This window comes from Pseudomonas sp. GCEP-101 (assembly GCF_025133575.1).
GTDB lineage: Bacteria > Pseudomonadota > Gammaproteobacteria > Pseudomonadales > Pseudomonadaceae > Pseudomonas > Pseudomonas nitroreducens_B.
This window is the reverse complement of record NZ_CP104011.1, coordinates 5661913-5718475: the sequence shown is the minus strand read 5'-3', so window position 1 is coordinate 5718475 and position 56563 is coordinate 5661913. Positions and strand designations below refer to the sequence as shown.

Genomic DNA, 56563 nt, shown 5'->3' with positions numbered 1-56563 from the left:
AGACCCACTGCACGTGCGCCCAGTAGTGCGGCACCGGGAAGTTGCCTTCCTTCTCCAGGCGGCGCTTCTGCACGTCGCGCCAGTCGTGGTTGGCGCCCCATACCACACCGCAGGCGAAGCGTGGCTCGAAGGCCACCGCGCGCGGGCAGTAGTAGCCGCCGAGGGACACGCCTTCCAGGCCGATGCGCTTGGGGTCGACGTCCACGCGGGTCTCCAGCCAGTCCACCACGCGGCTGGCCCAGTGCTCGCTGTCGTAGCGCGCGGTCAGGCCGTGCAGGCGCAGCGCCTCGCCGGTGCCGGGCTGGTCGATGATCAGCGAGGACACGCCGCGCCTGGCCAGCCAGGCCGGCAGGCCGACGCGGTATTTCATCTCCTTGGTCGAGTCCAGGCCGTTGACCTGCACCAGCAGCGGCGCCGGGCCGTCGACGCACTCGGCGCGCACCAGCAGGCCGGAGAGGTGCTTGCCCTCGTAGGGGATTTCCACCCGCTCGCAGTTTTCCTTCGCCAGGTCGATGCCACGGGCGAAGGTCTCGAGGAAGCGCCGGTACAGCGCCTCGCGGCCCGGCGCGCCGTGGGCCTGCAGGCGTTCGCAGGTGAGGTAGTAGGTGGCGGCGCGGTTGTACTTCTCGCCAGCGGAAAGGCGGCGGCCGGCGGCTTCGTCTTCCTCGGCGAGGCCGCAGAGCTTGTCGGCCATTGTCGCCCAGGTCTCGCGGAAGGCCCGGGTGCCGGCGGCATCGGGCTGCTGGGCGGCCTCCTGCAGCGGGGCGCACATTTCCTCGATCTCGCCCAGGCGGGCGCCCATCTCGATGGCTAGGTCCACCGAGAGATTCCAGACGTAATTGGTGGGGAAGTAACGGAACATTCTTCTTGTCCTTCTGCGGTCGTTGAGGCCGGCGCCCGGAAACAGCGGCAGGCACGCAGGGCGCGGTTCGCAGGGAAGGTACGCAGGCCGGGCGGGGCGCGGCCAATCGCGAGTGGGGATGCGAGGTATCGTGAAACGCGATGCCCCGGCGCCGTTGCGGCGGCCGGGGCGATGGCCGGCTCAGGCGGAGGCGCGCAGGGTGTCCGGCTGCTGGTCGACGCTCTGGATGAAGGCGCGGATGCGCTCGCGCAGCCAGCGGTGCATCGGGTCGCCCTCCATGCTGCGGTGCCAGAGCATGAACTCGCGCATCACCGGGATCTTCACCGGCGGCGGCAGGATGCGCAGCGGCAGGTAGTGGGCGTACAGCTCGGCGAGGCGGCGGTGCATGGTGGCCACGCGCTGGGTGCCCACCAGCAGTTGCGGCAGGGTGTTGAAGTCGTTGGTGATCACTTCCAGGCGGCGGTTGAAGCCGTACTGGCTCATGAACCAGTCCTCGATGCTCAGGTGCCGGTTGCGCCCGAAGCCCACCGAGATGTGGCCCATCTGCATGTACTGCTCCAGGGTCAGGGCGTCGCCCACCGCCGGGTTGTCGCGCCAGACCACGCAGACGTGGTCCTCCTCGAACAGCAGCTGCGCCGGATGGCCGTCGATGATGTAGCGCTCGGGCACGATCATCATGTCCACCTCGCCGCGCATCAGCAGCTCGGCGCTGTTGTCGCCGGGGCTGACCATCTCGAAGGTGATGTGGGGCGCCTCCTGGTGGATCTTCTGGATGACCTGGGCGAACAGCACGCTGATCAGGTAGTCCGAGGTCACCAGGCGGAAGTGGCGCTTGCTGGTGGATGGGTCGAACACCGGCTTGGCGGTGATCGAGGAGCGGATCGTCAGCAGCACTTCGCGCACCGGGGTGGCCAGTTCCAGGGCGTAGGGCGTGGGCTGCATCTTGCGCCCGACCTGCACCAGCAGTTCGTCCTCGAAGAAGGTGCGCAGGCGCCCCAGCACGCCGCTGGTGGCCGACTGGGTCATGTGCAGGCGTTCGGCGGCACGGGTGATGTTCTGCTCTTCGAGCAGCACATCCAGCGCCACCAGCAGGTTCAGGTCCAGGTGGTGAAAACGCATGGCGATGGCTCACGGTTCTTGTAGTTATTTTCGCGATACCTTCCCGCTGCATTCCCGCTACGTCAATACCACTTCGCCGCCGCTGTGCGGCTAACGCCCCGCGTCATGGGCCGCCGGGCAGGTATCGCGATTGCCGATGCCTCGCATCCCCACATGCGATTGGTCAGCGCGCCGGGCGTGCCCTCAACCTGCGCTCCAGTCGAGCGGCCGACGAGCCGCGGCGACCCACCACCGGCGACCCCCTGCCTGGCGCCGAATCATAATTTCAATGGAGTGGTAGCCATGAACATTCTTGGACTCGACGCGCTGGTGTTCGGCGTCGACGATATCCAGGCCTGTGCCGATTGCCTGCGTGACTACGGCCTCACGGCCGCCCAACTGGACGCCGACGGCGGCCGCTTCGAGGCCCTGGACGGCACCGCCATCGTCATCCGCCGTGGCGACGACCCGAGCCTGCCGCCGCCGCTCGGGCCGACCCCGTCGCTGCGCGAGACCGTCTACGGCGTGGCCTCGACCGCGGACCTGGAAGCCATCGCCGACGAACTGGGACGCGACCGCGCGGTGCATCGCGACGACAACGGCACGCTGCACACTGTCGATGACCTGGGCTTCGCCATTGCCTTCCAGGTCTCCTGGCGCCGCGCCTTCGAGGCCCCGGCCGACCTCACCAACGCCCCCGGCAGCGCGCCGCAGCGCCCGCTCAACCAGCTGGGCATCACACCGGACATGCCGGCGCTGCCGCGCACCCTGTCCCACGTCGTGTACTTCGTGCCCGACGCCGCCAAGGGCGAGGCCTTCTACCGCGACCGCCTGGGCTTCGTCACCACCGACCGCTTCGTCGGCGTCGGGCCCTTCATGCGCAGCGCCGGCATGGACGACCACCACTGCCTGTTCATGATCCAGACCCCGCCGCACATGCAGGGCTGCGAGCACTTCACCTTCCACCTGGGCAGCGGCACCGAGGTACTGCTGGCCGGCACGCGCTTCCAGCACAAGGGCTGGACCAGCTTCTGGGGCCCCGGCCGCCACCTGCTGGGTTCCAACTGGTTCTGGTACTTCAACAGCCCGCTGGGCTGCCACATCGAGTACGACGCCGACATGGACAAGCACGACGACGCCTGGGCCGAGCGCCAGGCGCCGATGTCGGCGGACAACTCGCAGCTGTTCCTCTTCACCTCGCGGGAGAAGTGGGCGCCGAGCGGCCCGCCGCCCAAGCAGGGCTGAGCCGTGGAGTGCGTGGCGCTGTGCCGGCTCGACGAGCTGGGCGAGGGGCAGTCGCGCGGCTTCGACCCGCAGGGCAGGGGCGCGGACAGCCTGTTCGCCCTCCGCCACCAGGGGCGGGTGCGCGTGTACCGCAACCGCTGCCCGCACCTGTCGGTGCCGCTGGAGTACCGCAAGGACCGCTTCCTCAGCGCCGACGGCCAGTGGGTCATCTGCTACGCCCACGGCGCGCGCTTCCGGCCGGAGGACGGCGCCTGCGTGCACGGCCCCTGCCGCGGCGAGGTGCTGCCGGCGCTGCAACACCGCGAAGCGGACGGCTGGCTGCTATTGCCGCTGGCGCAACTGCACGCCTGAGGTATCGCGCCGCGCGATAGGTCGCATCCGCGGACTCGATTAGTCAAAGCCCGGCACCGCCGGGAAGCTGTGCCACGGGCACACACAACGGCCGCCGCGCAGCGCGGGGCGGACAACAAGAACAAGACGTGAGAGATGCCATGAATACTGTGAGCAACGTGCTGATCGTCGGCGGCGGGATTGGTGGGCTGTGCGCCGCCATCGCCCTGCGCCGCAAGGGAATCGCGGTCGACCTGGTCGAGCTGAAGACGCAGTGGACGGTCTACGGCGTCGGCATCATCCAGCAGAGCAACGTGGTGCGCGAGATGCACCGCCTCGGCCTGCTCGACGCCTACCTGGACGCCGCCTACGCCTTCGAGGACGTCGCCATCTACACCACCCACGGTGAACAGCTGGCGCGCATTCCCGGCCAGCGCCTGGCCGGCCCGCAGTATCCGGCCAACGTCGGCATCTCCCGCCGCGCCCTGCACAAGGTGCTGAGCGAAACCGCCATCGAGCTGGGCACCCAGGTACGCCTGGGCACCTCGGTGGAAAGCCTGGAGCAGGACGCCAGCGGCGTCGACGTGCTCTTCAGCGATGGCAGCCAGGGCCGCTACGCGCTGGTGGCCGGCGCCGACGGCCTGTTCTCGCGGGTCCGTGGCCTGCTCTTCGGCGATAAATACCAGCCGCGTTTCACCGGCCAGTCGGTGTGGCGCCACAACTTCCCGCGCGCCGCCGGCATCGACCACCTGGCCAACTACCAGGGGCCGGCCGGCAACGCCGGGCTGGTGCCGCTGGCCGATGACCTGATGTACCTCTTCACCACCTCCCACGAACCGGGCAACCCCTGGATGGACCCGGCCAGCCTGGCTGACGGCCTGCGCGAGCGCCTGGCCGGTTTCGGCGGGCTGATCGGCGAGCTGCGCGGGCAGATCGGCGACAGCGCCGAGGTCGTCTACAAGCCGCTGGAAGCCGTGTTCGTCGATGAACCCTGGTACCGCGGCCGCGTGCTGCTGATCGGCGATGCCGCCCACGCCACCACGCCGCACCTGGGGCAGGGCGCCGGCATGGCCATCGAGGATGCCGTGGTGCTGGCCGAGGAACTGACCGCCGGCGGCGATCTCGACGACCAGCTGCGGCGCTTCATGGGCCGCCGCTTCGAACGCTGCAGATACATCAGCGAGATGTCCCTGCTGGCCGGCGAGAAGGAGATCCAGCGCGACCCGACCTTCGACCGCATCGGCCTGGTCAAGCAGATGCTGGAGGTCACCGCGCGCCCCATCTGATCCCGTGCCCGGCGCGCCCTGCCTTGACGGCGCGCCACGGCTCACCACCGCCAACACCGACGCACAAGAACAAGAAAGAGGAAACCCCGATGTTGACTCGCACGCGTGCAACCGCGCGGCCGCTGCCGCCGCTCAAGCCCCTCACCCTGGCGCTGTTCGCCCTGGCCGCCAGCCACGCCCAGGCCTTCGAATTCGACACCGGCAACCCCGACCTGCGGGCGCGCTGGGACAACACCCTGAAGTACAGCGCCGCCTGGCGCACCCAGGACCCCAGCAGCAAGCTCACCGAAGGCTCGACCGCGCTGAACCTGGACGATGGCGACCGCAACTTCGACAAGGGCCTGATCTCCAACCGCCTGGACCTGCTCTCCGAGCTGGACATCACCTACGGCAACGTCGGTGCGCGGGTCAGCGGCGCGGCCTGGTACGACGACGTCTACAACCGTGGCACCGACAACAACGACCCCAGCCGCGCCAACAGCTACTCGGTGGACTACGACGAGTTCACCGACGACACCCGCACCCTGCACGGGCGCAAGGGCGAGTTGCTGGATGCCTTCGTCTTCGGCAAGACCGAGATCGGCGAGATGCCGGTGTCCGGGCGCCTGGGCCGCTACGCCATGCAGTGGGGCGAGAGCCTGTTCTACGGCATGAACGGCATCGCCGGCGGCATGGCGCCGGTCGACGTGGTCAAGGGCCTGTCGGTGCCCAACACCCAGTTCAAGGAACTGATCCGCCCGGTGCAGCAGGTCTCCAGCCAGCTGCAGCTGACCCCGGACGTCTCCCTGGGCGCCTACTACCAGTTCGAGTGGGAAGCCAACCGCCTGCCGGCTGCCGGCAGCTACTTCTCCAATGACGACTTCTTCGGCGACGGCGGCGAGCGCATGTTCGTCGGCGCGCCGGTGATGCCTGGTGGCCAGCCGCTGGCCTTCTACCGCGGCAACGACAAGGAGGCCAAGGACTCGGGGCAGGGCGGCGTGCAACTGCGCTGGCGCACCGAGACGGTGGACTGGGGCGTCTACGCCATCCGCTTCCACGACAAGAGCCCGCAACTCAACGTGCGCCCGGACTTCGCCAACCTCAACCCGGTCACCGGCAAGGCCGGCGAGTACTACTGGGTCTATCCCGAGGGCATCGAGGCGCTGGGGGCGAGCTTCTCCACCACGCTGGGCAACTTCAACGTGGCGGGCGAGCTGTCCACCCGCTGGAACCAGCCGCTGGCCTCCACCAGCCAGCACGCGCTGGCGCCGGGCGAGGCGATCGACAACGACGATGACCCGGTCTACGCCACCGGCCGCACGCTGCACGCCAACTTCTCCTGGCTGGCGAGCCTGGAGCCGAACCTCGTCGCCGCCGAATCCAGCTTCCTCGGCGAGATCGCCTGGAACCGCGTGATGAGCGTGAGCCAGAACGCCGATGCCGTGGACCCCAACGCCGACCGCGACGCCACCAGCCTGCGCCTGGTGTTCGAACCGATGTACCGGCAGATCTACCCCGGCCTCGACCTCTCGGTGCCCATCGGCGCGAGCTACACCAACGGCGCGTCGGAAGCGCTGGGCACCGGCTTTGGCACCGACCACGGCGGCGACCTGAACATCGGCCTGAAGGGCAACTACCTCAACACCTGGAACCTGGGCCTGACCTACACGCATTACTACGGCCCGGAGAACACCTTCCTCGACGCCGACAACCACTACACCTACGAACAGTCGCTGAAAGACCGCGACTTCATCGCCTTCACCGTCAGCCGCACCTTCTGACCGAGGACTGCCCGATGAAACACAACAAGAAAGTCGTTTCCCTGCTCACCGCCCTGAGTGCCTCCCTGCTGTTTGCCCATGGCGCCTTCGGCGCGGTGTCCGCGGAGGAGGCGGGCAAGCTCAAGACCACGCTGACCCCGCTGGGCGGCGAGCGCGCCGGCAACGCCGACGGCAGCATCCCGGCCTGGACCGGCGGCTACACCCAGGTCGACCCGGCCTACCAGGACGGCGGCAAGCGCGGCGACCCCTTCGCCAGCGAGAAGCCGCAGTTGACCATCACCGCGCAGAACATGGCGCAGTACGCCGACAAGCTGGCACCCGGCATCCAGGCGATGCTGAAGAAGTACCCCGACAGCTACCGCCTGCAGGTCTACCCGACCCACCGCAGCGCCGCCGCGCCGCAGTCGGTGTACGACGCCACCTTCGCCAACGCCACCAGCGGCAAGCTGGTGGACGGCCCCGCCGGGCCGATGCCCGAGGGCGCCGCCGGGGGCATTCCGTTCCCGATTCCGGCCAATGGCGTGGAAGCCATGTGGAACCACCTGCTGCGCTGGCGCGGCGCTTCCTGGCACGCCAGCTTCAACCAGTACCTGACCACCGCGGACGGCAAGCACGTGCTGACCAACGACTCCCGCGCCGACCTGCAGATGCCCTGGTACCTGCCGGGCGGCACCGGCGACAAGGGCGTGTTCTGGTCGATCCGCATGACCAACGACGGCCCGCCGCTGCGCGCCGGCGAAGCCATCACCGGCCTGGAAAACCTCAACGCCGAGAAGGCCGCGGTGTGGACCTACCTGCCCGGTCAGCGCCGCGTGCGTCGCCTGCCCAATGCCTGCTGCGACACCCCGACGCCGGCCACCGCCGGAGTCATGAGCTTCGACGAGCTGTACGTGTTCAACGGCCGCGTCGACCGCTTCGACTGGAAGCTGGTGGGCAAGAAGGAGATGTACATCCCCTACAACGTCAACAAGGTCTTCACCGCCGAAAACGGCGAGGCGCTGCTCGATGCGCACCACCTGAAGTCCGACGCCATCCGCTGGGAGCTGCACCGCGTCTGGGTGGTGGAAGCGACCCTGAAGAACGGCCAGCGCCATGTCATGCCCAGGAGCACCTACTACCTCGACGAGGACACCTGGGCCGCCGTGCTCGGCGAGCGCTACGACGCCCGCAACCAGCTGGCCAAGGTGGTCTGGACGTCGCCGGTGGTACTGCCCGACCTGCCCGGCGTGGTGACCCTCACCAACGGCTTCTACGACCTGCTCTCCGGGGCCTGGTTCGCCGGCGACCTGTTCGCCGGCAAGAGCGAGCAGTACCGCATCGTGCCGCCCTACAAGGACTCGGTGTTCACCGCCGACGCCATGGCGGGCGAGGGCGTGCGCTGAGGGGCACCTGTAGGAGCGAGCCATGCTCGCGAACCCGCCGCGGCGCCACGGTCCCCGGCCCGCTCCGGCGCATGGCTGTTGTAGGAGCGAGCCATGCTCGCGATTCGCGGGCGTGGCCCGCTCCTACAGGACGAAACGCAGGCTGTAGGAGCGAGCTTGCTCGCGAACCCGCCGCGGCGCCATGGCCCCCCGGCCCGGCTCAGGCGCATGGCTGTTGTAGGAGCGAGCCATGCTCGCGATTCGCGGGCACGGCCCGCTCCTACAGGGAAGCTCCGTAGCGAAACCGTTGTAGCGATGACAAGAAAAAGAAGGTTGCGTGCGATGAAGAAGACTCTCTCCGCCTGCCTGTTGGCAGCCTGCTGCGCCGTGCCGGCGGCCCTTGCCGGTAACGGCCCGGATACCCTGGCGCAGCCCGCCGTGCACGGCCCGCAGGCCCTGCGCGCGGTGTTGCAGGATGTGGCCCGCGCCGGCGAGCGCCTGGTGGCGGTGGGCGAGCGTGGCGTGGTGCTGCTCTCCGACGACAACGGCGCCACCTGGCGACAGGCCACGGCGGTGCCGGTGAGTGTCGGCCTGACCGCCGTGCAGTTCATCGATGCGCAACAGGGCTGGGCCATCGGCCACGCCGGCGTGGTGCTGCACAGCGAGGACGGCGGCGAGCATTGGGCCTTGCAACTCGACGGCCGGCGCGCCGCGGACCTGGAACAGCAGGCCGCCGGGGCCTCCGGCGACACCGCGCGTATCGCCGCTGCACAGCGCCTGGTCGCTGATGGCGCCGACAAGCCGCTGCTGGCCCTGAGCTTCGCCGATGCTCGCCACGGCCTGGTGGTCGGCGCCTACGGCCTGGCGCTGAGCACGGCAGACGGCGGGCGCAGCTGGCAATCCGCGATGGAGCGCCTGCCGAATCGGCGCGGCCTGCACCTGTATGCCCTGGCCCGTCACGGCAGCGACCTGTATGTCGCCGGCGAGCAGGGCCTGCTGCTGCGCTCCCGCGATGACGGCGCCCACTTCGATGCCCTGCAGAGTCCCTACGACGGCAGCTACTTCGCCGCCGCCGTGCTGCCCGGCGGGCGCCTGCTGCTGGGCGGCCTGCGCGGCACCCTGTACGCCTCCGACGATGCCGGCGAAAGCTTCCAGCCGCTGGTCAACCCGATTCCCGCTTCGGTCAACGGCATCCGCGTGGCCGGCGACCACCTGCTGCTCGCCAACCAGGCCGGGATGCTGCTGCGCAGCGACCTGTCGCACTTCGCCGCGCAGCCGCTGCCGGTCTCCGACGGCCTGCCGCTGACCGCCGCCACCGTTACCGCCGATGGCGCCCTGGTCGCCGTCGGCATGGCCGGTGCGCGCCGCCTGGCGCCTTCCTCCCAACCTTCTCGCGCGGACTGAGCCATGCACGCCACCACTTCCCCTGCGCCGTCCAGCGGCCGCCTCGACGACTTCGACAGCACCTCCGGCTCGCTGCTGGAACGCGCGCTGTTCAACCACCGTGCGCTGGTCCTGCTGCTGTGCCTGGCGGCGACCTTGCTGCTGGGCTGGCAGGCCACCCGCCTGACGCTCAACGCCAGCTTCGAGAAGACGATCCCGCGCGAGCACCCCTTCATCCACCATTATCTGGAGCACCGCCAGGAGCTGGCCGGGCTGGGCAACGCCGTGCGCATCGCGGTGGCCAACCCGCGCGGCAGCCTTTACGACAAGGACTACCTGCACAGCCTGCAGCAGCTCAACGACGCGGTGTACCTGCTGCCCGGCGTCGACCGTGCGGCGATGAAGTCGCTGTGGACGCCCTCGACCCGCTGGACCGGCGTGACCGAGGACGGCCTGGAAGGCGGCCCGGTGATCCCCGACGGCTACGATGGCAGCGCCGCGAAACTTGAAGAACTCAAGCGCAACGTCGAGCGCTCCAACGAGATTGGCCAGTTGGTGGCTTTCGACCAGCGCTCGAGCATCGTCTACGTGCCGCTGCTGGAGAAGACCCCGGATGGCCAGGCGCTGGACTACAGCGCCTTCGCCCGGGAGCTGGAAAACCTGCGCGCGCGCTTCCAGGGGCAGGGCGTGGAGATCCACATCACCGGCTTCGCCAAGGTGGTGGGCGACCTGATCGACGGGCTGAAGCAGATCCTGCTGTTCTTCGCCGCCGCCATCGCCATCACAGCCGTGGTGCTCTACTGGTACACCCGCTGCGTGCGCAGCACCGCGCTGGTGGTGATCTGCTCGCTGGTGGCGGTGATCTGGCAGCTCGGCCTGCTGCCGCTGCTGGGCTACGAGCTGGACCCGTACTCGGTGCTGGTGCCGTTCCTGGTGTTCGCCATCGGCATGAGCCACGGCGCGCAGAAGATGAACGGTATCATGCAGGACATCGGCCGCGGCATGCATCGCCTGGTGGCGGCGCGCTTCACCTTCCGCCGGCTGTTCCTCGCCGGGCTCACCGCGCTGCTGTGCGACGCCGTGGGTTTCGCCGTGCTGATGATCATCCGTATCCAGGTGATCCAGGACCTGGCGGTGATTGCCAGCCTGGGCGTCGCGGTACTGATTTTCACCAACCTGATCCTGCTGCCGGTGCTGCTCTCCTACCTGGGCGTCAGCGCCCGCGCGGCGCGCCGCAGCCTGCGCGCCGAAGAGGCCGAGGCGAGCGGGGCGGACAAGCATGCGCTGTGGCGCTTCCTCGACCTGTTCACCCGGCGCCGCTGGGCCGCCGCCTGCATTGCCGTGGCCGCGCTGATGGCCGCTGGCGGCTACGCGGTGAGCCTGCACCTGAAGGTCGGCGACCTCGATGCCGGCGCTCCCGAGCTGCGCTCGGATTCGCGCTACAACCGCGACAACGCCTTCGTCACCGCCCACTACGGCGCCAGCAGCGACGTCTTCGCGGTGATGGTGCAGACCCCGCCCGGCGCCTGCTCGGCCTACGACACCCTCAAGCGCGTGGATGACCTGGACTGGCAACTGCGCGGCCTGCCGGGCGTGGACTCGACTAACTCGCTGGCGCTGCTCAACCGCCGCGTGCTGGTGGGCCTCTCCGAAGGCGGCCCGAAGTGGTACGAGCTGGTGAACAACCAGGCGACCCTGAACATGGTCACCGCCAACGCGCCCCGTGGCCTGTACAACGACGATTGCAGCCTGCTGACGCTCTACGCCTATCTCACCGACCACAAGGCCGACACCCTCGCGCAGGTCGTGGACAGCGTGCAGGCCTTCGCCCGCGACAACGACAGCGAACAGGCGACCTTCCTCCTCGCCGCCGGCAGCGCGGGCATCGAGGCGGCCACCAACCAGGTGGTCAAGCAGGCCAACCGCGACATGCTCTGGTGGGTCTACGGCGCGGTGATCCTGCTCTGCCTGGTGACCTTCCGCTCCTGGCGCGCGGTGCTCTGCGCGGTGCTGCCGCTGGTGCTGACCTCGATCCTCTGCGAGGCGCTGATGGTGGCGCTGGGCATCGGCGTGAAGGTCGCGACCCTGCCGGTGATCGCCCTGGGCGTGGGCATCGGCGTGGACTACGCGCTGTACGTCATGAGCATCGTGCTGGCGCAGCTGCGCCAGGGCGCCAGCCTGTCCGACGCGTATTACCGCGCGCTGCTGTTCACCGGCAAGGTGGTGATGCTTACCGGCGTGACCCTCGCCATCGGCGTCGGCACCTGGATCTTCTCGCCCATCAAGTTCCAGGCCGACATGGGCGTGCTGCTGGCCTTCATGTTCGTCTGGAACATGGTCGGCGCGCTGATCCTGCTGCCGGCTCTGGCGTATTTCCTATTGCCACAGCGCCAGGCCCGCGTGGAGGCGCAACCGACGGTGGCGGCGCACCACCTGCAGGAAGTCCACCACGACCGCGACTGCTGCCAGCAGCACGCCGCCACGCCCCTGGCCTGCGGCCAGGCTCGCTGAGTCCGCACAACGACAACAAGAGGACGACTCCATGCCCTGCCTGAAGACCCTGTGGCGCGAACTGCGCGCCGGCCTGATCCAGTACGGCGCCACCCATTGCCTGCTGGTGGAGGTGCGCAATGACCACTGAACGCCAAGCCTCCAGCGCACAAGCCCTGTTGCTGCTGTTCGGCAGCTGCCTGCCGGTGCTCGGCGCGGTGCTCATCGCGCCGGTGTTGCCGCGCATGCAGGCACATTTTGCCGACACCCCCGGCGCCGCCGTGCTGGTGCCGGTGGCGCTGACCCTGCCGGCGCTGGTGATCGCCTTCCTCGCGCCGCTGGCCGGCGTGCTGGCGGACCGAGTCGGCCGGCGCTCCCTGCTGCTGGCCAGCATGCTGCTCTACAGCCTGTGCGGGGTGCTGCCGCTGTGGCTGGACTCCCTCGGGCTGATCGTCGCCAGCCGCGCCGGCATCGGGCTGGCCGAGGCGGGGATCATGACCTGCTGCACCACGCTGATGGGCGACTACTTCGACGGCCAGCGCCGCGAGCGCCTGTTCGCCCTGCAGATGGTCGCCACCTCCTTGTCCGCGGCCTTGTTCATGGGAGTGGGCGGCGCGCTGGGGGAGAGCGGCTGGCGCACGCCGTTCACGCTCTACGCCGTGGGCGTGCTGTGCCTGCCGCTGATGGCTGCGCTGCTGTGGGAGCCGCAGGTGCGCCGCGTCGAGCAGGCGGCGCCGGGCGCTGGGGCATTCCCGTGGGCCGCGCTGGCGCCGTTGTACCTGCTCACCGTGCTGGCCGGCGTCAGCCTGTTCATCGTGCCGGTGCAGGCGGGCTACCTGCTGCAATTGCTGCACGTCGATGGCCCGCAGCAGATCGGCCTGACCATGGGCGCCAACCAGTTGGGCGTGCTCGCCGGCGCGCTGACCTTCCGCCTGCTCGCCAGCCTGCCGGCGCGCCGCCTGCTGGCGCTGGGCTTTGCCACGGCGGGGCTGGGCGGCGCGCTGATGGCGCTCTCACTCAGCCATGCGCCGGTGGTCCTCGCCGTGCTGCTGAACGGGGTCGGCGTCGGCCTGCTGTTGCCGACGCTGATCACCCAGGTGATGCAGCAGGTCGGTTTCGAGCAGCGTGGGCGCGCCACCGGCGGCTTCACCGCGGTGATCTTCGCCGGCGAGTTCGTCAGCCCGTTGCTGGTGCTGGCGCTCACCGGCGGGGTCGCCGAGCAACTGCCCCATGCCCTGTTGCGGGTGGCGGTGGTCCAGCTGGTGCTGGCGCCGCTGTGCCTGGTGCTGCTGCGCGGTCGCCGCGCGGCATCGGTGGCGGGGGCGCTATGAACGAACTGTTTTCCCTGGCCGGCAAGACCGCGCTGATCACCGGCGCCACCCGCGGCATCGGCCTGGCCATCGCCCGCGCATACGGCCGCGCCGGCGCGCGCCTGGCGATCAGCAGCGAGAGCGCCGAGGACTGTGCGCGAACCGTGCAGGCGCTGGCGCAGGAGGGTATCGATGCCGTCGCCGTGCCTGCGGACCTGCGTGATGGCCAGGCGGTGCAGGCCATGGCTCGGCAAGCCCTGGCGCATCTGGGCCGCGTCGATGCGCTGGTCTGCAACGCCGGGGTGGCGCCGCACATGGGGCCCCTGGGCACGGCCAGCGAGGCCGACTGGGAGCTGACCTTCACCGTCAACCTGCGCAGTGCGCTGTGGCTGACCACGGCGCTGCTGCCGTCCATGGCCGAACACGGCGGCGGCAGCGTCGTGCTGATGGCCAGCATCGCCGGGGTGCGCGGCAACAAGGGCCTGGGCCTGTACGGGCTGTCCAAGGCGGGCCTGGCGCAACTGGCGCGCAACCTGGCGGTGGAGTGGGGGCCGGCGAACATCCGCGTCAACGCCATCAGCCCCGGCGTGATCCACACCGACTTCGCCCGCCCGCTGACCGACAACCCCGAGGTGATGCAGCGCCGCCTCGCCCTCACGCCGCTGCGCCGGGTCGGCCGACCCGAGGAAGTGGCAGCCCTGGCCCTGCTGCTGGCAGCCCCCGGCGGCGCGTTCATCAGCGGACAGAACCTCATCGTCGACGGTGGCACGACCATCGGCGACGGCAATTGAAAGGAGACACCATGCAACAGCTTCCCCCCTTCAAACGTGTGGTCACCGGCCACGATGCCCAGGGCCACGCGGTGGTCGCCAGCTGCGGCCCGACGCCGAACAACTTCCCGCTCAAGGCTGTGCCCGGCACGCTGTTCTACGAGGTCTGGAACAGCCTCGGCAGCCCGGCGCCGCTGGACAACGGCGCCGACCCCACCGCGCAGCCGCTGCAGCTCAGCCCCGGCCCCCTGGGCAGCGTCATCCGCGTGGTGGACATCCCGCCGGACAGCGTGCAGAACCAGGTCAGCGATGAAGACGCCGCGGCGGTCTTCGCCGAAATCGGCCAATCCCATGCCGGCACCGGCAAGGCCGATTCGAAGCACAAGCTGATGCACCGCACCCAGACCCTGGACTACGGCATCGTCACCGAAGGCGAGGTCTGGCTGGTGCTGGACGACGGCGAGGTGCACTTGAAGCGCGGCGACATCGTGGTCCAGCGCGGCACCAACCACGCCTGGAGCAACCGCACCGAGCAGATGGCGCGGATGGTCTTCATCCTCCTCGACGGCCGTTACGCCGATGCGCTGAAGGAGCTGCTGCCATGAAGCTCGCCACCCTCGACGACGGCAGCCGCGACGGCCGCCTGCTGGTGGTGTCCCGCGATCTTTCCCGGGCGGTGGATGCCAGCGGTATCGCCGCCACCCTGCAGGCCGCGCTGGACAACTGGCCGCTGCTGGTGGATGACCTGCAGCGCCTGTACCAGCGGCTCAACGACCGCGCCGTGGCCGGTGCCTTCGAACTGGACCTGGCGCAGCTCGCAGCGCCCCTGCCGCGCGCCTGGCAATGGCTGGACGGCTCGTGCTTCCTCAGCCACGGCGAGCTGATGCAGAAGGCCTTCCAGCTGGAACCCATCGAAGGCGTCGAGCGCATCCCGCTGATCTACCAGGGCGCCGGCGACGACTTCCTCGGCCCGCGCGCGGACATCCCGTTGCCCAGCGAGGCCCACGGCATCGACTTCGAAGGCGAGTTCGCCGTGCTGCTCGACGAGGTGCCCATGGGCTGCCCGGCCGAGCGCGCGCTGGAGCACGTGCGCCTGGTGCTGCAGCTCAACGATGTGAGCCTGCGCGCACTGGCGCCACGGGAGATGAAGACCGGCTTCGGTTTCCTCCAGGCCAAGCCCGCCAGCAGCTTCGCCCCGGTGGCGGTGACCCCGGACGAGCTGGGCGACGCCTGGCGTGACGGCCGCGTGCACCTGCCGCTGACGGTGGAGTGGAATGGCGAATGGTTCGGTCACCCCCACGGTGGCGCCATGCACTTCGGCTTCCACGAGCTGATCGCCCACGCTGCCCTGACGCGCCGGCTCAGTGCCGGCACGCTGATCGGCTCGGGCACCGTGTCCAACGCCGATCGCTCTGTCGGCTCGGCCTGCATCGCCGAGCGCCGCGCCATCGAGACCATCGCCCACGGCGCGCCGCGCACCGGCTTCATGCGCTTCGGCGACCGCGTGCGCATGGAGGCGCGCGGCGAGCGGGGCGAGGTGCTCTTCGGCGCCATCGACCAGCGCGTGGTGCAAGGGGGCTGGCCATGCGCGTGATGGTCAGCGGGGCCAATGGCTTCGTCGGCCGCCTGCTGGTGCGCCGCCTGCTGGAGGCGGGCGAGCTGCGCGGGCGGCGCATCGAGGCGTTGCTGCTGCTGGACCAGTCCCTCGATGGCCTGCCGGACGATGCGCGCCTGCGCCGGCACTACGGCAGCGTCACCGACCCGGCCTTGCTGCGGCGGGTGCTGGCCGATGGCGTGGACGTGGTGTTCCACCTGGTGAGCGTGCCCGGTGGCGCCGCCGAGGCGCAGTACGAGCTGGGCTACCAGGTCAACCTGCAGGCCAGCCTGGAACTGCTGCACCAGCTGCGCCATACCGCTCGCCCGCCGGTGCTGGTGTACGCCAGCAGCGTGGCGGTGTACGGCGGCGGGCTGCCGGCGCGGATGGACGAGCAGCAGGCGGCGGCGCCGCAGCTGTCCTATGCGGCGCACAAGCGCATGGTGGAAATCGCCCTGCAGGACCTGGCCCGCCGTGGCGAAGTGGACGGCCGCGCCCTGCGCCTGCCCGGTATCGTCGCCCGCCCGTGCGAGCCCAACGGCCTGCGCTCGGCGTTCATGAGCGACCTGCTGCACGCCTGTGCGGCGGGGGAGAGCTACACCTGCCCGGTATCGCCGGCGGCCAGCGCCTGGTGGATGTCGGCGCGCTGCTGCGTGGACAACCTGGTGCATGCCGCCGAATTGAAGGACCCCGGCAGCCAGCGTGTCTGGCAGCTGCCGGTGCTGCAGCTGACCATCGCCCAGGTGCTCGACGGGCTGGCCGCCTGCTTCGGCGAGGCCAACCGCGCGCGCATCGCCTTCGACCCCGATCCGCAGCTGGAAGCGCTGTTCGGCGCCTATCCGCCCCTGCGCACGCCGCTCGCCCGCGAGCTGGGCTTCTGCCACGACGGTTCGGTGGCCGGCCTGCTGCGCAACGCCCTCGACCTGCCGCCGCGTCGCAATCGCGCGGCCGCCCGCAAAGGAATCTCCGCATGAGCCTCAACCAGCGCCGCCTGCTCGACCTCTCCGTGACCCTGGACAACAACCCCTACACCGACCCGCCGCCGCTGCTGCCCAGGATCGACTACATGGACCACCAGCAGGGCTGGCCGGAGATGGCCGCGATGTTCCCCGGCCTGCGCAAGCAGGACCTGCCCGGTGACGAATCCTGGGCCGCCGAGCGCCTGCAGATCACCACTCACAGCGGCACCCACATGGATGCGCCGTGGCATTACGCGTCCACCACCGATGGCGGCAAGCCGGCGTTCGGCATCGACGAACTGCCGCTGGAATGGTGCCTGCAACCGGGCGTCAGGCTGGACTTCCGCCACCTGCCGGACGGCCACGTGGTCACCGCCGCCGAGGTCGACGCGGAGCTGGCGCGCATCGGCCACGCCCTGCAGCCGCTGGACATCGTGCTGGTGAATACCCGTGCCGGCAGCCTGTTCGGCCAGCCGGGCTACCTGGAGGCGGGCATCGGCATGGGCCGCGAGGCCACGCTCTACCTGCTGGAGCGCGGCGTGCGGGTGGTGGGCACCGATGCCTGGAGCTGGGACGCGCCGTTCAAATACACTCGCGAGCGCTTCGCCGCCTCCGGCGATGCGTCGATCATCTGGGAAGGCCACAAGGCCGGGCGCGACATCGGCTACGGGCAGATGGAGAAGCTCGCTAACCTGGAGCAACTGCCCGACCACGGCTTCCTCGTCAGCTGCTTCCCCTACAAGATCCGCCACGCCTCCGCCGGTTTCGTGCGCGCCGTGGCGATCCTCGACCCGCTGCCGGCGACGGGCTGAAACGACCCTTTGTCGCCTCGCTTCTAATCGCCCGATCCAGCGTCTTTACTGGCACAGAGAGGCAGTCGCACAGCGAGGCGCGCGTGATGAACAGCCAAGAGGTGGCACCCGAAACCCGGGGTGTGACGGTGGAGCTGCTGTCCTCGGTCGACCTCGGTCCGGAGATCGATGGCATGGCCGGCCGACAGTTGCGCATGCGCCGGGTGACCATCGAGCCCGGCGGCGTGTTCGGGCCGGTGCATGACCACGTGGACCGGCCCGGCACGGTGTTCATCCTGCAGGGCACCATCACCGACCATCGCAACGGCATCGCCACCGACTACGGACCGGGGGTGGGCTGGCCGGAGGACCACGCCACCGTGCACTGGCTGGAGAACCGCGGCACGCTGACTGCCGTGGAGATTTCGGTGGATATCGTCCGCCTGGGATGACCGGCGATTCGACCTGACCCGTGCGCAAAGCCGCCTGGAGGCAAGCGATGGAGAACGTGGAGAAGGGCACCTGGCAGCGGGTGCTGGAACCGGTGGACCGCATTACCGAAGTGATCTTCGGGCTGCTGATGGCCATGACCTTCATCGGTTCGCTGAGCGTGGCGACCTCGGGCCGGGAAGAGGCGCGCACCATGCTGATCGCCGCGCTGGGCTGCAACCTGGCCTGGGGCCTGGCCGACGCGGTGATCTTCCTGATGCGCACCTGGACCGAGCGCACCCGCAGCCGCACGCTTCTGCAGCGACTGCAGGGCGGCGCCGACCCGCGCAACGGGCACTACCTCATCGCCGCCGCGCTGCCGCCGCGCATCGCCACGGCGGCCGGCGCGGAGGGGCTGGAAATGCTCCGCGTGCGCCTGCTGGGCACCGTGGGAACGCCGGTGCAGGCGCGGATCGGCTGGGCGGACCTGAAGGGCGCGCTGGCGACCTTCCTGCTGGTGGTGCTGGCGACCTTTCCGCTGGTGATTCCCTTCCTGCTGATCCCGCAGACCGGGCCGGCGATCCGCGCCTCGAACGCGGTGGCGCTGGTGATGCTGTTCCTCTCCGGCTGGATGCTCGCGCGCTACTCCGGCGGCTCCCCGTGGGCCGGCGGCCTGGCCCTGGCGGTGGTGGGCACGGCGCTGCTGTTCGCGATCATCGCGCTGGGTGGCTGAGCCAGCGCGACCCTGGCCGATGGGCGCGTTCACTCGGCCCGTTCGGCGTACCCGATGGCCATCGCCATGATCGCGATGCCGCCCAGCTGCAGCGGGCCGAGGTGCTGGCCGTAGACCAGCCAGTCGATGACGATGGCCACCGCCGGGTAGATGAACTGGTAGACGGCGATCCGGTCGGTGTTCAGCCGCGCCATGCCGGCGTAGAGCAGGGCGTAGGCCAGCCCCGTGTGCAGCAGCCCCAGCCCGGCCAGCCAGCCCCAGGCCGCGCCGAGCGGCGGCCAGCCGTGCAGGATGGGCCAGGCGAGCAGCACCAGCGTCCCCACCGCGCATTGCCACCAGGCCAGTATGCCCGCGGGCACCTGCTGCAGCGTGCGCGCCACCAGCGTCACGCACGCCGTGCACAAGGCGCCGACGAGACAGAAGCCCACGCCCCACCAGTAGCTCGCCGGGTAGGCCTGCTGCGCGCCGAACAGCGACAGGTGCTCGAGGATGCCGGTCGCCAGTACCAGGCCGAGCATGGCGATGGCCACGCAGACCATGCGCCGCCGGGCGATGGGCTCCTTCAGGCAGAGGCCGCCGAGCAACAGCACCCACAGGGGCTGGACGTGGAACAGCACCGTCGCCACGCCGGCCGAGGTGCGTTCGATGGCGGCGAAGAACAGACCCCAGGCCAACACCATCAGCGCGCCTGCGACCAGCACGGCGAGCAGCGTCTTGCGGGCAGGGAACAGGCTGCCCAGCTGGCGGCGGCAGATCGCCCAGAGGCTCAGGCCCAGCAGGCCGAAGGCGCAGCGGAACCAGGTGGCGGTCAGCGGATCGGCGCCGGACTGGTGCAGGAAGATGCCAATCGTGCCCAGCACCACGCTGCCCAGGACGAAGGGCAGCGTTCCGCCGGCGCGGGCGCTGGGCGTGGTGGTGCGGGGCAGGCTGGCGGCGGTTGCCGTCGATTCATGTGTGCTCATGGCGCCAGTGTGGGGCTGGCGGTTGAACACGAGAAGCGCATAATACTGGCAGGTAGTATTCGATAATCGAAAGTGGAAGAGGGCCGGCGTGACTCCCCATGACCTGCAACTGGACTGGTTGAAATGCTTCGTCAGCGTGGTCGATGCCGGCTCGCTGTCCAGCGCCGCCGGCGAGATTCATCGCTCGCAATCGGCGGTCAGCATGCAGTTGAAGAAGCTGGAAGGCGCCTTGGGTCGCCAACTGCTGGTGCGCGGCCCGCGCAGCCTGGAACTGACCGCCGATGGCCAGACCCTGCTGGGTTACGCGCGGCGCATGCTCGACCTGCAGGCGCAGGCCCAGGCCGCGTTCCATGGCGAAGCCCTCACCGGCAGGGTGCGCCTGGGGGTTCCCGATGACTATGCCGCGAAGTACCTCACGCCGGTGCTCAAGCGCTTCGCCCAGCGCTACGCCGGAGTGGAGGTCGAGCTGAACTGCGAGCAGTCCACCTCGCTGATCCCGCGGGTGGCCAGCGGCGATCTGGACCTGGCGCTGGTCTCCCGCGATCACGGGCGACGCGGCACGCTGTTGTTCCATGAACCCATGGTCTGGGTGGGCTCCCCGCATTTCGAACTGTGGCGCCGCGAACCGCTGCCCATCGCGGTCTACGAAGACACCAGCCTGGCGCGGCGCAGTGCGATCAACTGCCTGGCCCTGCAGGGGCGGGACTACAAGGTGGTGTACAACAGTTCCAGCCTGGCGGGACAGATCGCCGCCGTGGAAAGCGGCCTGGCGGTGGCGGTGCTGACCCAGTGCAGCGTGCCGGAACACTTCCAGGTGCTGGGCGCGGAGCACGGGCTAGGGCCGCTGGAGCCGATGCAGGTGGCCGTCTACCGCAGCCGTGCGTCGCAGGGCTCGCGGGCGGTCGACAGCTTGCGCAGCCTGCTGCTGCAGACCTTGCGGCAGGTGCCGGGCGAGTAGCGGCGCCGGCGGCCGATCAGCCCTGGCGCAATTGCCGTGGGCTGGCGTTGAGCAGGCGGCGCATCAGGCGGCGCAGGGCCGTGGCGTCCTGGTAGCCCACCTGCGCCGCGACGGCTTCCACCGAGCAGCCGCCGGCTTCGAGCAGCGCCCGCGCCTTGTTCACCTGCACCCGCTGGATCAGGTGCCGGGTGGAGTGCCCGGTGGCCTTGTGCACGTGGCGCGACAGGGTCCGCTCGGACATGCCGACGCTGGCCGCCAGCGCCCTCACGCCGGGCAGCGCCGGCAGCGCCGCTTCGATCAGTGCGGTCAGGCGCGAGACCAGGGCATTGTCCTGCACCAGCATGGCCGGGATGACGAAGGGCGATTGCAATCGGCGGCGGTCGAGCAGCAGGGCCTTGCCCACCGCGTCGGCGAGGTCCGGTGACAGGCGCCGGCGCAGCAGGTGCAGCATGAGATCGGTCTGCGCGAAGGCCGCGCCGGCGGTGGTCAGCGGGGGATCGGCCAGCACCATGAAATCCGGGTCTACCCGGCAGTGCGGCGCCATGGCCTGCAGGTGCGGCGCCAGCCACCAGGAGGTCGTCACCCGCCGCCCGTCCAGCAGCCCGGCTGCCTGCAGGAGGAACACCGCGGAACAGGACGCGGCGATTTCCCGGCCGCTGGCCAGGTGCGTGCGCAACGCCGCGAACAGGGGCGCCGCCCACGGCTCCCCGAGGCGCTGCGGGAGCAGGGCGGCGTCGCTCACGCCGATCCCGGGGATGACCCAGCAGGAATGGTCACCGGCGCTGTGCTCCAGCGCCTCGACGTGCAGCTGCAGTCCATGCCCCAGCGGCACGGCGCCGGGCTGTGGGCCGCAGACGCGCCAGCGTGGCGCAGCCAGGCCGCGGCGTTGCGCGACGGTGGCGGCGGTGGCGAGGATGTCCAGGGTGGCGGTCACGCTGGAGGCGAAGGCCCCCGGAACGACCAACAGGGTGAAATCATGCATTGTCCGATTATGCGCGAAAGAAGACGGATCGGTCACTGTCGCGCCCATGGCGGGAGCTGGCCCAATAGCGCCTCCTTTCATCGCCGAGTGATCCAACATGCCCAACATCCTGATCAAGGTCCCCACCGGAGCGTTCCCCGAGCCGCAGCGCGAGCGCCTGCTGGCGGCGGTCAGCGAGGCTGCCATCGCCTGCGAGCGGATCGGCCCCGACCCGCGCCAGCGCAGCCTGTGCTGGGTGCTCGTGGAGGAGGTGCGCGCAGCCGACTGGCTTTGCGGCGGCGGGAACCTGCATGCCCAGGCCATCCCCTGCATCGTCACGGTCAAGGTGCCGGCCGGCGTGCTCGACGAGCCGTTGCGCAGGGACTATGTGCAGTGCCTGCACCAGGCCATCGCGCAATGCGTGGAGCCTCAGGACGGGCGTCTGCTGATGACCTCGATACAGCTGGAGGAAGTCGCCGACGGGACCTGGGGCGCGAACGGCAGCCTCTGGCACCTGGCCGATTTCACCCGCGCGGCGGGGTATGGGCATCTGCTGGCGCGCGGCTGAAGCGGCGCGTCGAGTGGCCGGCCCTGAACGGCTGGCCGGTTCCCCGGCACTTCATGAACTGAAGTAGCGCCCGATCAGGGCCACGCCGCTGGCCAGCACCAACCACGTCACCAGCCGGATGAAGGCATCGCGGGACAGGCGCTGCGTCAGGCGGCGGCCCACCCACAAGCCCGCCGCCATCACCGGCAGCAGCACCAGCGCGAGCAGCAGCAACGCGCGGTCGGCATACACGCCCGCCAGCAGGAACAGCCCCAGGCGCACCACCGTGCTGCAACTGATCAACGCGCTCTGGGTGGCGCGGGCCTGCTCGGTGGAGGCCAGCCGGGCATTCAGGTACAGCGCGTAGAGAAACCCGCCGCTGCCGAACAGGGCGCCGAACAGCCCGCCCACCGTGCCCGCCGGCAGCGCCCATGCGGCGCCCAGGCGATCGGGCCGTACCTTCACGGCCAGGCTGTAGAGCGCATAGCTGGTGACGAACAGCCCCATCAGCAACAGCAGGACGTCGGATTTGAGCTGCAACAGGAACACCGCGCCCAGGGTGCAGCCCACGGCCATGCACGGCAGCAGCCGCAGCAGCTCATTGCGCGCCACCGCCTTGCGCGCCGGCAGCCAGTTGCCGAAGGCGGCGACGAAATCCAGCAGGACCAGCAGCGGGATGATCCGCGACAACGGCATGAAGTGGATCAGCACCGGCCCGGCGACCAGCGCCGTGCCGAAACCGGCGATGCCGAACACCACGTAGGCCGCCGCGATACCGGCCAGCACCAGCAACCAGTCGAGGGCGGAAAAGGGTAATAGCGCGACGGCGGAATCCAGCATGGCGAACCCGGAACGAAGGACGTGGGCAGAGGTTAGCCAAGACCCAGCCATGCTGACTAATATGGAAAATCGCCTTGACCCATCTCGAAACGAGATCGCACGCATGACCTCCGTTCGCCAGTTGCGTTACTTCGTCGACATTGCCGACTGCGGGAGCTTCACCGCCGCCGCCGATAACCTGTTCATCGCGCAGTCGGCCCTGAGCCGGCAGATCAAGGAGCTGGAGCAGCACCTGGGCACGCCGCTGTTCGAGCGCACCGCGCGCCAGCCCCGGCTGACCGCCGCCGGCCAGGCCTTCTACCAGCGCGCGCGCAAACTGCTGGCCGACCTCGACAAAGCCGAGCGCCTGGCCCAGGACATCGGCCGCGGCCAGCGCGGCAGTGTGCGTCTGAACCATTCCAGCACCGTGCCCCTGGCCGGCCTGCTGCTGGAGCGCATCGGCGCCTACCTGCGCGACAACGCCGACGTTTCGCTGGAGATCGCCCTGCAATCGTCCGAAGCCCAGCTGCAGGACATCGCCGAAGGCAATCTGGATGTGGGCCTGCTGCGGTTACCGGTGCTGCGCCAGCACGACGAGGTGGACGTTCACCCGCTGTTCGACGAGCCGCTGTACCTCGCCGTGGCAGCGCAACACCCGCGTGCGCAGGCGGCCAGCGTGCACCTGGCCGAGCTTCGCGACGAGCGCTTCATTTCCATTCCCCACGGCCAGCGCGGCGGCCTGAGTTACCAGTCCGCTGCCCTGTGCATGCAGGCCGGCTTCTTCCCCCGCGCCGCCCAGGTGGTGTCACGCAAGACCACGCAGCTGCAACTGATCCAGGCTGGCTTCGGCGTGGCGTTGTTGCCGGAAAGCATGCGGGCCCTGGCCCCGGGGGCGGTGGTCTTCGTGCCGCTGGCCGATGAGGGCTGCAGCACAACGGTGGCGCTGGCCTGCGGGCGCGGGCAGGGGGAAATGCTGCAGCGCTTCGTGGCGGCAGTGCGGGGGAGTGCGGGCGGCTGCGGCTCATCTGATCAGGAGCAGCCGGCAGGTTAGCGCACCGCTGCCGGGGGGGCAGGCCGCGTGTGCAGAAGCGGCAGAAGCAACGGTCTTCTTCTGTAAGTCCGTGCCTGTATTCCCCTCTCCCGTAAGGGAGAGGGGGGCCTGGATCCGGCTGAAGCCGTGCAGGACTATCCAGGAAGAAGCGCGTGGGCCCGGGCAGTGCAGGCGCGGGCCGGCCGCTCACGCAGAGGGGCGCGGCAGCGGCTCAGTCCTCGGCCGGCTGCACCGTCGCATCGGCAGCGGGGGTTGCCGCCTCAGCCTGCGCTTTCGACTTGGCTCGCAGGCGTCGCTCCTGGCTGCGCTGGCGCGCCGCCTGTTGCTTGGCGTGCAGTGCCTGGGCGGCGGTCACGGTGCCGGCGACCTGGCCGTTCAAGTCCAGGCGTGGCGCATTCTCCACCATGCAGCCCCAGTAACGCGCACCCTTGCACCAGGTGCCGATGCCCAGCTTGAGCTGTTCGCTGGTGAGGCCAAGCTGCTCCAGGTGCTGCTCGGCATCCTTGAGAATGCCTTCCTTGAGCGGAACCTTGGGCGCCGGATTGACCGGGAAGGCCAGGGGGAAGTGCTTCTGCAGTTTCCAGATCGCTTCCACCGCAGGGTCCTGGTCGCGAGGCTTTGCCTTTGGCGTGGACTTGCGTTGAGGGCGCTTTGCGTTGTCAGCCTTTGCCTGCTCTTTTTCAGCCCGGAGGCGGTCACGGAGCACCGCTAGTTGTTCAAAACCCATCGTTCAATTCACAGCTTCTTGGTTGATTGCCTGGCCCAAGGGTATTCGAAGTCGCCTTCTGGAGCACCTGAATCCGTGCAAATCCCTGCGGATTCTCTCGCTTCTCGATGGCCGGTTCGGCCGGCGACAGGCGCTGGCACGGGGCGGCATGCCGAAGAATCCGGCCACCGCGGCTTTCCTCATGGCGCATCGGTGAGGCCGGCGTGGCTCGTCAGCACCTGGCGCGCATCCCGGCGTACCGCCTGTGGCGGCACGCCGAAGCCGCGCAGGAAGGCTTCGCGCAGGTGGCGGCGGTCGCGGAAGCCCGTCTCCCGTGCCACCACGTCGAGGGAGTGGCGGCTCTGTTCGATCATCAGGCGGGCGGCCTCCAGCCGCAGCCCCTCGATGGCCTTGGCCGGCGACTGCCCGGTTTCGGCGGTGAACACGCGGGTGAACTGGCGCGGACTGAGGTGCGCCACCGCGGCCAGGTCTTCCACGCCCAGCGGCTGCTTGAGGTGCTGCCGGGCGTAGTTCAGGGAGCTCTGGATGCGGTCGGACTTGGGAGCGAGGTCGAGCATTTCGGAGTGCTGCGATTGGCCGCCGGATCGATGCTGGTGCATGACCAGCTTGTGCGCCACCGAGCGCGCGACGTCTGCGCCCAGGTCCTTCTCCACCATGCCGACGGCGAGGTCGAGGCCGGCGGTCATTCCGGCCGATGTCCAGAAGGGGCCATCGACGATGTAGATGCGATCCGCCTCCACCGTGACCTCCGGGTGACGGTTCTGCAGCGCCTGGGCGTAGGCCCAGTGCGTCGTGGCGCGGCGCCCGGCGAGCAATCCGGCCTCGGCAAGGACGAAACCGCCGGTGCAGATGCCGACGGTGCGGCGCGCCTGGTGGCCAGCCTTGCGGACGAAATCGAGCACGGCGGGGGCGGTTTCGCTCGCCACCGGATCGTTCACGCCCACCACTATCCAGGTGTCGGCCAGTCCCGGCGCCTGCAGCGCATGGGTGTCCATGGCAAGCCCGAGCGAGGAGCGCACGAGCCCGCCGGACGGCGAGTAGTAGCCGATGCTGTAGACGGGTTCGCCGGTGACCAGGTTGGCGAACTCGAAGACCGTCTGGGTGGCCAGGGAGAGCACTTGGAATCCGTCCGTGACCACATAACCGATGCGATGCATGAGGGCGTCTCGTATGTCCTGAATCACTACCTTATACGTCATTTGAGATACAGCCAAGCGGCGGCATGCTGATCTCCAGTTCCTCACCAACCCCTGGAGCATCGACATGACTCAATCCCGTCTCGGTACCGCACTGATCACTGGCGCTTCTTCCGGCATCGGCGCCATCTACGCGGAACGTCTGGCCCGTCGCGGCCACGACCTGATCCTGGTGGCCCGCAATCGCAGTCGCCTGGATGCCCTGGCCAAGCGCCTGAGCGACGAAACCGGGCGCTCCGTGGAAGTGCTCGTCGCCGACCTGGCCGACAGGGCGGACCTGGCGAAGGTCGAGGACGTCCTGCGATCCGACGCGAGTATTTCCCTGCTGGTGAACAACGCCGGCGTCGGTGCGACGCGACCGTTGCTCGAATCGAACGTCGATGCGCTGGAAGATCTGCTAACGCTCAACGTGAATGTGCTGACGCGCCTCACTTATGCCGCCGTGCCGGGCTTCGTGGCGCGGGGCGGCGGCACCCTGATCAACATTGCCTCCATCGTTGCCATCGCCCCGGAGGTGCTGAACGGTGTCTACGGCGGCTCCAAGGCATTCGTGCTCGCCTTCAGCCAATCGCTGCGCCATGAGCTTGCGGAGAAAAACGTCACGGTCCAGGTAGTGCTGCCGGGGGCGACCGCCACCGACTTCTGGGGCATCGCCGGCACGCCGCTGGAACACCTGCCGGGCGCCATCGTGATGTCGGCGGAGGACATGGTGGACGCCGCCCTGGCCGGCCTCGACCAGGGCGAGTTCGTCACCATTCCGGCGCTGCCGGAGATCGCCGATTTCAACCAGTACGAAGCCGCGCGCCAGCGCCTGCTCCCCAACCTGTCGCGCAGTGAACCAGCCGCGCGTTACCAGGGGTGAGGCGCCTGTAGGCGTGGTTGTCACCCGGCGAGGGGGCGAGGTGATCGTCGCTCCCTCGCCGCGCACCGTAACCCCCGAGTGGCCACTGCCGCCTGGCGGGGTGGTCGCCGGTGGGCAAGAAATCAACGTCGAACACGCGCTGCAGAGATTCACTGAATTGCCGCGGTTAAGCACACGGATATGTAAGTTAAGCTTACAAAGCCATTTAGGAGATATCGATATTTAAAGGATGATAATCGAGATAGTGTAAGTTTTTTATTGATTATCGGGCGGGTCAGCAGGGTCGATGCCGTCTTTCTATCCTTCCGGCAAAGACTCCTCTTTGATTCCATGTACACACTTCACTTCGCGCCCACGGCCAACGGATTCAAGATATTGATCATGCTTGAGGCCCTCGGTGTGCCTTTTCAGATTCAACGCGTGAATCTCTCTCTTGGTGAACAGCACCGACCGGAATTCGCGAGGCTGACTCCTTTTCAGAAGATTCCGGTGCTGGTGGATCATCGGCAGTCGGTAGCACTTCCAGAGTCAGGCGCGATCCTTCAGTACCTGGCCGAAACCCACGGCAGATTTTTGCCGCCGCCGGGTCCCGAGCGCTACGAAGTGCTGCAGTGGCTGGCGTGGCAGATCAGCAGTCTTGGCCCGATGGCGGGGCAGTGGCATCACTTCATGCATCGTGAAAACACGTCGGATGACTACGCGAAAGAGCGCTACCGAACAGAAACGTCCCGATTGTTCCACATCGTGGAGCAGGCGTTGGCGGGGCGGGACTTCATCTGCTCGGCGTATTCAATCGCCGACATGGCGATTTATCCCTGGCTAAGAATCCATGAACTGCTGGACATCGACCTTCAAGCGCTTCCCAGAGTACGGCGTTATCTGAAGCGGATTGGAGCACGAGAGGAGGTGGTCACCGCCTACTGGAGGGGCGCTGGACAGGGGAGCGCCGCGATGAGCGCTAGTAAATAACCATTGGGTGACTCATCGAGCTGCGAGAGGCTGCTACCGACCCATTGCAGACGTTCGCTGATGGAGAGGTCGTAGGTAGCCAAAGTTGGTGTGCTCTACCCGTTACACTGCACTTCATCCGTGAGCAACATTCGATGCTCCAACAGAACACAGGGTCTTATGCGCGGTGCAGGCCCCGGGCGTCACGCCAAAACAAGGTGTTCTCATACTGGAAGGACAGGATGAAGAACGATGAGCAAACGTCTGCAATAGACTCAGCTATTTTCTCCAACTCGCTCATCGATGACTCACCTTCTGGCTCTGGGCCTTTTATTCTGATGTAGCACCGCATGCTGACTTTAAAATCCAGCCCCCTTTTATCTTCGGCATACAGGGTGAAATCCGTATCTTCAGCGTCCGCGCTCAACCGCATCCCAGAAGCGAAGTGAGACTCTACCGTATCTCTTACACAATCGATTTCAATTGCGCCGCTCCTTTCCAATGCGGTGCATAGGGCCACAGTTGTCAACTGGTCATCGGCTTCTATGTGGAGATCGAGACCCATTCAATACCTCGCCTACGCTGCTAATCACGCTATAGTCTCAAGCATATCAGGGAGCCAGATCCGACCGGCAGCTTTGGATCTGTAGTGGCCTCTCTCCTGTGGCAGCAAGCGACCCAGAGTGGACATCAGAGTATTCAGAATCTTGAGTAGACTTGGTTCCTCCCTCATCCATTTCGAATGCAAATGAACAGCGAGTCTTCCCGAAGCAAGGCATACGTCCGTGCTCAGGCACACGGTGCCGGGCCACTGTCTGTTGAGGGCTATCAGCAGACTGTGGAGGTTTGCGGCCGTCTCCCCAGCGGCTGGCTGTTCCGCTACCGGATCGTTTGTAGCTTGGACATCCCTGCACATGAGCAGGAGTTGTTTGCCGGCGCTGCAGGTTGCCTAGTCGCTGATGATGGGCAGGTACATGATTTGTCGTACCCGATGTTCATGGACATGCTTCGCTCGCTGGAATAGCTCACGCGTCTGCTTCCGCGCTAGTGCAAGATGCTGCGTTGACTCATGCCATTCTGAATGCAGGGCAGCAATAGGCACTGGCCGTTATCGGCGCTCGGTACCTCGCGATCAATTGTTTTGAATCGCTCCACCGCGCGTTATGAGATTTCCAAATGAGTGAACAGATATCCAAACGCTGGGTTGAGGCAGGAATAGCCCTGGCAGGCGACTCAAAAACAGAAGTCAAATGTCCGGTGTGTGTAGCAGGAACGCTGATAGTGGCGGATATCCAAAGGGATGACGACTCCACCGAGTTTGAGCGCCTGATGACGTGCCCAGCCTGCGGGGTGAGAAACGCACTTAGATGCGCAGAGATAGTGATTGGAAGTAATCCGGCTCCTGTACTGCGGCTCTAAACGCGAGCGGACGAGATTCAGCTGAGGAGGAGCCCATGTATACGGTGATGGTTGTTACAGATCGTCCAGACTTCAGGTGTTTTCTGGATCTGCTGTATGGTCCTGGGCGAAATGTGGATACAGAGGGTGATTCGTACCCTGTGAACAGTCGCACTTGGACGTACCTGTATATGAAAGACAGAGAGAGCGATGCTCCTCCCATAGAGATTCAAGCCAGTGAGATAGATGAATCGCAGTTCTTCGTGCAATCCGAGTCGTCGAGACTCGAGGAGTTGGCTGCGTTGTACCTGTATCTGACTTGTGGAGAGACAATCTCTAGTTCGGCTCAGGCGCTTGATAAAGCCGTCATCGAGTCGCTGTGTGATAGATATGACGTCGAGCTTGGCCGAGCTCGTGATTCTATTTGGCACCTGTCGACAGATGACTTGCCCTATCCACATACGTGAACGAGAGGTTGTTGCAGCGCGGCGAGCGTCCGCTTCGGGCCCTAACCCGACTCTTCCGGGAACTGCACTAGCCCGTCGCCAGCGCATTACCTGTCGGTGCGAACCGTTCCGTCGTGTCCATCCGGACGTTGCGAAGCGCCGTGGTGGCCAGGTGTGTCGCATGGAGCTGCTCCGAGCGATAGCTGATCAGCATGGAGCGTCGTCGGGCACCGCTGGCGTTCAAGCTGCCTCCATGCACGAGGTCGACGTCGAACACCAGTATGTCTCCGGCGCGACCTTGCAGGTGCACGGCTCGGGACTCGTCGTTGAAGTCTTCAGGTGGCGCGTCCGGCTGGGGGCGATGGCTGCCGGGGATGATCCGTGTGGCGCCGTTGTGCGCGGCGAAATCGTCGAGAAAGACCAGGGCGTTCACCATGTCCCCCGGGCGCCGGGCGGAGAGATCGCGGTGCAGTTGCTGGTGCCCACCGCCCGGCAGGGGTTCCCGGCCTTCGGCCTGGGCGATGAAGAAGCGTTCGCCGATCAGTTCACCGACGACCGCCAGTAACGCAGGCAGGCGGCATGTCGCCTGTACCACAGGCGCCAGGTCGAGCTGCGCATGGCGCCAATCCTGCCCACGGGGAACGGGCCATTGGTCGGAAGGCAGGACGTTGGCATCGAAGATGGCGCGCAGCGCTTCCACCGTATCGGGCCCGATCGCGCTGCGCAGCATCGCGTAGCCGTTTGCATGGAGTTCGCGGCGGTCAGGCATGGTGTCCTTCTTGTCCTTGGTTGGCAGTCACCGGGTGGCGTCGGTCGCCGGCTCCGGTGGCGAATGCTTGCCCGCGAGCCGAGATGGTCGAGTGAATGAAGGAAATCTTAGGTAGCCAATTTCCGACAACGATCGACTCCCGTAGACTTTGACGATCTGCCAGGAGAAGAACAATGCATAAAGGGATTTGGCTGGGGTTGGGCGTGTTGCTGTGCATGGCAGGAGCGGTGCAGGCCGCCGAGCCCGCCCAGGACGACCCATTGCTGTCTAACCCGTCTTCTTCCAACGGGCATGCCGGGGATGTTCGCGGCATCCTGCGGGCGCGGGACCAGGCAATGCTGTCCAGCGAACTGGCCGGGCGCATCCTGGAGATGCCGTTCGCGGACGGGCAGTCCTTCCGCAAGGGCGATGTGCTGGTGCGTTTCGATTGCTCGGCCTACCAGGCCCAGCTCAACGCGGCCCAGGCCGGCGCCCGCGCGGCCAGCGAGCAACTGGGGCACAACCGTCAGTTGGCAGCGCTCAACTCGGTGGGGCGCTTCGAGGTCGCACTGGCCGAGGCCAAGCTTTCCGAAGCCCAGGCCCAGGTGCAGGTCTACAAGGTTCAGGTCGGCCGCTGCGTGGTCGCCGCACCCTTCGATGGCCAGGTGGTGCAGCGCAAGGCGCAACCCTTCGAAAGTGTGTCCGGTGGCGCGCCGCTGCTGGAGATCGTCGACAACCGCAGCCTGGAAATCCGCCTGCTGGTGCCGTCGCGCTGGGTGTCCCGACTGAAGGTGGGGCAGTCTTTCAGCTTCGTTCCCGATGAGACCGGCCAGCCGTTGACGGTGGAGATCAAGCGCCTGGGCGCGCGCATCGACGAGGGCAGCCAGATGCTGCCGTTGATTGCCTCGCTGCCGGCTGACACCAAGGGCCTTCTGGCGGGCATGAGCGGATCGGCCCGCTTTACGGAGATGCCATGAACGCACCGCAGGCCGGGCTGGCCGAGCGGGTCTTCGCGCAGTTTCTAGGGCTGGAACGCCAGGCCCGCGCGGCGCGGACGGTGGAGCAACTGGCCTATCACATCGTCAATGACGGCCAGACGCTGTTCGGCTATCGACACGCAGCGTTGCTGATCGCGGGCAAGGTCCGGGCACTCACCGGCATCAGCGTGGTGGAGCCCAATGCTCCCTTCGTGGCTTTCGTCGAACAGGCGTGCGCCCAATTGAGTGGGCTCGGCGCCCTCGACAAGCCGCAGCGCGTCGATTTCCAGAGCCTGGGCGCGCAGCAGCAGGCCGATTGGCAGGCGCTTTCCGCAGGCGACGTTTTCTGGCTGCCGCTGGCGGACCAGCAGGGAGCCCCCTTTGGCGGCCTCTGGCTCGCCCGCGAGCAGCCCTGGAGCGAAGCGGAACAGGCGTTGCTGGTGCAACTGGGGGATGCCTACGCGCATGCCTGGAAAGCCCTTCAGCCGCGCAAACCCTGGCGCGCGCGCTGGCCGCGGAAGAAGGTGGCGCTGATCGCCGCCGGGCTGTGCCTGCTGCTGCTCGTGCCCGTGCGTCAATCGGTGCTGGCACCGGCAGAAGTCGTCCCGCTGGATGGTCAGGTCATCGCCGCGCCGCTGGATGGCGTGATCCAGCAGGTGCTGGTCAAGCCTAACCAGGGTGTCAAGGCCGGTGACCTGCTGGTGCGTTTCGACGCCACCACGCTGCAGGCGCAGGCTGATGTGGCTGAGCGCTCCCTGGGCGTGGCCGAGGCCGAGCTCAAGGCCAATTCCCAACGCGCTTTCTCCGACGCCGAATCCGGTGCCCGGGTCGATCTGCTGGCGGCGCGCGTCGAGCAGAAGCGCGCCGAGCGTGACTATGCCCGCGACCTGTTGGCACGCGCCGAGGTCCGGGCGCCCCGTGACGGTATTGCGGTATTCGCCGATGCCGAGCGTTGGACCGGCAAGCCGGTGCAGACCGGCGAGCGCCTGATGGAACTGGCCGATCCCCGACAGGCCGAGCTGCGGATCGATCTGGCGGTGGCCAATGCCATCCGCCTGGCGCCGCAGGCGGAGGTGCAGCTGTTTCTGGACAGTGATCCGCTGAATCGCTATTCCGCGCGCCTGGCACGCAGCGCCTACGAGGCTCAGCCGGTCGCGGGCGGCCAACTGGCGTACCGCCTGGACGCACGTTTCGACGCGGCGCCGCCGCGGATCGGTTTGCGCGGCACCGCCAAGCTGTATGGCGAGCGAGCGCCGATCCTGCTCTACGTGCTGCGCCGGCCCCTGGCCGCGCTGCGCCAGACGGTGGGGTTCTAGATGCGTCTGCCGGCGCTGCGCGCCGACCTGCAATTATCGCCGGGCGCCGCCGCTCTGGATGGTTCTCCGCAATGGACGCTGGCCGATCCACTGCGCGGGCGCTACTTCAAACTGGGGGTGGCGGCAATGCGCCTGCTGCGCCATTGGACCCTGGGTGATCCGCAGCGGGTGCTGCAAGCGGCCAACGCCGAAGGCGGTGCGCACCTGGCCGAAGAGGATTTGCAGCAGTTGCTGACATTCCTCCGCCAGCAGGACCTGATCAGTCCCGCGGACGGTGAGCAGCGCGGCAGCTACGGGCAGAAGGCCGCGTTGCAACGCCACGGCTTGTGGAAGTCGCTGCTGCATCAGTATCTGTTCTTCCGTATCCCCTTGTGGCGGCCGGATGCCTTCCTCAATCGCGCCTGGCCCTGGTTGGCCCGCCACGGGCGGCTGCTGTTGCGGGTCGGCCTGCCGCTGACCCTCGGTCTCGGTCTGTTGCTGGTGGCGCGGGACTGGGATCGCTTCCTGTCGACCTTTCCGCACCTGTTCAGCGTTGGCGGCGCCCTGGCTTTCGGCGTCGCGCTGCTGTTCGCCAAGCTGTGCCACGAGTTCGGTCATGCGTTCATGGCCAAGCGCGCCGGATGCCGGGTACAGAGCATGGGCGTGGCCTTCATGGTGATGTTGCCGTTGTTCTACACCGACGTCAGCGATGCCTGGCGAGTGACCGACCGCCGCTCGCGCCTGCTGATCGGTGCCGGTGGCGTGCTGGCCGAGCTGACGCTGGCGTGCGTTGCGCTGCTGGCCTGGTCGTTGTTGCCGGACGGCCCGCTGCGCACCTCGGCCTTCCTGCTCGCCAGTGCGACCTGGGTCACCACGGTGCTGGTGAACCTCAATCCGTTCATGCGCTTCGACGGCTACTTCCTCCTCAGCGATCTGTGGGGCGTCGAGAATCTGCAGGGGCGCGCCTTCGCCCTGTGCCGCTGGCGCCTGCGCGAGGCATTGTTCGGTTATGCCGATCCGATGCCCGAGCCCTGGCCGGACGACTTGCGCCGGCGCCTGCTGCTGTGGGGGTACGGCTCCTGGCTGTGGCGCGCGGCGCTGTTCCTGGGCATTGCGCTGACGGTCTATCACCTGTTCTTCAAGGTGCTGGGCATCTTCCTGATGCTGGTGGAGCTGGTCTGGTTCATCGGCCTGCCGATCTGGCGCGAATGGCGTGAGTGGTGGCAGCGCCGCGATCAGGCGCAGCCTGCCCGGCTCTTGCTGGGGGGCGCCGGCCTGTCGGCCTTGCTGCTGGTGCTGCTGGTGCCCTGGCGCGGCAGCGTGGAAATCCCCGCGGTGCTGGAAGCCACCCGTGCGTCTGCACTTCATGCGCCCGTGGCGGCCCGGCTCAAACGGGTCATGGTGAGCGACGGGCAACCTGTGGTCGCGGGCGAGCTGCTGCTCGAACTGGAGTCTCCAGACCTTGACGCTCGGCAGAGCATTACCCGTCGCGACATCGACATCACCCAACTGCAGCTGCGCCGCCAGGCGGGCCGAAGCGAGACGGCCGCCGATGTCGGCGTGCTGGAACAGCGACTGGCCGAAGCCGTGGCCGAGTACCGCGGGTTGGCCGCGCAACGCGAGCGCCTGCAGATCCGCGCCCCTCACGCCGGGGTCGTGCGGGACCTGCCGGCGGAACTCGCTTCCGGCCTGTGGCTGTCACCGCGTCAGGTGCTGGCTCGGGTCGTGGAGCCGGGGGTTCGCCTGCGCGGATACGTCGCCGAGCAGGCGGTGTGGCGAGTCGAGCCCGGGGCCGTTGGCCGCTTCATCGCCGACGACCCGGCGCGCCCGGCGCTCGCGGTACGCCTGGAATCGGTGGATGCCACCGGGACGTCGCACCTTGACCTGGAGGCCTTGGCGTCCGACCGCCAGGGCCCGATCGCCGTGCAGCGTGACGACCAGGGGCGCGCCCAGCCCGTGCAGGGGCAATACGCGGTGCGGCTGAGTGCGGACCTGAAGTGGGAACTGCCGCAGCCGGTGCGCGGAGAGGTGTTGCTGGCGGCACGCGGTGAGTCGCCGCTGAGCGCCATCTGGCGGCGGCTGGCAGCCTTGGGCGTACGTGAAAGTGGCTTCTGAATTCCGCTTCCCGCCTTGCGCCCGGCTGCCGTTGCGTTTTCCGACGCAGGACCTGCAGGCCGCTGTGGCGGCGCTGCCGGCCAGCGCCTGGGTCACTCATTTCAATACGGCCTACCATAACGGAGGCTGGAGCGGTGTCAGCCTGCTGGCGCCGCAGGCGTCGAACCACGCGCTGTCCGCGGGGCAGGGGAACGACACGCGGCTGCCCTCTGCGACGCGCTGGTACGGCCCGTTCTGGCAGGCGCTGTTGCAGCGCCTCGAGATGCCTGTCGGTTGCGCCCGCCTGCTGCGCCTGGACGCGGGCAGCAGCATCCGCGAGCACTGCGACCCGGACCTGGGCGACCCCGACGGAGAGGTGCGTCTGCACATTCCCATTCTCACCGGGCCGGGCGTCGAGTTCCTGCTCGAGGGCCAGGTCGTGCCGATGGCGCCGGGGGAGTGCTGGTTCCTCGACCTGGCGCGGCCGCATCGGGTGGACAACGTCAGCGAGCAGGCGCGGGTGCATCTGGTGATCGATGCCCGGCGCAACGACTGGCTGCGTCGGCAGATCGCTGCGGGCCTGACGGACAGCCCGGCCTGCCAGCCGGCGCGTTCGACCCTCGCCTTTGCCGAGTTTCGTCGCCAGGTGGAGCGTCGCCCCGACCTCGTCGCAGCGCTGTGTGACCTCCAGGACCCCCGTGAATTCTGCGCTCGCGCGGTCGCCCTGGGCGACGGGATGGGGCTGCGTTTCCAGGACGACGACGTGCGGGCGGCGATGCGTCAGGGGCGTCGGGCATGGCTGGACCAGGGGAGTTACTGATGGCTGTCAGGCAAAGCCAAGGCGATTGGCGCGGCTGGCTGCCGATCCGGGTGTTCGTGGCCGGCGATCAGTGGCGCGTCGACTGGTGCTGGTTCGGCGATACGCCGTTGCGCGAACCCTTTTTCAGCGACAGCGTGCGTCGCGCGCTGCGCCTGCCGTTCAACCAGGCGATGCGCCGGGAAAGCTCTCTGGACGCCTTGGACCAATGGCGCGTGGCGAGCCCCGGCGTGGCGCCGAGCCTGTTCATTCACCATGCCTCGCGCTGTGGCTCGACGCTGCTGGCGCAACTGCTTGCCAGCGACGAAAAGAACATCGTGGTGTCCGAGGCGCCGGCACTGGACACGCTGCTGCGCGCCGGCCTGCAGGCTCCGGAGCTGGCCCTCGAAGTCGACGAAGGTCTGCGCGGATTGCTCAGCGCCTATGGTCAACGGCGCCTGGGCAGCGAGCAGGCGCTGGTGGTGAAGCTCGATGCCTGGAATGTTTTCCAGGCATCGATCCTGCGTCGGCTGTACCCGGCGACGCCGAGCCTGTTTGTCTATCGCGATCCACTGGAAATCGTCGTTTCGCACCTTCGCCAGCCTGGCATGCACATGGTGCCGGGGCTGCTCGGAGAAACCTCGCTGGAGGCGACCGGCGCGCCCGGTGGGGTCGACAGGGTGGCGCGGCACATCGGGCAGATTCTGCAGGGTGGGCTGCAGTTGTGCCGGGAGTACGGGGCGGTGCCGGTGAACTACAGCGAGTTGCCGGGCGCGGCCTGGCAGCGGCTGGCGAGCCTGTTGCGCGTGGAGGCGGTGGACCGCGGGCGCCTGCAGGAGGTGGCGTGTTCGGATGCCAAGCAGCCCGGCATGGCCTTCAGCCCGGATGGCGAGCGCAAGCGCGCCGCTGCGGACGATGCGGTGCGAATGGCGGTGAAGCGCTGGGCGGGGGCGCCCTATGAGGACCTGGAGGCTCTGCGCCTGGACATGGCATGAGGGCGGGGGCGGGCTGGCCCAATCAGATTCAGACCATCGGATGAGAAAAGACCGACCATCGGCCTTCGATCCGGTGGCAACTTGCCTTCACCATCAGGTAGGCTTGTGGCAAATTGCTTGCGTGATTTAATAACAAAAGGTGTAGGCAACTTCTTAGGTTGCCGTAGAAGGGATTCAGAGCACCATGACTTCACTCGCGTTGAGGTTTCGCCCCGCCGTGGACGCCGATCTGGCGTTCCTGCGTCGCCTCTATGCGAGCACACGCTCCGCCGAGCTGGCCCAGGTTGCCTGGGAACCGGCCGCCATCGACGCCTTTCTCGCCCAGCAATTCGACGCTCAGCACCAGTACTACCAGGCGCAGTTTCCCGACGCCGAGTTCCTGGTGATCGAGGCGGACGCCCAGTCCGTCGGTCGCGTCTATCTCCACTGGGGTAGCGCCCACCTGCAGATCATCGACCTCGCCCTGTTGCCCAGCCATTGCGGCCTGGGGATCGGCGGCCGCGTGCTCGGCCAGTTGCTCGAGCGCGCCGACGCCCAGGGCCTGAGCGTCGGCCTGCACGTGGAGCACTACAACCCGGCCCAGCGTCTCTATGCCCGCCACGGCTTCGCGGTGGTCGGCGAGAACGGCGTCTATCTCAAGCTGCGTCGACTGCCCGGTGCCCCGTCGCGGGCCAACGCGCCTGCCGCAGTCCTGTCGTGAGGAAAGGTCCCATGTATTCGATGCCCACCCAGCAAGACCTGCAGCAGGCGCAGGGAACCCTCTTCCAGTTGTGGGTCGCGCCGGACCAGGCGCTGGACGTCGAATTGATCGAGGTGCTCGTGGGGAATCCGATGAGCGCCGAGTACGAGAGCTTCAGTGCGGCGTTCGCCTTGCCCGCGCAATGGGACCTGCCCCAGGCGGTGTACCGCCTGTCCCCGCCCGGCGAAGAGGGTTGGCTCCTGCTGCTCACCCCTGTGCAGCCCACTGCCGACCGCCGCGCGGTCCTCCAGGCGGTCTTCCATACCCGCAAGGCGGCGTAGAAACCGATTCCGGCGGCCATGTCCTGGCCGTCATTTCCAGCGATTGGCATCAAGGAGAGGCAATACGTGGAACCATTTATCGGTGAGATCAAGATGTTCGGCGGCAACTTCGCGCCGCGCGGCTACGCATTCTGCCAGGGACAGATCCTGTCGATCGCACAGAACTCGGCGTTGTTCTCTCTGTTGGGCACGGTATACGGCGGCGATGGTCAGACCACCTTCCGTCTGCCCGACCTGAGAGGCCGTGTGCCTGTCGGCCAAGGCTCGGGAGGCGGCCTGTCGCCTGTCGTTCTGGGCGAAGTGGGGGGCGGCGAAAACGTCACCCTCACCCTCAACCAGATGCCGACTCACAACCATACGGTGACCTTCGCCGGGCAGGTGACGGCCACCGGCCAGGCGGCGATTCCTGCCACCGCCAGCGCAACCGCCACCACACAGGCCGCACCGGGCACAGGTACCGTGCTCGGCCCGATCGCCGCCGGTGGTCGTCCCGGTTCCCTGTACGCCACCAGTGCCGCGGAAACCACCCTCGCACCGTTCAACATCAGCTGCAGTGGCAACGTGCCGGCCGCGACTGTCGGCCTCAGTGGCGGCAGCCAGCCGGTCCCGGTCCGCAACCCGTACCTGGGCATCAACTTCATCATTGCGCTGGAGGGGGTCTTCCCGTCGCGCAACTGATCCGCCGGGCTGGCGGAGCAGGAAACACAGCGTGGAGCGGGCAACCCCGCTCCCGACCGGAAACCGTGGGGGTGGATCATGTGGTGGAGCAAGGCGAAGCGTGCAGTTGCAGCCAAGGTAGCGGTCAAGCCGGCCCTGGCGATGGCACTGGAACCGCGCATGCTGTTCGACGGCGCCGTAGCCGCCACCGTGGCCGAGGCGGCTGACGCCAAGCCCGCCGCCGACACCGCCGCGAAGGACGCCCAGGCGCACCCGGCGCAGGACAACAGCGCTCACCAGGGCAGCCAGGACGCACTTTCCGCCGTGCCCGCCGGCACCTCGGACCACCGCCAGGAAATCGTGTTCGTCGACGCCAGCGTGAAGGGTTACCAGCAACTGGTGGCAGGCCTCAAGCCGGGCACTGAAGTGGTGGTGCTCGATGGCGGCAAGGACGGTCTCCAGCAGATCGCCGATTACCTCAAGGATCGTTCCGGCGTCGATTCGATCCATATTCTCAGCCACGGCGACGTGGGCAAGGTCCAGCTGGGCAATACCTGGCTGGATGGCTCGGGCATCGCCCTGCGCAGCGACCTGCTCACCCGCATCGGCCAGGCACTGGACAAGAACGGCGACATCCTCCTGTACGGATGCCTGGTGGGCGCCGACGGCGCGGGTCGCTCCTTCGTCGACCAACTGGCCGATGCCACCGGCGCCGACGTTGCCGCCTCCAACGACATGACCGGCGCCACAGCGCTGGGCGGCAACTGGGTGCTGGAGGTCAGCCACGGTGCTGTCGAGACGGCGGCGCTCGATGTGGGCGATTTCCGCGGCCTGCTGGCTAGCTTCAATGACGACTTCAGCACCAATTCCGGACAAACCACCACGTTCACCCGGATGCTGGGCGGCGTCAGCTACACCTATACCTTCACCGCGGCCGGGGACGGTGGCGACACGGCGTGGGAAGGCGCCAATGGCGAGGCCGGCAGCGCATCGATCAACCTGCTGTCCACCGCGCTCAACACGTCCAACACCGAGGTGTTCACCATCGCCCGCAGCGATGGTGCCGATTTCACGTTCACCAGCATCTACCTGAACAATACCGACGGCGACACCATCACCGTCGCGGGATACCTCGATGGTGTACTTGTCGGAACCGCTCAGACCGTCCTCACGGGGGCTCAGAGGACGCTCAGCTTCGGTGGTATCCGCGTCGACCAGGTGCGTATCAGCAGCGCTGATTTCTACAACACCAACATCGACAGTTTCGCCGGCGACTCCGTCCCGCCGAGCCACGCACCGATGGTGACCGCCACCGCCGGCAACCCCAGCTTCACCGAGAACGGCACGGCCGTGGACCTGTTCAGCGGCGTTGTGGCCGCGAGCAACGATGCTGGCGAGACCTTCACCGGCATGACGCTGCGGGTGACCAACGTGAGCAACGGTGCCAGCGAAATCCTGAACATCGGCGGCGTCGACGTCGCGCTGAACAATGGCAACAGTGGTTCCATCGCCGGCATCGGCAACTACAGCGTGACGCTCTCCGGTGGTACCGCGCAGGTGGTTCTCAGCGGACTGTCGCGGGACAATACGCAGATGGCGCAACTGATCGACGCCATCACCTACCGCAACAGCAGCGATAACCCGGGTAACGCCACCCGCGCCGTGACCCTCCTGACGGTGACGGACAGCGGGCCGAACAACAACAGCGCGTCGCCGAGCATCACGTCGAACGTCGCCGTTCTCGCGGTGAATGATGCGCCGACGCTGAGCCCTGGCAACAGCACCGTCAGTTACACCGAGGGCGGCTCCGCGGTGCTGATGAGCACGCTGGTGGTGGCCGACGTCGACAGCCCGGCCCTGCAGGAGGCCACGGTCAGCATCAGCGATTTCCGCCCTGGCGATATCCTGTCGGTGGTCACATCTGCTGGCTTCTCCGCCAGCTACAACAGCGGCACCGGCGTGATGGTGGTCAGCGGCAGCGGCACGCCGGCCGAGCTGCAGGCCGTCTTGCGCTCGGTGAGCTATTCGTCTTCTTCGGACGATCCCACCTTCGGCGGTTCCGACCAGACGCGGCAGATCAACTTCAGCGTCAAGGACAGCGGCGGCCTGGCTTCCAACGTAGCCACCGCGCAGGTATCGCTGACCGCGGTGAACGACGCCCCGACTCTGTCCGGCGGCCCCTATACCTGGGCGGCTACCGACGAAGACACCAGCTCCCAGGCGGTCACGGTCAGCAGCCTGCTGGCTGGCGTCAGCTACGGCGACGGCGACGGCCCCAGCGCCGGTATCGCCCTGACGGCCAGCAGCGGCAACGGCGCCTGGCAATACTCCACCGACGGCGTGACCTGGACCGATGTCGGCGCGCTGTCCAGTTCCAGCGCGCTGCTGCTGGCGGGCGGTACGCAGCTTCGTTATGTACCCGATGGCGCCAACGGCGGGGCGGCCGCACTGACCTTCCGCGCCTGGGACCAGAGCGCTGGGACCGCCTCCATCAACGGCATTCGCTCCACCGCGGATACCAGCAGCAATGGCGGCAGCACGGCGTTCTCGACGGGGGTTGCGCAGGCAACGATCAGCGTCAGCAGCGTCAACGATGCGCCCCTGTTGACCCCTTCCAACCCGGCGCTCAACAGCATTCCCGACAGCGTTGTGAACCATGTCGGGCAGGCGGTTACCAGTCTCATCAACGGCCACGTCAGCGACGTGGACGCGGGCGCGGTGCAGGGCATTGCCATCACCGGGGTGGACCCGGGCGTTGCCGGCACCTGGCAGTACAGTCTGAACGCTGGTGCGAGCTGGCAGGACGTCGGTGCGGTTTCCACTGCCTCGGCGTTGCTACTGCGCAGCAACGACCGCGTGCGCTTCGTGCCCGATGGCGTCCACGGCACCTATGCCACCTTCACCTTCAAGGCCTGGGACCAGAGTGGCAGCACGGCCGGCCAGCAGGGCAGCAGGGTCGATGTTTCCAGCAGCGGCGGCAGCACGCCGTTCTCCGCGGCCATCGACACCGCCAGCATTACGGTCGTCGCGGTCAACGATCCTCCGCTGGTCACCAGCAGCGGGGGGAGTGCGGCTTTCGTCGAAGGGGAGAACGTGGCTTCCACCCCGGTGGTGGTCGATAGCGGTCTGACCGTGTCGGACAGCGATTCGCCACTGCTCTCCAGTGCTGCGGTGCGTATCTCCGGCAACTTCATCAGCGCCGAGGATGTGCTGGGTTTCCTCAATAATCCGGCCACCATGGGCGATATCAGTGGCAGCTACAACACCGCAACCGGCGTGCTGACGCTTTCCTCCGCCAGCGGCGCCAGCCTCGCACAATGGCAGGCCGCGCTGCGTTCGGTGACCTACAGCAACGGCTCGGAGACCCCGAACACTGCCACCCGCACCATCAGCTTCAGCGTGAACGACGGCGAGCTAGACAGCACGGCGGCCACGCGCACGGTGACGGTGACCGCCGTCAACGATGCTCCGCAACTCAGCCTGCCCGCTGTGATCAGCCTCGACGAGGACGTTTCCGGCGCCATTACCGGCATCAGCGTCTCCGACGTCGATGCGGGTGCCAGCAACGTGGAGGTCACCTTCACGCTTCCGGCGGGCAACGGCACCCTTTCAGCGGCGAGCAGCGGCGGCGTCGTCGCCACCGCGGCGGCGAACATCGTGATCCTCACCGGCCGAGTCGCCGACATCAACGCCTACCTCGCCGGGCAGAACCTGACCTACTCGCCGGCGGCGAACTTCAACGGCAACCTCACCTTGAGTGTCACCATCAGTGACCTGGGCAACAGCGGTGGGCCGGCGAGGACTGACAGCGGCACCCTGACATTGCAGGTCAATGCGGTGAACGATGCACCGAACGCCCCCGTGGTGCCGTTGTTCCCGGTGTTCGCCAGCGAGGATGTGCCGCTGGTGCTGAGTGGCATCAGCTTCAGCGATATCGATGCCGGGTCGGGCGTGGTCCAGGCGACCTTCGGCGTACCCGTCGGCAACGGAACCTTCAGCGCGTTTGCAGGCGCCGGCGTGACGCTGACGGGCTCGGGCACCAGCCAACTGGTGCTCAGCGGCACCCTGAGCGATATCAACGCCTTCGTCGCCAGCGGCGCGGTGAGCTACCTTTCCGCCGCCAATGCCTCGGGCACCGTCACCGTGACGGTGAGCCTCGATGACAACGGCAATACCGGTACTGGCGGCGCCAAGAATTCGTCGGCCACCTTCAACCTGGCCATCAGCGCGGTGAACGACGCCCCGGTGAACAGCATTCCCGCGACCCAGACCGTGCTGCGCGACGGCACCCTGGTCTTCAGCGCAGGGCAGGGCAATGCGATCTCCATCAGCGACGTGGATGCCGGTGGCGGCGTGATGCAGGTGACCCTCACCGCCCAGAACGGACTGATCTCGCTGGGCGGCATCAGCGGCCTGGTGTTTGTGGTGGGCTCCGGCACCGGCGACGCCACCATGACCTTCAGCGGCACCCTGGCCGATATCAACGCGGCCCTCAACGGCCTGACGTACCAGCCAACGGCGGGCTATTTCGGTACTGCGTCGCTGCAGATCGTCAGCAACGACCTGGGCCTGTCCGGGGCCGGCGGCGCCAAGAGCGACACCGACACCGTCCAGATTTCGGTCGAGCAGCCCAATCCCCGGGTTCTCGGCGTCGCCACCAGCTCGCCCGACGGCAGCTACAGGGTCGGCGATCAGATCCAGATCCAGGTCCAGTTCGACCAGAGCGTCTTCGTCGACACCAGCGGCGGTATACCGACTCTGCTGCTGGAGACCGGCGCTATCGATCGCAGCGCCATCTACGCCAGTGGCAGCGGCAGCAACACCCTCACGTTCCTCTATGTCGTGCAGGCCGGTGATCTGAGCGCCGACCTCAACTACGCGAGCACCAGCGCGCTGTCGCTCAATGGTTCGCAGATCCGCAACGGCACGAGCGACATGGCGTTTCTCACGCTGCCCGGCCTGGCCGACAGCGACAGCCTGGCGAGCCGTGCCGCCCTGGTCGTCGACGGCGTGGCGCCCACGGTCACCAGCGTCAGCGTGCCGGCCAATGGCACCTACGTGGCGGGGCAGAACCTCGACTTCGTCGTCAACTTCAGCGAGAACGTCACGGTGGACACCAGCGGCGGCATACCGCACCTCACCGTGACGCTGGACAACGGCGGCACTGCGCTCGCGCAGTACCTGAGCGGCAGCGGCACCAGCGCCCTGACGTTCCGCCTGGTGGTCGCCAACGGTCATCGCGATGGCGACGGCATCAGCCTCGGCTCGTCCATCCAGGCCAGCGGGGGCACCCTGCGCGATGCCGCCGGCAACGATCTCGTTCCCGTTCTGAACAGTGTGGGCAACACCAGCGGCGTGCTGGTCGATGCCGTGGCGCCCACGGTCAGCAGCGTCAGTGTGCCGGTGGGCGTTCCCTACAACGCCGGCGATACCCTGACCTTCGTGGTCAACACCAGCGAAGCCGTGCTGGTCAACGGTGCCCCGCGGTTGTCCCTGGATATCGGCGGCCACACGGTATTCGCCGACTTCGTCGCCGGTTCCGGCACGTCGACGCTCGTCTTCCAGTACACCGTCCAGGCTGGCGACAACGACGCCGACGGCATCAGCGTAAGCGGATTGTCGGCCAACGGCGCCACGCTGCGCGATGCCGTCGGCAACAGCATGGACCTGACGCTGAACAATGTCGGCTCGACCAGTGGTGTCATCGTCGACACCGTGGCGCCGATGCCCAGCGCCATCGTCACCCTGGATCCGACGCCGACCAATGCCGGCAGCGTGCGCTACACCGTGACCTTCAGCGAAGGCGTCAGTGGCGTCGACCTGAGCGACTTCACCCTGGTCGGCACCGGTACCGCTGCGGGTAGCCTGAGCGGCCTGCAGCAGATCGACGCGCGCACCTACCAGATCGCTGTCAGCGGCGTCTCGGGGACCGGCACCCTGGGGTTAAGCCTCAACGGCAGCGCCACCGGCATTGTCGACAGGGCGGGCAATGCCCTCAGCGGAGGACTGGCAGGCCCCGTGTACAGCGTCGACCGCGATGCACCCACCGTTACCGCGGTCAGCGTGCCTGCGGGCAGCCTCAACAACGCGGGCGATACCCTCGACTTCGTGGTGCAAACCAGCGAAGCCGTGGTGGTCGATGGCTCGCCGACGCTGGCCATCGACATGGGCGGACGCACTGTCTACGCCGACTACGTCAGCGGCTCGGGCAGCAACAGCCTGGTGTTCCGCTACACCGTCCAGGCCGGCGACAACGACGCCGACGGCATCCAGGTCAGCGGGCTTTCCGCCAACGGTGGTTCCCTGCGCGACGCCACCGGCAACGCGCTCGATACGTCCCTGAACGGCATCGGCGACAGCCATGGCGTCCTGGTGGATACCCGCGCGCCCACCGCCACCGGCGTCGTGCGGCTGGACCCGACGCCCACCGGCGCGAGCACGGTGAACTTCCGGGTGACCTTCGACGAGGACGTCAGCGGCGTCGATGCCGGCGACTTCTCCCTGCTCACCAGCAATTCCGCCAAGGGCAGCATTGTTTCCGTCGTGCAGCTGGACGCACGTACCTACCAAGTGACCGTTGGCAGCGTGAGCGGGCAGGGCAGCCTGGGCCTGGCGGTCAACGCCGGCGGAATCAGTGACGCGGCGGGCAATGCGTTGGCCAACGCCTTGCGCGGCGACAGCTATGTGATCGGCTCGCTGTCCGATGGCGATCCGCAGTTCCGCGTGGAGGCTCCGGTCGTGCCCGAGCCGCCGCGCGCGCCGCTGCAGCCGGCGGTACCGGTGGTGGGACAGCCGCTGACCAGCTCGCCGGTGATCCCGCCGTCGCTGTTCCAGCCTGAAGGCGTAGGCGGCCTGCCGCCGCTGGGGCAAATCTTCATCCAGAACGGCGCACCGTCGCAGAGCTTCATCGCCCAGGTATTTGGCGATTCCAGCGTTGGCGATGGCAGCGGCAAGGGCTTCCTCGGCTTCGGCGGCGGCGATGGCGGCGTCTTCGGCAGCAGTACGCTGGCGAGCATGTTCAGCCGCGACGGCTTCGACCAGAGCCAGCCGCTGAAAGCCTTCGAGCGCCGCGGCGCAGACATCGACCAGGGTATCCGCGGCATCTTCGGCGCGCCGAGCCTGGCGCAGCAACTGCAGCAGATCCACGAATCCGAACAACAACCCGTGCGCGAGCTGGCCTGGGCGCTGGGGCAAGTCGCCCATGGCCGCGACGCATCCTGATCACCACATCGCTCAGTAGAAGAAGCACAAGAACGAAGCCGTAACGAGGGGGACGGCCAGGGATGAAAAAACAAACGACCTTGCTAGGGATCAGCCTGTTGGCGCTTGCCGTGTCCGGCTGCGCCGTCACCACGCAACCCATCGATCGCAGCGTCAGCGAGCAGCGTGCCCGCGACGACCTGCGGGCGATGTTCAAGGATCAGGAGCCGCTCAGCGGCCCGCTGACCCTGCACGAAGCCATGGCCCGTGCGGTCAAGTACAACCTCGAGTCTCGCCTGAAGGTGATGGAGGAGGCGCTGTCGCGCCGGCAACTCGATCTCGCCACCTTCGACATGCTGCCGCGCATGGCGCTCGAGGCGGGTTACGCCGGGCGCAACAACCAGAGCGCTTCCAGCAGCCAGAGTGTGCTGACCAATACCCAGTCGCTGGAACCCTCTACCTCCCAGGACCGCGACCGCGACGTCGCCGACCTGACCATGGTGTGGAACGTGCTGGACTTCGGTGTCAGCTATGTCAGCGCCAAGCAGCAGGCCGACCAGCGCCTGATCGTCCAGGAGCGTCGGCGCAAGGTGGTGCAGACCATCATCCAGGACGTGCGCTCGGCGTACTGGCGCGCGGTCGCTGCGCAACGTCTCCTCGACCGTATCGATGCGCTGATGGCGCGGGTCGACGGCGCGCGCAAGGACAGCCAGCAGATGAGCCAGCAGCGTATCGGCGACCCGGTCCAGGCGCTGGGCTACCAGCGTGCCCTGATCGAGGCCAGCCGCCAGTTGGAGGAACAACGTCGCGCGCTGTCGCTGGCCAAGACCGAGCTGGCCACCCTGATCAACCTGCCGCTGGGCACCGAACTGACCCTGGCCGCGCCGGAAGGCTATGACGTGCCGGAGCTGAAGGTGGGCCTGGAGCAACTGGAACAGCAAGCCCTGGCCAGCCGCCCGGAACTGCGCGAGCAGGACTACCAGGCACGCATCAGCGCTGCGGAAACCCGCAAGGCCATGCTGCGCCTGCTGCCGGGCCTGGAATTCTCCGCCGGCGGGCACTACGACTCCAACAGCTTCCTGGTCAACAACCGCTGGGCCGACTACGGCGTGAAGGTCACCTGGAACCTGTTCAACGTGCTCTCGGCCCCGGCGGCCATCGATGTCGCCAAGGCCGGCGAGGACGTCAACGTGGCGCGTCGCCAGGCCATGTCCATGGCCATCCTGGCGCAGCTCTACGTGGCCAATGCCAACTACAACGAAGCGCGGCGTCAATTCGTCACGACGCAGGAGCTGGCCAGCCTGGACAACGAAATCGTCGGCCAACTGCGCAATCGCCGGCAGGCCCAGGGCATCGGTGAACTGGATCTGATCCAGGGTGAACTCAACGCGCTGCAGGCTGACCTTCGTCGAGACCTGGCCTACGCCGAACTGCGCAACAGCTACGGCCAGGTGTTCGCCTCCGCTGGCGTCGACCCTCTTCCGACCAACGCTCCCGACACCCGGCTGAGCACCCTCGCCAACGGCCTGGCCGAGAAGGAGCGCCAGCTCGATAGCGGCAAGGTGGAGTAGCAGCGGCGCATTCCGCCAGGCGCGTCAGTCTCCGGGGCCGTTGACGCGCCTGTTGCCTGTTCAGGGTCAGTACAGTGCGTCGGTTATGTCACGTCCGGTGGCTGCGTGCGCCCCAGGGCAGGCATTCAGCCGGCTATTTCCGGGTAGCGGCGAGGGTCTGCGGGCGGGTTGTCCGGTGTACCCAGCGCCAGGCGCCAGTAACCCACGTCGTGCCACTGGCCCAGCTTGAAACCGACCTGCGGGAAGGTGCCGATGTGCTGGAAGCCCAGGTGCTCATGGAGGCCAACGCTACCCGCGTTGGGCAGCGCGATGCCGGCATAGGCGGCGTTGAATCCCTGCTTGGCGAGTATGGGAAGCAGCGCGCTGTAGAGGCTGCGGCCAACCCCGGCGCGGCGCGCGCTCTCCGCGATGTAGACGGTCACATCCACTGCCCAGCGGTAGGCTGCACGCGCGCGGTGCTGGCTGGCGTAGGCGTAGCCAACCAGGCGGCCATCGCGCTCCGCGACAAGGTACGGGTAGCTCTGCCGGGTCGTGACGATGCGCTGCCGCATCTCCTCGACGGTCGGCGGTACCTCCTCGAAGGAGATCGCCGTGCCGGCCACGATAGGGGCGTAGATCGCCTGGATCGCTGCAGCGTCCTCGGGGCGGGCTTCTCGGATTTCGATTGTCATGATGACCTCAGATCGAGCGCTGGTTCATGCGGGCGGAAAGCTGCTCGGCTTTCGGAATAACGATCTACCAGAAACTCCTGGCGGTCACGCAGCAGGATGCGCGGCGTGTGCCCGCTGCTGCGGGTTGCCGCTGGCGGCAGGTCGAACAGCGAGAGGTCGGGGTTGGGCAGTGGCTCGGACAGGGTTCCTCCTGCTCAGAGCGCGCCGATACGATCCAGTTCGCGCCTGAGTTCGTCACGGCCGAGGGTGTCGAAGGGGAGGGCGAAGAAGGCCCGGCAGCGCTGCTCGATGCGCGCCAGCGTGGCACGGAAGGCGGCGTCGATGACGGCCTCGTCGCCGACCACATCGGACGGGTCTTCCAACCCCCAGTGGGATTTCAGCGCCGGGCCGAAGTACGCCGGGCAGGCTTCGCCGGCGGCCTTGTCGCAGACGGTGATGACGATGTCCGGCGGGGTGCCCTCGAAGGCGTCGTTACCCTTGCTGCTCAAGCCTGCGATGGAGATGCCGGCCTGCTGCAGGGTGGTGAGGCTGCGCGGCAGCACCTGGCCCCTGGGGAAGCTGCCGGAACTGACCGCCTCGAAGCCTTCCGGCGCCAGGTGGTTGAACAGCGCTTCGGAGAGGATGCTGCGGCAGCTGTTGGCCGTGCACATGAACAGGACTCGCATGGAGGTCTCCCTGGCTGAATGCGGACGTCAGAGGCTCAGGCGCAGCGCCAGGGCCGAAAGGGTGATCAGCAGGACGGGCAATGTCAGCAGGACGCCCACCCTGAAGTAGTAACCCCAGGTGATGCGCATGCCCTTGCGCTCCAGCACATGCAGCCAGAGCAGCGTGGCGAGGCTGCCGATGGGGGTGATCTTCGGGCCGAGGTCGCAGCCGATCACGTTGGCGTAGATCATCGCCTCGCGCACCAGCCCTTCCGCGCCGCTGGCCTGGATTGACAGGGCGCCGACCAGCACGCTGGGCATGTTGTTCATCACCGAGGACAGCAGCGCCGAGAGCAGGCCGGTGCCGATGGCGGCGCTCCACAAGCCCTGTTCGGCAAGACGGTCGAGCAGGTGGCTGAGGAAGTCCGTGAGGCCGGCGTTCTTCAGGCCGTACACCACCAGGTACATGCCCAGGGAGAAGATCACCACCTGCCAGGGCGCTTCGCGCAATACGCGGCGGGTGGAGATGCGGTGCCCGCGCGCGGCAACTGCGAACAGGATCGCCGCACAGGCGGCAGCCACCGCGCTCACCGGGATGCCCAGCGGCTCCAGGGCGAACAGACCGACCAGCAGTACCAGCAACGTCCACCAGCCGACGATGAAGGTGGCGCGGTCGTGGATGGCCGCCTTCGGTTCCTTCAGTGCATCGACTGCGTACTCGCTGGGGATATCGCGGCGGAAGAACAGGAACAGCACCAGCAGGGTGGCGGCGACGCTGGCGAGGTTGACCGGCAGCATCACCGCGGCGTACTCGGCGAAACCCAGGTCGAAGTAATCGGCGGAGACGATGTTCACCAGGTTGGAGACCACCAGCGGCAGGCTCGCGGTATCGGCAATGAAACCGGCGGCCATGACGAAGGCCAGTGTCGCGGCGGGGGAGAAGCGCAGGGCGAGCAGCATCGACATGACGATGGGGGTGAGGATCAGCGCCGCTCCATCGTTGGCGAACAGCGCCGAGACGGCGGCACCGAGCAGCACGCAGAAGGCGAACAGGCGACGACCGCTGCCATTCGCCCAGCGCGCCACGTGCAGCGCCGCCCACTCGAAGAAGCCGGCCTCATCCAGCAGCAGGCTGATGACGATGACGGCAATGAACGTGGCGGTGGCGTTCCACACAATCGCCCACACGGCCGGGATGTCGTGCAGCGAAACCGCGCCAGCAGCCAGGGCGATGATCGCGCCCAGTGCGGCACTCCAGCCGACGCCGAGGCCTCTCGGCTGCCAGATGACCAGTACCAGGGTGAAGACGAAGACAGCGACGGCGACCAGCATCGGAAACTCGCTCGGAAGGGATCAGCAGCAGGCGGCGTCACGGACGGGGCGACCGTCCATGTTCTGCAGGCGGAGGGTGTTGTCGGCCAGCCATTGCGCATTGGCCTGCAGGGTGAGCTGCAGCATCGCGTGTACCCAGGCGGGCAGGTCGGGGTTGAGGCGGTAATACACCCACTGGCCCTGGCGGCGATCCAGCAGCAGGCCACTGCCGCGCAGCTGGGCCAGGTGACGGCTGATCTTCGGCTGGCTGTCGTCCAGCGCACACATCAGCTCGCACACGCAGAGTTCGCCCAGGCTGGCGATGAGCAGGGTGGCGCGAGCCCGGGTCTCGTCGGCCAGGCTCTTGAAGACGTCGGGTGGGGTGATCATGGTCTGTACCGCACATATGGAAAACCGAATATACGGATTTCCATATGTACTGCGCAAGCGTTGCCGGATGCGGTCGGACGCTTCCGGCGATTCCTGTCGCGGGCTAAAGGCAACTGCCGTTCACGTCGATCCTCATTGATCAGTGCTCCGGCGGCCCTGCGAGATGTTGCGTAACAGCCCGTGTTCCCCGCGCCTGCGAAAATCACCCGCGCAGCAGATGCACCGCCAACCCCGCCAGGGCGCAGCCCAGCAGGACCTGGATGACGCCGCGCTTGAAGCGGAACAGGGCGATCGCCGCGGCCAGGGCGATGATCGCCGAGGGCCAGTCGAAGGCTCCGTCGAAGCCGTGCGGCCAGAGCACGTGGTAGCCGAAGAACAGCGCCAGGTTGAGGATCACCCCGACCACCGCGGCGGTGATGCCGGTCAGCGGTGCGGTGAACTTCAGTTCGTTGTGCGTCGACTCCACCAGCGGGCCGCCGGCGAGAATGAACAGGAACGAGGGCAGGAAGGTGAACCAGGTGACCAGGCTCGCCGCGACGGCGCCGGCGAGGAACGGATGTTCGCTGCCGAACATCGGGTGCACGTAGCCGCCGACGAAGCCGACGAAGGCCACCACCATGATCAGCGGGCCGGGCGTGGTCTCGCCCAGGGCGAGGCCGTCGATCATCTGCGTCGGCGTCAGCCAGCCATAGTGACCGACCGCGCCCTGGTACACGTAGGGCAGCACGGCATAGGCACCGCCGAAGGTGAGCAGCGCCGCCTTGGTGAAGAACCAGCCCATCTGCGTCAGCGTGCCGCTCCAGCCGAAGCTGGCGGTCAGCAGGCCCATGGGCAGCAGCCAGAGCGCGGCGCCGATCACCGCCAGGCGCAGCAGGTGGGCCCAGCGAAAGCGCGCGTGCACAGGCGTCGGCGTGTCGTCGTCGATCAGCGCCGGGCCGTAGCTGGCCTGCTTCGCGCCATGGCCGCCGCCGATGACGAACTTCTCCGGCAGCAGCCGTCCGCCGAGGTAGCCGATCACGCCGGCGGCCAGCACGATGAGAGGGAAGGGCACGTTGAGCGCGAAGATGGCGACGAAGGAGGCGGCCGCCACCGCCCACAGCCAGCCGTTCTTCAGCGCGCGCGAGCCGATGCGATGGGCCGCGTGCACGACGATGGCCGTCACCGCGGGCTTGATGCCATAGAAGATGCCGGCCACCACCGGGACCTCGCCGAAGACGAGATACACCCACGACAGGGCGATCAGGATGAACAGCGACGGCAGCACGAACAGCGCCCCGGCGATCACCCCGCCCCAGGTGCGGTGCATCAGCCAGCCGATGTAGGTGGCCAACTGCTGGGCTTCAGGCCCCGGCAGCAACATGCAGTAGTTGAGCGCATGCAGGAAGCGCCGCTCGCTGATCCAGCGGCGTCGCTCCACCAGTTCCTGGTGCATGATCGCGATCTGCCCCGCTGGCCCGCCGAAGCTGATGAAGCCCAGCTTCAGCCAGAACAGGAAGGCCTCGAACAGGCCGACGGGGGCTCTCGCCACGGGGGCGGAGTCGTGCAGGGTGGAGGCGTCAGTCATGGGTTTTCTCGTCGTCCGCGAACGCGATCAGAAGGCCATCGAAGAGGTTGTTGGTTGCCTGCAGGAGCAGGTCGTCATCGCTGATGCTTTCCCTCAGCCCCGCCAGTACGCGCTCGATGCCAGCGGCCTCGGCAGGCTGCAGCCCGCCGATGTCCAGGTAGTGCACGAGGGCGCCGATGCGTGTCAGCGCCGGGGATTCCAGCTGGAAGCTGGCCAGCAGGGTTTCGAAGGTGACGCGCTGGCCGACGTGGCTGAACGCGGCGCCCTCGAAGTCGAAGCCCAGCGCATCGGCGGGGCAGTCGGCCGGGGAGTCCAGCCAGAGGATCTGCGCCTGCGGGTCGATGAAGCGGCGGATGAGCCAGGCGCTGGCCAGGCGGTCGACCCACGGGCGCTTGCGCGTGGCCCAGCGGCGGCCCTGGTAGTCGCCGGGGGCGAGGGGTTCGATGGTCGCCTCATGGGGGCTGGGCTCGTCCGCGGACAGCGCGCGGCTGATGGCGGTTTCCAGCTCCTGGAGCGCGGCGTCGACCTGCTGCTTCGCCTCGCCGGGGAAGAAGTCGATCGCGCTGAGCTGGCCGAACGCCTTGCGCAGCTTGCGCGCCTGCCGCGCCACCCGCAGGGCGGTTTCGCCAGTCAGCTCGCCCCGGCACTGGGCGACGTCCTCACGCAGCCTGGCGTAGTCCTCGGTGCGATCGAACAGCGGCACGAAGCGCTCGTCCTCGCCCTTGACCTCCAGCAGATACGCCGTGCCGTTGATGGCGAGCACGTCCCGCTCGACTGCTTCGAGCGCCTCCCGGCCCGCGCCATGCTCGGGCAGCAGGTAGACGCCATCGCGCAGCACGGCCGAGCCGCACGCCTTGAGCGCGCGCCAGGCGCGCATGCGCTCGGTTGCGTTGGCGGTCGGCAGGCCGAGCACCAGGAGAAGCCAGTTTTTCATGTAGAGAGTCAAACAATATATGTAGTGAAAGTTACTATATTTCAGCCGCCAGGTTTTTCAACCGGCGGATTGGCGGCGCCCTGCGATGCGGCCCCTTTCCGGCTCTGCGGAACTGGCAGCAGGGCGCTCTGGCGCGGGCCTCGGAGGGTTATTACCTCATGCGATTAAAATATTTATGGTTATAAGAGGGTGGCGATACAGTAACGGCTACATCTAAGCCAGCCGGCAAGCAGGACCTATGAGCCAATCTCCCTGGGGCGCGACGCCCGTGCTGACCTTGCCGCAGGGCGAGAAGCAGCCGCTGTCCATTCGCGCCAAGGCGCTGGTGTTCGCCGATCCGCGCTCGCGCCAGTTGCTGGAGTTCCTTGATCGCGTCGGTCCCAGCGAGGTGCCGGTGCTGATCAATGGCGAAACCGGCACGGGCAAGGAGCTGGTGGCGCGCTACATCCACAGCGCCAGCGGGCGCAAGGGTGCGTTCGTCGCGGTGAACTGCGGCGCGATCAACGAGAACCTCGCCGAGAGCGAGCTGTTCGGCCACGAGGCCGGGGCCTTCTCCGGCGCCACCGGGCGCCGCGCCGGCTGGTTCGAGGAAGCCGATGGCGGCACCCTGTTCCTCGACGAGATCGGCGACCTGCCGATGCCGCTGCAGGTCAAGCTGCTGCGCGCCTTGCAGGAGCAGGAGATCGTCCGCGTCGGTTCGCGCAAGCCGATCAAGGTGGACATCCGCCTGGTCACCGCCACCAACGTCGACCTGGAGCAGGCGGTGGACGCCGGCAATTTCCGCCTCGACCTGTTCTACCGCATCAACGTCGCCCAGGCCCGCGTGCTGCCGTTGCGCGAGCGCCCGCTGGACATCATGCCGCTGGTGGAACACTTCCGCCGGCTCTATGCCCAGCGCCTGAAGATCGCCGAGCCGATGTTTTCCGAGGCCGCCGTCAGCGCGCTGCTGGACTACGCCTGGCCGGGCAACATCCGCGAGCTGGAGAACGTCGTGCACCTGGCCCTGCTGGTGGCGGGGGAGAAAGTGGTGCGCCCCGAGCACCTGAAGTTTTCCGCCGCGCTGTCGGGGCAGCGGATGGGCTCGGGCGCGCCGACCGGCTTGCCGCAGGAGATCATCCGCGACCAGTTGCAGCGCCTGTTCGACGTGCCGGGGGAGACCCTGCTGCACGACCTCGAGGACCTCATCGTCCGCGAGTCCTTCGCCCATTGCGGCTTCAACCAGCTGCGCACCGCCGCTCTGCTGGGCATCAGCCGCAACGCCATGCGCACGCTGCTGGTCAACCACGGCCTGCTCAAGGGCCGCGCCAAGGCCTGATCAGTCGCGGCGGCGCTGCCGGGCAGTGGCGGTGGCAGCGTCGCGGCGCAGCAGCGGCAGCAGTTCCTCGCCGAGGTGGATCGCCTCTTCCAGGTGCGGATAGCCGGAGAGGATGAAGGTCTCCACGCCCAGCTGGTGATACTCCTCGATGCGCTCGGCGACCTCCGCGTAGCTGCCCACCAGCGCCGTGCCCGCGCCGCCGCGCACCAGGCCGACACCGGCCCAGAGGTTCGGTGAAACCTCCAGGTCGCGCACGCCGTGCGCGCGGCCCTGGGTGAGGCTGATCTGCCGCGATTGCCCCACCGATTCGTAGGCTGCCAGCTGTTGCTGGGCCCGCTCGATGGCGTCGCGGGGAATCTCGTCGAGCAGGCGCCCGACGTGGGCCCAGGCCTGCCGTGAATCGGCGGCGGCGAACACATGCAGGCGCAGGCCGAAGCGCAGTTCACGGCCGTGAGCGGCAGCCAGTTCGCGCATGCGCAGGATGCGCTCGCGGATCATCGCCGGCGGCTCGCCCCACATCAGGTAAGTCTGCGCGTGGCTGGCGGCGATGCGCTCGGCGACGTCCGAGGCGCCGCCGAAGCAGATCGGCGGCAACGCCGCCTCCCGGGGAATCGGCACCGGGCTGCCGGTGCGGTAGTACCGTCCATGGTGCTCGCGTCCGCCCCAGGTGGCGCGGAATACGTCGAGGAATTCGGCGCTGCGGGCGTAGCGCTCGTCGTGTTCGAGGAAGTCGCCCAGGGCGCGCTGCTCGAAACGGCTGGAGCCGCTGACCAGGTGCAGCAACAGGCGGTTGTCGCTGAGCTGCTGGAGGGTGGCGGCCTTGTGCGCCGTGTAGGCGGGCAGCTCGACGCCGGGGCGCAGGGTCAACAGGAACTTCAGCCGGCGCACTTCCTGGACCATCAGCGCGACGATCAGCCAGGGGTCTTCGAAGCCGCTGGCGGTGGGCACCATGATGCCGTCGAAGGCCGCCTGCTCGGCGGCGCGCACCACCTGGCGCAGGTAGTCGAGGGTCGGAGCGCGTTCGCCCTGCTGGAACAGCCCGACCTTGGGCAGGCCGCTGCTGGTGAGGTGGTGGCCGTCACCGTTGGTGGGCAGGAACCAGTCGATCTCGATGGGCTTGCGTTTGGGTTCAGCGGCCAATCCGGGTGTCCTTTTCAGCTTCGGTGCGCAGCAGCGGCAGGACCCGTTCGCCGAAGCGCAGGACCTCGCGCACCGCGTTGGGCGCATGCAGGATGATCTGGTCGAGGCCGGCGCCGTGCAACTCGCGCAGGCGGCTGGCGACCTGGGCGTAGCTGCCCACCAGCACGGGCGATTCGTCGGCGGCGGGCAGCCACAGGTTGGGGTGGATCTCATGGCGTCGGGCGGGGTGCTCGGCGCGCTCGGCCAGCAACTCGACCACGGCCGCATCGCTGCGGCGCTTGCCCTTGCCGGGGGCGGCGAAGGGTTGCGCCTGGCGCGCGGCTTCATCCCAGGCCTGCTCTTCGCTGTCACGGGCGATGATGCCGAAGCTGGCGACATGGCCAAGGACACGGCCGGCGCCGCGCGCAGCCTGGTTCAGGCGGGCGATGGTATCGCCCAGTTGCGCGACACCGGTGGCCTGCACGACGCACAGGTCCGCGCGGCTGGCGATGCGTTCGGCGCCCAGGCTCTCGTCCAGCAGCAGGGGCGTGGGCGGCAGGTCGCGCAGGCCCAGGCCGGCGTTCTCCAGGTGGAAGTAGCGGCCGTTGTGGTCCAGCGGCGTGGCGGGGGCGTGCAGCAGGCGCTGCAGGATGTCGAGGAACTCGTCGATGCGTTCGTGGCGCTGGTCGCGGTTGAGCACCTCGCCGAAGGCCCGGCGCAGGCTGCCGCGATCGCTGTCGGGCAGGTGCAGGCGCACCCGTCCGGCGGACAGCGATTGCAGGCTCTGCAGCGTCGCCGCCAGCGCCGCGGGCAGCATGGCCTCCGCCGGCAGGCTGAGGGTCAGCCCGAGCCGGCGGGTGTGCGCGCAGAGCGCCGCGGCGACCATCAGGCTGTCCGGCTGGTTCGGCCCGCCGGGCAGGTAGAGGTCATCGAAACCGGCGTACTCCACGGCCTGGGCCAGTTGCACCCATTCCGCCGGCTGCGCCTGCCAGTCCAGCCCGCGGCGGGTGCTGCTGGCGCAGAGTTTCCAGGCGAAGCGCAGGCTCATCCGGCCACCGCGAGCGCCTGGCCGGCGGGCGTCCAGCCCAGCGCCGGGGCGATGTCCCGCGCCAGTTGCTCCAGGCGCCGCAGCACCTGGGCCTGGGTGGAGCTTTCCGACTGCACCACGGCGATGAAGTAGTCCGCGTAGGGCAGCAGCGACGGGTCGTTGCGCACGCTGGCGATCACCTCGTCGGGGTGGCCGTGGTGGACGTTGAGCAGGCGCAGGTGGCTTTCCAGGTCGGCGGCTTCGTCGATCAGCCCCTCGCGGATCAGCCGTGGCACGTGCAGTTCGATGTCCGGCGCCAGTTCCGCGCGGGACTGGTTCTTGTCCTGCGCGGGGAACACCGCGCACACCACGCCGATGCGCGGGCGCCGCGTATCGTCCTGCCAGGCGCCGAGGTAGGCATCGGCCAGGGGCTTCTGCACGGTGAGCGGATCGTGGGTGGCCGTGCCCAGCAGCAGGCCGTTACCTTGTTCGGCGGCGTACACCGCGCCAGCGGCGCTGCCGTGGGAATGCCAGAGTCGCTCGCGCAGCGCGGCGGCCGGCGGATGCAGGCGCAGCTGCGCCTCACCGGGCAGCGGCGCGCCGAGCAGGGCGGCCTGCAGGGCGCGCTGGGCCTGCTGGAAGTCGTCCTGGCGGCGCTGCGCATTGCGGCCGAAGGCGTTGAACATGTCCAGGTTGGCGCCGCCGCTGCCCAGGCCCAGCTGCAGGCGGCCGGCGGACAGCGCGTCGAGCACGGCGGCGTCTTCGGCCAGGCGCAAGGCATCCTCCAGTGGCAGGGTGATCACCGCCGTGCCCAGTTCGATGCGCCGGGTGCGCGCGGCGATGCTGGCGAACAGCAGCAGCGGCGAGGGCAACTGGCCGAAGCCGCCGCTCAGGTGGTGCTGGGCGATCCAGCCGCCGTCGAAGCCCAGCGCCTCGGCGAACTCGAACTGTTCCTGCAG

At 67.9% G+C, this 56563-nt stretch carries 50 protein-coding genes and 1 pseudogene (2 of these 51 running past the window's edge); 32 read left to right on the top strand and 19 right to left on the bottom strand.

Annotated elements, in window-relative coordinates:
• A protein-coding gene (locus tag N0B71_RS25745; protein ID WP_259755796.1) for an alpha/beta hydrolase family protein crosses the window boundary here: on the bottom strand, window positions 1-862 show its 5' portion. Its footprint begins 296 nt before the window's first position; 862 of the gene's 1158 nt are visible here — the first part of the coding sequence; the start codon lies at window positions 860-862; its stop codon lies beyond the left edge, outside the window.
• A gap of 180 nt (window positions 863-1042) precedes the next feature.
• Window positions 1043-1981, bottom strand: coding sequence for a LysR family transcriptional regulator (locus tag N0B71_RS25740; protein WP_259755794.1), 939 nt, complete (start codon window positions 1979-1981; stop codon window positions 1043-1045).
• Between the two features lie 282 nt (window positions 1982-2263).
• Between N0B71_RS25740 and N0B71_RS25735 the strand changes: the two genes are divergently transcribed.
• From N0B71_RS25735 to N0B71_RS25665, 15 genes are all read left to right on the top strand, one after another.
• Window positions 2264-3205 (top strand): VOC family protein, encoded by a 942-nt coding sequence (locus tag N0B71_RS25735; protein WP_259755793.1) that lies wholly within the window; start codon window positions 2264-2266, stop codon window positions 3203-3205.
• A 3-nt stretch (window positions 3206-3208) separates the two neighbouring features.
• Window positions 3209-3556, top strand: coding sequence for a Rieske (2Fe-2S) protein (locus tag N0B71_RS25730; RefSeq protein WP_259755791.1), 348 nt, complete (start codon window positions 3209-3211; stop codon window positions 3554-3556).
• 140 nt (window positions 3557-3696) lie between these two features.
• Window positions 3697-4821: an FAD-dependent oxidoreductase gene (locus N0B71_RS25725; protein ID WP_259755790.1), complete on the top strand. Its 1125-nt coding sequence runs from the start codon at window positions 3697-3699 to the stop codon at window positions 4819-4821.
• Window positions 4822-4910: 89 nt separating this feature from the next.
• Window positions 4911-6581, top strand: coding sequence for a DUF1302 domain-containing protein (locus N0B71_RS25720; RefSeq protein ID WP_259755789.1), 1671 nt, complete (start codon window positions 4911-4913; stop codon window positions 6579-6581).
• A 14-nt stretch (window positions 6582-6595) separates the two neighbouring features.
• Window positions 6596-7963, top strand: coding sequence for a DUF1329 domain-containing protein (locus N0B71_RS25715; RefSeq protein ID WP_259755788.1), 1368 nt, complete (start codon window positions 6596-6598; stop codon window positions 7961-7963).
• Between the two features lie 321 nt (window positions 7964-8284).
• Entirely contained in the window at window positions 8285-9346 is a 1062-nt protein-coding gene (locus N0B71_RS25710) for a WD40/YVTN/BNR-like repeat-containing protein (protein ID WP_259755787.1), read from the top strand.
• A gap of 3 nt (window positions 9347-9349) precedes the next feature.
• The gene (locus N0B71_RS25705) at window positions 9350-11836 is read left to right on the top strand and encodes an efflux RND transporter permease subunit (RefSeq protein ID WP_259755785.1); all 2487 of its coding nucleotides are present in this window, start codon (window positions 9350-9352) and stop codon (window positions 11834-11836) included.
• 119 nt (window positions 11837-11955) lie between these two features.
• Complete coding sequence (locus tag N0B71_RS25700) at window positions 11956-13146, top strand: MFS transporter (RefSeq protein ID WP_259755784.1); 1191 nt, start codon at window positions 11956-11958, stop codon at window positions 13144-13146.
• Window positions 13143-13916: an SDR family NAD(P)-dependent oxidoreductase gene (locus N0B71_RS25695; protein WP_259755783.1), complete on the top strand. Its 774-nt coding sequence runs from the start codon at window positions 13143-13145 to the stop codon at window positions 13914-13916. Before N0B71_RS25700 ends, N0B71_RS25695 begins: the two co-directional genes overlap by 4 nt.
• Window positions 13917-13927: 11 nt before the next feature.
• Window positions 13928-14500: a cupin domain-containing protein gene (locus N0B71_RS25690; RefSeq protein ID WP_259755782.1), complete on the top strand. Its 573-nt coding sequence runs from the start codon at window positions 13928-13930 to the stop codon at window positions 14498-14500.
• Entirely contained in the window at window positions 14497-15489 is a 993-nt protein-coding gene (locus tag N0B71_RS25685; protein ID WP_259755781.1) for a fumarylacetoacetate hydrolase family protein, read from the top strand. Before N0B71_RS25690 ends, N0B71_RS25685 begins: the two co-directional genes overlap by 4 nt.
• Window positions 15480-16463, top strand: coding sequence for an NAD-dependent epimerase/dehydratase family protein (locus N0B71_RS25680; RefSeq protein WP_259755780.1), 984 nt, complete (start codon window positions 15480-15482; stop codon window positions 16461-16463). The genes N0B71_RS25685 and N0B71_RS25680 overlap by 10 nt, the downstream gene beginning before the upstream one ends.
• Complete coding sequence (locus tag N0B71_RS25675) at window positions 16460-17260, top strand: cyclase family protein (RefSeq protein ID WP_259755779.1); 801 nt, start codon at window positions 16460-16462, stop codon at window positions 17258-17260. Before N0B71_RS25680 ends, N0B71_RS25675 begins: the two co-directional genes overlap by 4 nt.
• Window positions 17261-17346: 86 nt before the next feature.
• Window positions 17347-17691, top strand: a complete 345-nt coding sequence (locus N0B71_RS25670; RefSeq protein ID WP_259755778.1) for a cupin — start codon at window positions 17347-17349, stop codon at window positions 17689-17691.
• A 47-nt stretch (window positions 17692-17738) separates the two neighbouring features.
• Window positions 17739-18401 (top strand): VIT1/CCC1 transporter family protein, encoded by a 663-nt coding sequence (locus tag N0B71_RS25665; RefSeq protein WP_259755777.1) that lies wholly within the window; start codon window positions 17739-17741, stop codon window positions 18399-18401.
• A 29-nt stretch (window positions 18402-18430) separates the two neighbouring features.
• Here the strand turns inward: N0B71_RS25665 and N0B71_RS25660 are convergent, their stop codons facing one another.
• Window positions 18431-19363 carry a DMT family transporter gene (locus N0B71_RS25660; protein ID WP_259755776.1) on the bottom strand — a complete coding sequence of 311 codons (933 nt, stop codon included), beginning with the start codon at window positions 19361-19363 and terminating at the stop codon, window positions 18431-18433.
• Between the two features lie 88 nt (window positions 19364-19451).
• Between N0B71_RS25660 and N0B71_RS25655 the strand changes: the two genes are divergently transcribed.
• The gene (locus N0B71_RS25655) at window positions 19452-20321 is read left to right on the top strand and encodes a LysR family transcriptional regulator (RefSeq protein WP_259755775.1); all 870 of its coding nucleotides are present in this window, start codon (window positions 19452-19454) and stop codon (window positions 20319-20321) included.
• A gap of 16 nt (window positions 20322-20337) precedes the next feature.
• Here the strand turns inward: N0B71_RS25655 and N0B71_RS25650 are convergent, their stop codons facing one another.
• On the bottom strand, window positions 20338-21303 hold the full coding sequence (locus N0B71_RS25650; protein ID WP_259755773.1) for a GlxA family transcriptional regulator: 966 nt from the start codon (window positions 21301-21303) through the stop codon (window positions 20338-20340).
• A 97-nt stretch (window positions 21304-21400) separates the two neighbouring features.
• On the opposite strand from N0B71_RS25650, the gene N0B71_RS25645 reads away from it, so the two are divergent.
• Window positions 21401-21850, top strand: coding sequence for a tautomerase family protein (locus N0B71_RS25645; protein WP_259755772.1), 450 nt, complete (start codon window positions 21401-21403; stop codon window positions 21848-21850).
• Between the two features lie 51 nt (window positions 21851-21901).
• On the opposite strand, the gene N0B71_RS25640 is transcribed toward N0B71_RS25645, so the two are convergent.
• Window positions 21902-22669 (bottom strand): sulfite exporter TauE/SafE family protein, encoded by a 768-nt coding sequence (locus N0B71_RS25640; RefSeq protein WP_259755771.1) that lies wholly within the window; start codon window positions 22667-22669, stop codon window positions 21902-21904.
• A 103-nt stretch (window positions 22670-22772) separates the two neighbouring features.
• On the opposite strand from N0B71_RS25640, the gene N0B71_RS25635 reads away from it, so the two are divergent.
• Entirely contained in the window at window positions 22773-23699 is a 927-nt protein-coding gene (locus N0B71_RS25635) for a LysR family transcriptional regulator (RefSeq protein WP_259755770.1), read from the top strand.
• Between the two features lie 211 nt (window positions 23700-23910).
• Here the strand turns inward: N0B71_RS25635 and N0B71_RS25630 are convergent, their stop codons facing one another.
• Window positions 23911-24426, bottom strand: coding sequence for a ProQ/FinO family protein (locus N0B71_RS25630; RefSeq protein WP_259755768.1), 516 nt, complete (start codon window positions 24424-24426; stop codon window positions 23911-23913).
• 179 nt (window positions 24427-24605) lie between these two features.
• Entirely contained in the window at window positions 24606-25583 is a 978-nt protein-coding gene (locus tag N0B71_RS25625; protein ID WP_259755767.1) for a GlxA family transcriptional regulator, read from the bottom strand.
• A 106-nt stretch (window positions 25584-25689) separates the two neighbouring features.
• Here N0B71_RS25625 and N0B71_RS25620 point away from each other — a divergent pair, with 106 nt between their 5' ends.
• Window positions 25690-26484 carry an SDR family NAD(P)-dependent oxidoreductase gene (locus N0B71_RS25620; RefSeq protein ID WP_259755766.1) on the top strand — a complete coding sequence of 265 codons (795 nt, stop codon included), beginning with the start codon at window positions 25690-25692 and terminating at the stop codon, window positions 26482-26484.
• Between the two features lie 381 nt (window positions 26485-26865).
• Window positions 26866-27453 (top strand): glutathione S-transferase family protein, encoded by a 588-nt coding sequence (locus tag N0B71_RS25615; RefSeq protein WP_259755765.1) that lies wholly within the window; start codon window positions 26866-26868, stop codon window positions 27451-27453.
• A 157-nt stretch (window positions 27454-27610) separates the two neighbouring features.
• Here N0B71_RS25615 and N0B71_RS25610 read toward each other — a convergent pair whose 3' ends face one another.
• Window positions 27611-27997 carry a hypothetical protein gene (locus tag N0B71_RS25610; RefSeq protein ID WP_259755764.1) on the bottom strand — a complete coding sequence of 129 codons (387 nt, stop codon included), beginning with the start codon at window positions 27995-27997 and terminating at the stop codon, window positions 27611-27613.
• A gap of 889 nt (window positions 27998-28886) precedes the next feature.
• Here N0B71_RS25610 and N0B71_RS25605 point away from each other — a divergent pair.
• Window positions 28887-29297, top strand: coding sequence for a hypothetical protein (locus N0B71_RS25605; RefSeq protein WP_259755763.1), 411 nt, complete (start codon window positions 28887-28889; stop codon window positions 29295-29297).
• Between the two features lie 67 nt (window positions 29298-29364).
• Here the strand turns inward: N0B71_RS25605 and N0B71_RS25600 are convergent, their stop codons facing one another.
• Entirely contained in the window at window positions 29365-30045 is a 681-nt protein-coding gene (locus N0B71_RS25600; protein WP_259755761.1) for a phytanoyl-CoA dioxygenase family protein, read from the bottom strand.
• 173 nt (window positions 30046-30218) lie between these two features.
• Here N0B71_RS25600 and N0B71_RS25595 point away from each other — a divergent pair, with 173 nt between their 5' ends.
• The 10 genes from N0B71_RS25595 (at window position 30219) to N0B71_RS25550 (ending at window position 46629) form a co-directional block, all read left to right on the top strand.
• Window positions 30219-31001, top strand: a complete 783-nt coding sequence (locus tag N0B71_RS25595; protein ID WP_259755760.1) for an efflux RND transporter periplasmic adaptor subunit — start codon at window positions 30219-30221, stop codon at window positions 30999-31001.
• Window positions 30998-32317 carry an efflux RND transporter periplasmic adaptor subunit gene (locus N0B71_RS25590; RefSeq protein ID WP_259755759.1) on the top strand — a complete coding sequence of 440 codons (1320 nt, stop codon included), beginning with the start codon at window positions 30998-31000 and terminating at the stop codon, window positions 32315-32317. Before N0B71_RS25595 ends, N0B71_RS25590 begins: the two co-directional genes overlap by 4 nt.
• Window positions 32318-34411 (top strand): HlyD family efflux transporter periplasmic adaptor subunit, encoded by a 2094-nt coding sequence (locus N0B71_RS25585; protein ID WP_259755757.1) that lies wholly within the window; start codon window positions 32318-32320, stop codon window positions 34409-34411.
• A complete protein-coding gene (locus N0B71_RS25580) occupies window positions 34401-35210 on the top strand; it encodes an aspartyl/asparaginyl beta-hydroxylase domain-containing protein (RefSeq protein ID WP_259755755.1) in 810 nt (269 codons plus the stop codon). Before N0B71_RS25585 ends, N0B71_RS25580 begins: the two co-directional genes overlap by 11 nt.
• Window positions 35210-36181 carry a sulfotransferase family protein gene (locus N0B71_RS25575; protein WP_259755753.1) on the top strand — a complete coding sequence of 324 codons (972 nt, stop codon included), beginning with the start codon at window positions 35210-35212 and terminating at the stop codon, window positions 36179-36181. The genes N0B71_RS25580 and N0B71_RS25575 overlap by 1 nt, the downstream gene beginning before the upstream one ends.
• Window positions 36182-36365: 184 nt before the next feature.
• A complete protein-coding gene (locus N0B71_RS25570; protein WP_259755752.1) occupies window positions 36366-36881 on the top strand; it encodes a GNAT family N-acetyltransferase in 516 nt (171 codons plus the stop codon).
• Window positions 36882-36892: 11 nt separating this feature from the next.
• Window positions 36893-37201: a DUF6916 family protein gene (locus N0B71_RS25565; protein WP_259755751.1), complete on the top strand. Its 309-nt coding sequence runs from the start codon at window positions 36893-36895 to the stop codon at window positions 37199-37201.
• A gap of 66 nt (window positions 37202-37267) precedes the next feature.
• Window positions 37268-37879: a phage tail protein gene (locus tag N0B71_RS25560; protein ID WP_259755750.1), complete on the top strand. Its 612-nt coding sequence runs from the start codon at window positions 37268-37270 to the stop codon at window positions 37877-37879.
• 159 nt (window positions 37880-38038) lie between these two features.
• Window positions 38039-45079 carry a DUF4347 domain-containing protein gene (locus N0B71_RS25555; RefSeq protein WP_259755749.1) on the top strand — a complete coding sequence of 2347 codons (7041 nt, stop codon included), beginning with the start codon at window positions 38039-38041 and terminating at the stop codon, window positions 45077-45079.
• Window positions 45080-45141: 62 nt separating this feature from the next.
• Window positions 45142-46629, top strand: a complete 1488-nt coding sequence (locus N0B71_RS25550) for a TolC family protein (protein WP_259755748.1) — start codon at window positions 45142-45144, stop codon at window positions 46627-46629.
• A 125-nt stretch (window positions 46630-46754) separates the two neighbouring features.
• On the opposite strand, the gene N0B71_RS25545 is transcribed toward N0B71_RS25550, so the two are convergent.
• The 7 genes and pseudogenes from N0B71_RS25545 to N0B71_RS25515 all read right to left on the bottom strand — a co-directional run bounded on the left by N0B71_RS25545 (window position 46755) and on the right by N0B71_RS25515 (window position 52143).
• Complete coding sequence (locus tag N0B71_RS25545; RefSeq protein ID WP_259755746.1) at window positions 46755-47300, bottom strand: arsinothricin resistance N-acetyltransferase ArsN1 family B; 546 nt, start codon at window positions 47298-47300, stop codon at window positions 46755-46757.
• Window positions 47301-47307: 7 nt separating this feature from the next.
• Window positions 47308-47398, bottom strand: a pseudogene (locus tag N0B71_RS28335) (arsenical resistance protein ArsH); the annotation flags it as partial.
• Window positions 47399-47494: 96 nt separating this feature from the next.
• The gene (locus N0B71_RS25535) at window positions 47495-47965 is read right to left on the bottom strand and encodes an arsenate reductase ArsC (RefSeq protein WP_259755745.1); all 471 of its coding nucleotides are present in this window, start codon (window positions 47963-47965) and stop codon (window positions 47495-47497) included.
• A gap of 27 nt (window positions 47966-47992) precedes the next feature.
• Window positions 47993-49276, bottom strand: coding sequence for an arsenic transporter (locus N0B71_RS25530; protein WP_259755744.1), 1284 nt, complete (start codon window positions 49274-49276; stop codon window positions 47993-47995).
• Window positions 49277-49297: 21 nt separating this feature from the next.
• Entirely contained in the window at window positions 49298-49645 is a 348-nt protein-coding gene (locus N0B71_RS25525; RefSeq protein ID WP_259755743.1) for a metalloregulator ArsR/SmtB family transcription factor, read from the bottom strand.
• A 202-nt stretch (window positions 49646-49847) separates the two neighbouring features.
• A complete protein-coding gene (gene chrA, locus N0B71_RS25520) occupies window positions 49848-51209 on the bottom strand; it encodes a chromate efflux transporter (protein WP_259755742.1) in 1362 nt (453 codons plus the stop codon).
• Window positions 51202-52143 carry a chromate resistance protein gene (locus N0B71_RS25515; RefSeq protein WP_259755739.1) on the bottom strand — a complete coding sequence of 314 codons (942 nt, stop codon included), beginning with the start codon at window positions 52141-52143 and terminating at the stop codon, window positions 51202-51204. Before N0B71_RS25515 ends, chrA begins: the two co-directional genes overlap by 8 nt.
• Window positions 52144-52381: 238 nt before the next feature.
• Here N0B71_RS25515 and N0B71_RS25510 point away from each other — a divergent pair, with 238 nt between their 5' ends.
• Window positions 52382-53458: a sigma-54 interaction domain-containing protein gene (locus tag N0B71_RS25510; RefSeq protein WP_259755736.1), complete on the top strand. Its 1077-nt coding sequence runs from the start codon at window positions 52382-52384 to the stop codon at window positions 53456-53458.
• Here the strand turns inward: N0B71_RS25510 and N0B71_RS25505 are convergent, their stop codons facing one another.
• The 3 genes in view from N0B71_RS25505 to N0B71_RS25495 are tightly spaced (each overlapping or abutting the next) and all read right to left on the bottom strand, a layout consistent with a single transcriptional unit that may run on beyond the window.
• Window positions 53459-54598: an LLM class flavin-dependent oxidoreductase gene (locus tag N0B71_RS25505; protein WP_259755735.1), complete on the bottom strand. Its 1140-nt coding sequence runs from the start codon at window positions 54596-54598 to the stop codon at window positions 53459-53461.
• Window positions 54588-55625 carry an LLM class flavin-dependent oxidoreductase gene (locus N0B71_RS25500; protein ID WP_259755734.1) on the bottom strand — a complete coding sequence of 346 codons (1038 nt, stop codon included), beginning with the start codon at window positions 55623-55625 and terminating at the stop codon, window positions 54588-54590. The genes N0B71_RS25505 and N0B71_RS25500 overlap by 11 nt, the downstream gene beginning before the upstream one ends.
• Window positions 55622-56563: the 3' portion of an LLM class flavin-dependent oxidoreductase gene (locus tag N0B71_RS25495; protein ID WP_259755733.1), read on the bottom strand. It continues 87 nt past the right edge of the window; the window shows 942 of its 1029 coding nt (coding positions 88-1029); the start codon falls outside the window, past its right edge; its stop codon occupies window positions 55622-55624. Before N0B71_RS25495 ends, N0B71_RS25500 begins: the two co-directional genes overlap by 4 nt.

Excerpts from the sequence above, each read along its gene's own strand:
- N0B71_RS25740 (WP_259755794.1), bottom strand. The coding sequence starts at position 1,981 with ATGCGTTTTCACCACCTGGACCTGAACCTGCTGGTGGCGCTGGATGTG.
- N0B71_RS25735 (WP_259755793.1), top strand. The coding sequence starts at position 2,264 with ATGAACATTCTTGGACTCGACGCGCTGGTGTTCGGCGTCGACGATATC.
- N0B71_RS25725 (WP_259755790.1), top strand. The coding sequence starts at position 3,697 with ATGAATACTGTGAGCAACGTGCTGATCGTCGGCGGCGGGATTGGTGGG.
- N0B71_RS25720 (WP_259755789.1), top strand. The coding sequence starts at position 4,911 with ATGTTGACTCGCACGCGTGCAACCGCGCGGCCGCTGCCGCCGCTCAAG.
- N0B71_RS25715 (WP_259755788.1), top strand. The coding sequence starts at position 6,596 with ATGAAACACAACAAGAAAGTCGTTTCCCTGCTCACCGCCCTGAGTGCC.
- N0B71_RS25710 (WP_259755787.1), top strand. The coding sequence starts at position 8,285 with ATGAAGAAGACTCTCTCCGCCTGCCTGTTGGCAGCCTGCTGCGCCGTG.
- N0B71_RS25705 (WP_259755785.1), top strand. The coding sequence starts at position 9,350 with ATGCACGCCACCACTTCCCCTGCGCCGTCCAGCGGCCGCCTCGACGAC.
- N0B71_RS25700 (WP_259755784.1), top strand. The coding sequence starts at position 11,956 with ATGACCACTGAACGCCAAGCCTCCAGCGCACAAGCCCTGTTGCTGCTG.
- N0B71_RS25695 (WP_259755783.1), top strand. The coding sequence starts at position 13,143 with ATGAACGAACTGTTTTCCCTGGCCGGCAAGACCGCGCTGATCACCGGC.
- N0B71_RS25690 (WP_259755782.1), top strand. The coding sequence starts at position 13,928 with ATGCAACAGCTTCCCCCCTTCAAACGTGTGGTCACCGGCCACGATGCC.
- N0B71_RS25685 (WP_259755781.1), top strand. The coding sequence starts at position 14,497 with ATGAAGCTCGCCACCCTCGACGACGGCAGCCGCGACGGCCGCCTGCTG.
- N0B71_RS25680 (WP_259755780.1), top strand. The coding sequence starts at position 15,480 with ATGCGCGTGATGGTCAGCGGGGCCAATGGCTTCGTCGGCCGCCTGCTG.
- N0B71_RS25675 (WP_259755779.1), top strand. The coding sequence starts at position 16,460 with ATGAGCCTCAACCAGCGCCGCCTGCTCGACCTCTCCGTGACCCTGGAC.
- N0B71_RS25670 (WP_259755778.1), top strand. The coding sequence starts at position 17,347 with ATGAACAGCCAAGAGGTGGCACCCGAAACCCGGGGTGTGACGGTGGAG.
- N0B71_RS25665 (WP_259755777.1), top strand. The coding sequence starts at position 17,739 with ATGGAGAACGTGGAGAAGGGCACCTGGCAGCGGGTGCTGGAACCGGTG.
- N0B71_RS25660 (WP_259755776.1), bottom strand. The coding sequence starts at position 19,363 with ATGAGCACACATGAATCGACGGCAACCGCCGCCAGCCTGCCCCGCACC.
- N0B71_RS25650 (WP_259755773.1), bottom strand. The coding sequence starts at position 21,303 with ATGCATGATTTCACCCTGTTGGTCGTTCCGGGGGCCTTCGCCTCCAGC.
- N0B71_RS25645 (WP_259755772.1), top strand. The coding sequence starts at position 21,401 with ATGCCCAACATCCTGATCAAGGTCCCCACCGGAGCGTTCCCCGAGCCG.
- N0B71_RS25640 (WP_259755771.1), bottom strand. The coding sequence starts at position 22,669 with ATGCTGGATTCCGCCGTCGCGCTATTACCCTTTTCCGCCCTCGACTGG.
- N0B71_RS25635 (WP_259755770.1), top strand. The coding sequence starts at position 22,773 with ATGACCTCCGTTCGCCAGTTGCGTTACTTCGTCGACATTGCCGACTGC.
- N0B71_RS25630 (WP_259755768.1), bottom strand. The coding sequence starts at position 24,426 with ATGGGTTTTGAACAACTAGCGGTGCTCCGTGACCGCCTCCGGGCTGAA.
- N0B71_RS25625 (WP_259755767.1), bottom strand. The coding sequence starts at position 25,583 with ATGCATCGCATCGGTTATGTGGTCACGGACGGATTCCAAGTGCTCTCC.
- N0B71_RS25620 (WP_259755766.1), top strand. The coding sequence starts at position 25,690 with ATGACTCAATCCCGTCTCGGTACCGCACTGATCACTGGCGCTTCTTCC.
- N0B71_RS25615 (WP_259755765.1), top strand. The coding sequence starts at position 26,866 with ATGCTTGAGGCCCTCGGTGTGCCTTTTCAGATTCAACGCGTGAATCTC.
- N0B71_RS25610 (WP_259755764.1), bottom strand. The coding sequence starts at position 27,997 with ATGGGTCTCGATCTCCACATAGAAGCCGATGACCAGTTGACAACTGTG.
- N0B71_RS25605 (WP_259755763.1), top strand. The coding sequence starts at position 28,887 with ATGTATACGGTGATGGTTGTTACAGATCGTCCAGACTTCAGGTGTTTT.
- N0B71_RS25600 (WP_259755761.1), bottom strand. The coding sequence starts at position 30,045 with ATGCCTGACCGCCGCGAACTCCATGCAAACGGCTACGCGATGCTGCGC.
- N0B71_RS25595 (WP_259755760.1), top strand. The coding sequence starts at position 30,219 with ATGCATAAAGGGATTTGGCTGGGGTTGGGCGTGTTGCTGTGCATGGCA.
- N0B71_RS25590 (WP_259755759.1), top strand. The coding sequence starts at position 30,998 with ATGAACGCACCGCAGGCCGGGCTGGCCGAGCGGGTCTTCGCGCAGTTT.
- N0B71_RS25585 (WP_259755757.1), top strand. The coding sequence starts at position 32,318 with ATGCGTCTGCCGGCGCTGCGCGCCGACCTGCAATTATCGCCGGGCGCC.
- N0B71_RS25575 (WP_259755753.1), top strand. The coding sequence starts at position 35,210 with ATGGCTGTCAGGCAAAGCCAAGGCGATTGGCGCGGCTGGCTGCCGATC.
- N0B71_RS25570 (WP_259755752.1), top strand. The coding sequence starts at position 36,366 with ATGACTTCACTCGCGTTGAGGTTTCGCCCCGCCGTGGACGCCGATCTG.
- N0B71_RS25565 (WP_259755751.1), top strand. The coding sequence starts at position 36,893 with ATGTATTCGATGCCCACCCAGCAAGACCTGCAGCAGGCGCAGGGAACC.
- N0B71_RS25555 (WP_259755749.1), top strand. The coding sequence starts at position 38,039 with ATGCTGTTCGACGGCGCCGTAGCCGCCACCGTGGCCGAGGCGGCTGAC.
- N0B71_RS25550 (WP_259755748.1), top strand. The coding sequence starts at position 45,142 with ATGAAAAAACAAACGACCTTGCTAGGGATCAGCCTGTTGGCGCTTGCC.
- N0B71_RS25545 (WP_259755746.1), bottom strand. The coding sequence starts at position 47,300 with ATGACAATCGAAATCCGAGAAGCCCGCCCCGAGGACGCTGCAGCGATC.
- N0B71_RS25535 (WP_259755745.1), bottom strand. The coding sequence starts at position 47,965 with ATGCGAGTCCTGTTCATGTGCACGGCCAACAGCTGCCGCAGCATCCTC.
- N0B71_RS25530 (WP_259755744.1), bottom strand. The coding sequence starts at position 49,276 with ATGCTGGTCGCCGTCGCTGTCTTCGTCTTCACCCTGGTACTGGTCATC.
- N0B71_RS25525 (WP_259755743.1), bottom strand. The coding sequence starts at position 49,645 with ATGATCACCCCACCCGACGTCTTCAAGAGCCTGGCCGACGAGACCCGG.
- chrA (WP_259755742.1), bottom strand. The coding sequence starts at position 51,209 with ATGACTGACGCCTCCACCCTGCACGACTCCGCCCCCGTGGCGAGAGCC.
- N0B71_RS25515 (WP_259755739.1), bottom strand. The coding sequence starts at position 52,143 with ATGAAAAACTGGCTTCTCCTGGTGCTCGGCCTGCCGACCGCCAACGCA.
- N0B71_RS25510 (WP_259755736.1), top strand. The coding sequence starts at position 52,382 with ATGAGCCAATCTCCCTGGGGCGCGACGCCCGTGCTGACCTTGCCGCAG.
- N0B71_RS25500 (WP_259755734.1), bottom strand. The coding sequence starts at position 55,625 with ATGAGCCTGCGCTTCGCCTGGAAACTCTGCGCCAGCAGCACCCGCCGC.